We start from the raw sequence: 57671 nt of genomic DNA on the forward strand, positions 1-57671 counted from the left end.
TGATCTGACTGCTGCAACTGTACATACAATCGTATCCCCTGATACATCACTGGCAATAGATTCTGCTCCGGCATTCTGTGGTGTAGAACGACTTGCTCATATAAGGAAGAAAACGATCCAAGCTTCATCTCCGTTTGCTGTACATCATATGTCTGCTCCTGCACGGTATGGAAGTAAACCGTACCTGTAAACTGCTGCTGTTCCAAATACGCCAGCATCGTCAGCAGATTGAGCTGACAAAACATATCATCCCCAAACCAAAGCACGATACATTTGTAATCATGCAGATGTTCAAATAAAGGCTGTAGCGGATGGATTACAATCTGCTCATAGTCCGGTAAGCTACTGCCGTGTCCTGCTGCTCTGATCGCTTGAAAGCTTGGGCTGAAAATAGGCTGTGTCGCCTCATGCACACACATTGCTTCATTAAAAGGTACATACTGGCTGTCGCCCATCCACTGGTTAGATTGAAACTCCTGATACATCATCTGACCGTTGAGCACGTTCAAAATGTCCTGCTCATATAACTGCTCCACTGTATGTTGCAGGTGAAGAATATCTGCTGTTTTGACCTCGTACATGGATATCGCTCCTTTGCTTGCATCGGGTGAAGATAGATTGCGTTTGGCGTATTGTTGTAAGGGCTGTGGCTGATTGCGGAATGCAGCGGGTGTGATGCCGAATATATCTTTGAATGCTCTGGAAAAGGCTTCCTGCGAGGAGTAGCCGTACTGCACAGCAATGTCGAGAATGCGGTCATCCGTCTCTGCCAATCGGGATGCTGCTAGAAAGGTACGGCGCAACAAAATGTATTTTTTGATGCTAATCCCCGTATGATGACGGAATAGAAATGAGCAATAGAAAGGAGAATAGCCGACTTGTTTGCCTAGCTCTGGCAGAGAAAATTCATGCTGCTGTGCAATCATTTGCTCGATGCTGTCGATCATCTGCTGGACGGGATGATGGGTTAAGTACGATTCATTCATGTGCTGCTCCTTTCTGCTGTTGTGATAAGGTTAGTATAGACGAGAGTGTACGGTTGGAGTTTGATAATCGTTGTGGTGATTATGCCTATGTGTAACCTATGTATCCATCATCCAATGTACATATCTACATATCCTTTCTCCTTCTCTTCCCGATTGTAACCGGCTTGCTCTGGTTAAAATGAACATAGAGAATATTCATCCTATCAGCACAACGATTCAACTTCACAGCAGCAAACAACCCAATTGATCTACTCATGGAGAGGAGTAACATACAATGTATAGCGTGATTCTGGTTCGGCACGGAGAGAGTGAGTACAATCAGAAAAATCTATTTACCGGATGGACGGATGTGTCGCTAACGGAGCGTGGCATTCATGAAGCGCGGGAAGCCGGGCGGTTGATTCGGGAAGCAGGATACGGGTTTGATATGGCATTTTCCTCGGTATTGAAGCGTTCGATTGAGACGATGCACTTCATTTTGGAGGAACTAGATTTGCTCTGGATTCCAGAGGAAAAGTCATGGAAGCTTAACGAGCGGCACTATGGCGCATTGCAAGGACTGAGCAAATCTGATACCGCGCAAACATATGGAGAAGATCAATTGAAGCTATGGCGACGAAGCTTGACGGTTCGCCCACCGATGCTCAAGCCGGATGATAAGCGCAGCCCGCGCACGGAGGAACGGTATCGCAACATCGATCCGCATGATTTGCCGCTAGGCGAAAGTTTGCAGGATACGGTCAGACGGGTAGAAGACTTCTGGCATCAACGCATTGTCCCACTCATTCGTGAAAAGGAACGCGTTCTGATCTCCGCTCACGGCAATACGCTCCGTGCGCTGATTAAATACATGGAGGATATGGACGAGCAATCGCTCACTGAGCTGAACATCCCAACGGGGATTCCGCTGGTATACGAGCTGGACGAGCAGATCAATCCGATTCGCCGCTTTTATCTCGGTGAGCAGGAGCATATTGACCGCAAATCTGCCGAGGTGGAGAATGAGCATAACGTGACGGAATAAGTGCTAGCTATAGAGAAGCCCAGTCTGTATGACGGGGGTTTCTAGTGTTCGCGAATGTTGTAGCGTGTAGAGATGAATATAGAATGTATAGCGCTGGGCTTCTTTGGAACGTTGCAGACAGTGGAGTATAATAAACGGTATATGATGAACTCGCCTATTGTACAGGTTATGTCATCGTATACCGTTTTTATTTAATACGTTCGTACACTCTATGTACAAATGGTCGGCTTTCGCTTGATCTGCCATTCCACTATTTTCATCATATATCTACAACGTATCGTCCTTTGATGACGGAAAAGAAGATTCATCGCAATACATAGTCTTTGGATCATTGTCCTTCATTCCTCTTATTTTCCATACAAATGAGAAAGGAGTTTTATTCATGAGTCAGAACATACGCGATCTATTGGAAGATTATCAGACCGAGCCTGTCATTATATCGGAACTTGTCTACCCTGCTCCACCGCAGCCCGAAGCGTCACAAATGCATCGATTGCTAGTGTTGGCAGGTGATAATTTGTTGGAATTGATGGAGGAGATTGTCGACGAACACGAATCACTGTCTCATTATGTGCAGCAATCGGCTGAACAAGCAGCCTCTCTATCGCTGGCAGACGGGCTGCGGCGATCACTGGCATGGCTGTTTGAATACAATGAATTGCCTGCCTCTTTTCAGCCGCTAGAAAAGTTGTCGGCAGCACAATTATATGAAGCGTATCGGCAATTGCAACAATCCGAGCAACCGCTGCCCATGCTGGACGAGACGATAACAGAAACGACGCAAATGCTGCCTGTACCGGATGCAGATTGGGCGGAATCGCGACAGGAGAATGGTGCGTTCTGGCTGACTTTGCCGGTTGAACGTGAATATGAAGCACCACTGATGATCCCGATGGGCGGGTATAATGAATGTCCGCTACCAACTTGTCAGGCGGCGATTTTCCGGGTATGGCAGGAGCAGTACGGCGCCATTCCCATCGCCGTCAATGAAAGCACATGGGTGTTGGAAGTACAGCATCTTCCGCTTACGGATGCAGATGCCTTAGAACTGGCACGTGAACATGTACTATTTTGCCCGTATGTATTGGAGAGCTTTGAAACCATCGGCGAATATGCTGGTTATCTGAAGCATCATACGATCTGGTATTTCTGGTGGGATTGATCTTTGGGTGACGAGACTGGACTACATGTGAATATGGCAATATTGCTATTCGTACCGATCCACACTCAATCTAGAATGACCGGATGCCAATACTCCTTCATGTACTTCTCATGTGTAGAACTGTGCCAGCCCTGTGCAATTTGGGGTACAATAAGTAGTGACGAATCCATCATTTGCGATATAGATGGACGGTTATGTGGTGCAGATGATCTTGATACCCAATCAGGTCATCACATATGTATTTTGTTCACGCACCTTAGCTGTAAGATCATGATCCAATATCCGCAATTTGCATAATTGCGATTTGAACAATGTTAATTTCATCTATCCAAGGAGGGATATATTTCATGAAAATTGTATCGATAGAACCAACACCGAGTCCGAATACGATGATGCTGCGAATAGACGAGCAGCTGCCGCATGGTGTACGCAAGACGTATACGGTGGACAATGAACGCTCCGCCCCATCTTTTATCCGCGAGATGCTGCATATTCAAGGGGTAAAAAGTGTATTCCACACCGCTGACTTTGTCGCGCTGGATCGTCGTGCAAATGCAGATTGGTCGGCGATTTTGAATGAAGTGCAAGAGAAGCTAGGTCAGGATGGTATTGAGAACAAGCTCGAAGTACCGGAGGATCTGTCCGGTGAGCATTTTGGAGAAGCGAATGTGTTTGTACAGTTTTTCCGTGGGATTCCGATGCAGATCCGGGTCAAAGCAGGTACGAAGGAAGAACGGATTTCGCTTGCCGACCGATTCGTGCAGGCAGTCACGGAAGTTGCCAGTGCTACGCTGATCAAGGAGCGTAAGCTGACCGATTATGGCGTGCGTTATGGCGAATTGCCGGATATTGCACGCGAGGTGGAGCAGGAGCTGGAAGCAGCGTTTCCACAGGAGCGTTTGCGTAAAATTATTGATCAGGCGATCTCTCACGGTGCCAGTGCCGAAGAGTTTGTCGAGCAGCGACGCGGGTTGTCGGCTGACGAGATTGCTACGGCGATGGACAGTGACGACTGGCGTGTGCGTTATGCCGCCTTTGACGTGCTAGAACCAGATGAGAACAGCTTGCCGCTGATCGAGAAGGCGCTGGGCGATGAGAAAATGCAGCTGCGTCGCCTTGCCGTCGTGTATCTGGGCGATCTGAAAACACCAGCCGCGATGGAGCTGTTGTACCGCGCATTGGAAGACAAATCCGCTGCTGTTCGTCGCACCGCCGGTGATACGCTCTCCGATATTGGTGACGATGCGGCAACACCTGCGATGCTGAAAACGTTACAGGACAGCAGTAAGCTCGTCCGCTGGCGTGCCGCACGCTTCCTGTACGAGGTCGGTACCGAGGAAGCACGCGATGCACTGGAAGTCGCTGTAGACGATCCTGAATTTGAAGTGAGTTTACAGGCAAAAATGGCGCTGGAGCGCATCGAGTCTGGCGAAGAAGCCGCCGGTACCATCTGGCAGCAAATGGCGAAAAGTCGTCAGCAAAACAGCTCCATGTAATACACGCAGCGTTATCCTTCTGCTGCTCGGTTACGGCTTCACAGAAAAGTCATTGCCAAATACACGCCGAAAAGCTATACTGTAACACATCCGTGTCAGCTACTTGCCAGCATGCAATAGCGAACATGAATGCTATGCTTTACCTAATTAAATAATATGCCTCATCAGCAGAACCGATGAGGTAGAGGTCGCAGCATGAATCAGTACACCCGAACGAGGCGCAGGAGTCGCCGTTGAATCCGGGTGAAAAGGTCCTGCTGCCGAAGTGCCGAATTCCACTCTAGAATTCGACGCTGGGGCTGTCTCCGAAAGGAACAGAACTGTCACAATGGAAAAAACCTAGCCTTTCATTGTGTTGAGCTATCTTAAAGGGAAAGTATGGTGCGGAGTCTATCTGTATATAGATCGCAGCTCGCCTGCGGTCTATTTTTATTGCTTTCTTTCCCTGGATATTGATGAAGGAGTGTATCCAAGCAACATGAGTTCACCTGCAACAAAACCAACCCCTACTACACTGAAAGCCGGTCTGCGTGCCAGACATATGACGATGATCGCCCTCGGCGGCTCGATTGGAACTGGATTGTTCCTTGCGAGCGGCGGCGCGGTTGCCGGAGCTGGACCAGGCGGCGCATTGCTCGCCTATCTGTGCGTCGGCATTATGGTGTATTTTCTAATGACCAGTCTAGGCGAAATGGCAACATATATGCCGGACTCGGGTTCATTTAATACGTATGCAGCACGGTTCGTTGATCCAGCATTTGGCTTTGCCATGGGCTGGAACTTCTGGTACAACTGGGCGGTCACTATCGCTGCGGAATTGTCGGCGGCGACGATTATTATCAAATACTGGTTCCCAGAAAGCTCATCGTTTGTATGGAGTCTACTGTTCCTCGCGCTGATCTTCCTGCTGAATGTATTATCTGTCAAAGGTTACGGAGAAGCTGAATACTGGTTCGCTATGATCAAGATTGCGGTCGTAATCGTGTTCCTGATCGTCGGCGTGCTGATGATCTTTGGCATTATGGGCGGCGAAGCGGTCGGCTTCCGCAACTTTACGATTGGCGATGCTCCATTCCACGGCGGGTTGCTTGCCTTTATCGGTGTGTTCATGGCAGCAGGCTTCTCGTTCCAAGGCACCGAGCTGATCGGTGTGGCTGCGGGTGAAAGTGAGAATCCACGTCAGCATGTGCCACGCGCAATTCGTCAGGTGTTCTGGCGTATTCTGATTTTCTACATTTTGGCGATTCTGGTGATTGGTCTGATTATTCCGTATACCACACCATCGCTGCTCGGTAGTGATCTGACCGATATTAGCGTCAGTCCGTTTACGCTGATTTTTGAAAAGGCAGGTTTGGCGTTCGCGGCTGCGGTCATGAATGCAGTCATTCTGTCGTCCGTACTCTCCGCTGGTAACTCCGGCATGTACGCGTCCACTCGCGTGCTGTTCGCATTAGCACGCGAAGGCAAAGCGCCCAAAATGTTCGCTCGCCTCAACTCACGCGGTATTCCGCAAAATGCGTTGATCGTTACGGCTGCCTTCGGGATGCTCGCCTTCTTCGCTTCGCTGTTCGGCGACGGGATCGTGTACAACTGGCTGCTGAATGCGTCGGGAATGTGTGGATTTATTACGTGGCTAGGTATCGCAATTAGTCATTATCGGTTCCGCCGCGCCTTTGTCGCACAGGGACGCGATCTGAATGAATTGCCGTTCCGTGCTAGATGGTTTCCGTTCGGTCCTTTGTTTGCCTTTGTTCTGTGTGCTGTCGTGATTGTTGGTCAGAGTCTGTCGTACTTCTCTGCGGATGGCATTGACTGGCAGTCGATCTTTGCCACGTATATTAGCGTACCGCTATTCCTTCTATTGTGGCTGGGCTATAAATGGATCAAACGTACGCGCGTGATTCCATTGGAGCAATGTGATCTGGATACCGGCGCACGTCAGGATGTGTAATACCAACGTCTACTCTAACACCAGAAGCAGTCTGTGAGTCTGTGAGTCTGTGAGTCTGTGAGTCTGTGAGTCTGTGAGTCTGTGAGTCTGTGAGTCTGTGAGTCTGGTAAAGTGTATGTAGAACGTGCAATTATAGCAAAAAACCTTTCTGTTCTGGCGTGCAATCGGTGATATCCGACTGCTGCCCCTACAGAAAGGTTTTTTTATTTCGATTCATTCTATATGATCTGCACAAGTATGACTGATTCCTGATTCGTAATTCCCGATTACCTCATACCACTACTTCTCCAAATGCGCAGCAAGCACCTGCTGCACCGATGTCCATTCGAGATCTGGGTAACGATCGTTATCCAGTCGCTCCAATTTACCCAAACCGCTAAACATGCCGTCAAAATACTGCATCCCCTGCCACGCTGGATAGAGTTCATTTGGCTGCGGAGCCACGCGGCGCATGATGGCAATCAATCGGCGCAAAGACTTCAGGCTGCCGCCGCGCAGCAAACGGTGGCGTTTCCCCGTCAACTGCTCCATCACCGAAGCCAGCTGACGCGCATTCACCTGATCCCCCGCGATGTGCAGAAAGCGCGGTGCCTGTTCATCTAGCGCAGCACGCGCCGTAAACGCAGCTATATCATCCATTGTCGTAAAATCCATGGGCTGATCTGCATCCTGCCAGTACAGCACTCGGTGAATAGGGAATAGAACCAATGGCGCAGTCCCTGTCAGAATATCGGCAAATACCCCATTCAAGATCGATGTTGCCTGAATCGGCGCTGCATCCAGCCGTTGCATAAACTGCCGACGCAAATCTAGATTGCGATTAGAGCCATCTGGCAAATACCGATAATCCATCGAATAGTCGGATGGGATAAAACGCGGTACGCCCGCCTTTACTGCCGCATCCAGTAATCGACTCTGCGTTTCCACCACATCGGTATACAGACCGCTCAGTGCCGAGACCACACTATCCGCTCCCTGACACGCCGCAATCAGATCATGATGCTGATAATAATCAACAGCAATGATGTCCACGCCTAACTGATGTAGCTTTTTCAATTTGTCGGCAGTCGTACTGTGACGTACAAGTGCCTTCACACGAACATTCGGCTGCTTAACCAGTTCTCTTGCAATGCGTCCACCCAGATCGCCGGTAGCTCCAGCAAGGACAATAATCGATTGAGAAGAAATACAGATCGCCTCCTTTTCCTCTATCATACTATCAACCGACGAAGCGCCTGTTTAAGCAGCGATTCGATAGATAGCGTAAAAATAGAAAAACCGGCTCTCCTTCTGCTGGATAGGAGAACCGGTTTATTATGTTACATCATAATGCTAAACAAGAAGATCATCGTGCATCGTCAATACGTTGGCCATCCACTTGAATCCCAATTGAGATCGCTAATTAATAGCTTCGGATTCCCGTTATCGTTAGCATCATACGAGTGCCTTGCGATAATGTTTGTGCCATAGATGTCCTGACCGCCCGGACCTTTCCAGCGATCATTGCCTGCATCGAGGATCGTACCACCGTTGTTCAGCAGGCTGACTCCGTTTTTGTCCACATACGGACCAGTGATGCTAGTGGAACGACCGTAAATGATTTTGTAGGTACTGTTCACACCTTTGCAGCAGTTATCAATCGAAGCAAACAGATAGTAATAGCCGTTGCGATACGTAATGGATGGAGCTTCAATCGCGCCACCATTGGTTGTACGAGTCGCGATGGACGTTAAACTGCCTGTCGGTTTCATCGTGTTTTTGTCCAGCTTGGTCAGCTTCAGACCGCTCCAGAATGAACCAAATGCAAGCCACGGATCGCCATTAGCATCAATCACCAGCTCAGGGTCAATCGCGTTATAGTTTTGCGTACCATTGGTTGTCAGTACGACGCCTTCGTCTTTCCAGCTGCCAGCGCCTACACTGCTTGCAGAGGCAAGACCAATGGCAGAGATATTTTTACCAAAGGTAGAAATGGAGTAGTACAACCATGTTTTGCCGTTATACTGCTTCACATCCGGTGCCCATACATCCATTGGAGTCTGATTCGGCACATACGTTTTCCACCATGATGGTGCAGTCAGAAAAATTTGTGGCACACGGTAAAAGTTAGTGCCGTTATCCGACTTGAGCACTTGAATACCTTGCCCTGTCGAAAAGGCATACCAGCTATTTCCCTCTTTAATAATGGAAGGATCATGCACGCCCACATCTCCGCTCAATGCCCAATGTGCAGCATATGTACGGCTATCCCCAAACGTAGTCAGAATTAGCGATACAATCACTAGTAAGGTCACGACTTTGCTTTTTATATGCAATGTTAACCCATCCTCTCTATGCATTTTAACCTGTACATTCAGCAATCGGAATGGCGATCTCGCGTCCGTCTCAGGTCTATCTTAATTATAAAAACGCTTTCATCAGAGGGAAATATAATATTCCTGCATCCTCCTTTCTTTATATCCAGACTCATATCCACTTGATTTTATAGTAAACATAAATATTAACTATTTTCTATTTTTATTAATTTGTAAAGGTTATCATTGATGTTTGTATGAGAAAAGCGAGGGAATTGAATTTCCATATTGTTATCCATTTTTTTGCTCATATAACAATATGGAAGTAATAGAAGCGAGAAATATTCCGTAGCTATCGATAGGAAAGTAGTTATGGGATGATGGTTCTGGCATCTATAGCCTTTCCGTAGCTGGTCTAGCGCCTAACTCTTACTCATCTGCTCTTACCAACGAATGATTACGTGATACTAGCGGAGAAATGCACATATAAAAATCGGTCATCTCCTGTACAGGACAGGAGATGACCGATCATTTTACATATACTATTGGAGTACAAATTGTCAGTTACGCTATACCGCTTATTGCCAGTTCAGTGTAACTTTCAGATCGCTGGTGTTGCTGCCCGATTGCACGGTATACGAAATGGAGCGAATACCGATGGAGGACAACGTACGCAGGTCACTTTTTAGACTAGTCAGGTTGCCGCTGTAGCGGAATACAAGTGAGTTTTTACCGCTGGATTGAGCGGCTTGTACTTGCGCCTTCAGTGCAGTCGATGTACTGATTGCGCCATTGCTTGCGCTGGTACTTGTCTGTGTATTGCTGCTTGGTGTAGAAGACAAACTTACATAATCCAAGGCACGTTGCAGCTGTTGGTAGACGCTCGTTTTGTCACCGCCAGCTGCAATCAGCTTGCTCAGTGTGCTCTGGTACGTGGTGCTAGCAGCCGGATATGTTTTGGTCCAGTTATGATCCTTTTTCATCTGGCTATCTGTCAGCAGGTAGTAGCTGGTTTGTACATAGTTGCCTTGATCGGGAACGGGATCATCCCATGTGGTGTCGAGGTGATACCATGTACCATCCAGATTAACCAGATTCCAAGCATGCAGCTCGCCGCCTGCGGTTCCTTCTACGATCAGATTCTGAATGCCTGCTTCCTTGAGCAGCTCATACGTGAGCAGTGCATAGCCCTGACAGACGGCAGTTCCGTCATGCAGCGCTTCATAGGCGGTATAGCGAGTATACGTACCATCATACTTCACATTACGCACAACCCAATCATGAATGGCTTTGACCTTTTCATGATCGTTCATGCCGGATGTGATAATGCTAGACAGAATTTGTTTGACCTGACTTTGTACGTAGGCGGTTTGTGCTGCGGTTTCGCGGTAGTTCATCTGCACGGTAACTTTGGCAGCCGAAGCACTTTGGCGCCAATTCAGACCGTAGCTATCGAGCACATAATGTGTGTAAGGGTCTTTTTCCAATGCTTGTTCAAATGCGTCCTGTAGCATTGCTTTTAGACCGGTGGTGCTTCCTTTATATGAAATGGTCGTCTGCGCATCGCGATTCATCAGTGCTTGATACAGCTGATCGGCGACATCGCTTTGACTGGTTGCTGTAATCTGTGTAGTGGCTGCATAGGCAGCTTGGTGAGGAGCGACGAGCGGTAGACCGGCAAATAATAGCGTTCCGGCCAAAAGGGTCTTAGCCCAGAGGTGACTTGATCTTTTCATGCAGACGTATCCGCCCTTCCCAAAATAAATTCACTTTAGTCCATTATATCGGCAAAAGACCCGATAGGGATAATAGATAGACGGCGGAATGGAGCCATTTATTTATCTTCTCTACAGATAAACGCAGCAAGGATTGCATAGTTGCGCAAACGACATTGTTTTTTTACAAAAAAACGCTGGCCTAACGCATGGTTATGCTCATTTGAACATATAACCTACAGAACGCCTGTAGGGATACGATTGTGGGCATAGGTGCTTGCTGTTTGGCTTATTGTATTATAGCACCGTAGCTGATAGGGATATAGTTTGCCGTTGATATGAGCACATTTGCTATGGATACGAGTACATTTTGTATAGATGCGAGTATACGAATGAACATGTAGATGACGGGTATTGATTAGGTTAGGTGAACGAGAATAGAGCAAAAAGCCCCTTTCTTAGTTGAAAAGAGGCTCTGCTCACTATAGGTTCCTTATCCGCGAAATGCCGCTAGCTTGCTGCTCAAGCCTGCGGTCTGTGTATATACTTCCTGATATATCTGGAACAGCTCATCATACCGCGCCGCCCGCTCCTGATCCGGTGTATAGGAGCGCGATGTACGTAGGAATGCGGATGCACATTGCTCCAGCGACTCAAACCAGCCGCTGCCGTATGCCGCCAGCATCGCTGCGCCCATCGCTGGTCCTTGTTCATTTTCCAGACGAATCACTTCGGCATTGAAAATATCCGCCTGCATTTGCAGCCATGTCTCGTTCTTCGCGCCGCCACCGATGGAGATGACCTCGGTAATGCTTTTCCCCGATTCCCGTAAAATATCAATCGATTCGCGCAGAGAGAAGGTAATGCCTTCCAGCACAGCACGCGCAAAGTGAGGCAGCTTGTGCGCGGCGTCGATCCCGATAAAGCTACCGCGAATATCCGCATCTGGATGTGGGGTACGCTCCCCAACAATATAAGGCGTGAACAACAGTCCCGCTGCTCCCGGCGCAATCTGATCCACTCCATCCAGCAGCGCTTCAAATGAACGACCCTCGCCAAATGTACTGCGGAACCATTCCAGACTATAGCCCGCCGCCAGCGTCACGCCCATAATGTAAAAGGCGTCCTTTTCGCTATGATTGAAAAAGTGTACTTTGCCTTCAAAATCGAGATTGCGGCGTTCTTCGTACGACAGCACCACACCAGACGTACCGATGCTGCACATCGTCTGCCCCTCGCTCAGAATACCAGCCCCGATTGCACCACAGGCATTATCTGCGCCGCCCGCATACACACGCGTTTGCGCACTTAGCCCCGTCTCATCTGCCACTTCCGCCAGCAATGCACCCGTATCGTCAAACGACTCGACTAACCTTGGGAAAAAGGACTCCGGTAACCCGAACACTTCTGCGATGCGTGGACTCCATGTTTTGCCCGCTACATCCAGCAGTAGCGTGCCTGCCGCATCTGAATAATCCATCGCCAGATCGCCCGTTAGCCGATAACGCACATAATCCTTCGGCAGCAGGAACAGCGCCGCCTTGCTCCAATGCTCCGGTTCATGCTCCTGCACCCACAATATTTTCGGCAGGGTGAAGCCTTCCAGTGCACGGTTTCGCGCGATATGAAGCAGATCGTCGCCCAACTCCTGCTCAATGCGCCGACATTGCGCAGTTGTGCGCGTATCGTTCCACAGAATCGCCGGACGCACGACCTGATGCTGATCATCCAGTAGAACCAAGCCGTGCATTTGCCCGGAAAAACTCAAGCCCTCAATCTCATGTGCGGGTACAGCCGATACTTCCAACAGCTTACGCAGCGATACGATCGTCTTTTCTACCCAGTCTTCCGGGTTCTGCTCACTATAGCCCGGCTTGGGCTGAGATAGCGGATATGCCTCTGACGCTTCAAATGCCACCTGTCCCTGACGATTCACCAGTACCGTTTTGACAGCACTCGTACCAAGATCGACTCCAATTACATAACTCATCTCATGGACCTCCTTCATCTATTGGCATTGCTACGATGATTGGTATGACTGCAATGATTAGCATGAATACGATGTAGATCATCGCCGTTCTAACCAAAATGCTCCCTTCTTCCCTGACGGGAATACAAGGGAGCATCGGTACATGAAGGAATGGGGATAACAAATCGGAATAGGCAGATGCCAGAACTTTATATGGTATGGTGTGTGAGGCAAAGGTAGATTTCTCCACATAAAGACCTGTATTTATGATCAACCTGTTTCCAATTCCTCCATTTTCATTATAAATATAGAAGGCGTTGTAAACACATGCGTGTTGTGATGGAATGCTGGAACTTATTCTGTTACCAGATACTGGTTCAGCGTTGCTTTCAGCAATTCCTCGCGTCCCGATTCGTTGGCACGCGGATTCTCGTTATTTAGTGCGTATTCAGCCAGCGAAGACAGAGTAGCTTTGCCGCCAACCACGTCAGCGCCAATGCCCTCACGGAAGCTGCTGTAGCGTTTGTCGATAAAGTCTTCGAATACGCGATCTTCCAGCAGACGAGCCGCTGTCGTCAATCCTTTGGCAAACGTATCCATACCAACGATGTGTGCGATGACCAGATCGTCTGCATGGAATGATGGACGGCGTACTTTGGCGTCAAAGTTAATACCGCCGCGACCAAGACCACCGTTTTGCAGCACTTCGTACATTGTTGTGGTTGCCGCATACAGGTCAACCGGGAATTCGTCTGTATCCCAACCGATCAGCAGATCGCCTTGGTTCGCATCCAGCGAGCCGAGCATATCGTTCGTACGAGCAACACGCAGCTCATGCTGGAACGTGTGACCAGCAAGGGTCGCATGGTTCGCTTCCAGATTTAATTTGAAATGATCCTTCAAATCATACTTTTGCAGGAAGGCAATTGCGGTTGCCGCGTCGAAATCGTACTGATGCTTGGTTGGCTCTTTTGGTTTTGGCTCGATCAGGAATTGAGCGTCAAAGCCGATTTCCTTCGCATAATCGACTGCCAGATGGAACATGCGCGCCATATTGTCCTGCTCGAGAGCGTAATCGGTATTCAGCAGCGTTTCGTAACCTTCACGACCGCCCCAGAATACGTAGTTTTCTGCGCCGAGACGCTTGCCGACTTCCAGACCTTTTTTGATCTGAGCCGCTGCATGCGCGTATACATCAGCGTTGCAGGTAGAAGCAGCACCGTGCATAAAGCGCGGATTGCTAAACATGTTAGCAGTATTCCAGAGCAGCTTTTTGCCAGTTTGCTTCATTTGTTGCTCGATCAGCTCGACAATGGTATCGATATTGTTATAAAATTCGCGGAGGCTGTCGCCTTCGGGAGCAATGTCTACATCATGGAAACAGAAGTATGGAATATTGAGCTTGTCCATCAGCTCGAACAGCGCCTCAACGCGTGCTTTTGCCAGATCCATACCAGTCAGATGACCCCATGGACGGGAAGCGGTTTCTACACCGAACGGATCGGCGCCACCAGCAACCAGAGTGTGCCAGTATGCCATACCGAAGCGCAGATGCTCTTCCATCGTCTTGCCGGCGACAACTTGGGTCGGATTGTAAAATTTGAACGCATACGGATTTTTGGATTGGACACCTTCATATTGCACTTTCTCAATGTCTGCAAAATAAGCCATTACATAAATCCTCCTCACGATTCGTCTGATTCATAACCGGATGGCAATGCCTGCGTCCGGATCGCCCATATCTTGCGCCAGCCGACGGCTGTTCCGCCAGATATTTCTTGTAAGAAATCGTTTACATCGCTATCCTAACATATATACATCACTTTGTCTATTCGATAAACAAAGTATTCGAACTACCATTTGGAGAGGAGAAATAGTATGAAAATCACCGGAGATCAGGCGCTGGTTAAAAAAATAAATAAATCCCTTGTCCTCGAAAATATTCGTCGTTACGCCCCCCTGTCGCGCACTCGTGTATCGCAGCTGACCGGGCTGAACAAAGCGACTGTCTCCAATCTTGTGCAGGAATTGATCGATGATCGGCTTGTGCTAGAATCTGGCGAAGGTCAATCCAGTGGCGGTCGTAAGCCGCTCATGCTGGAATTCAATAGCGGTGCTGGTTATGCCGCAGGCGTAGAACTGAGTGTCAACGAATTGACGATTGTGCTGACTAATCTGGAAGGCATCATTATTACCCGCCAGACAGAGCCTTTGCCGGATCATCGGTTGGAAACGACGCTATCGCTGATGCAGCGCATGATGGCGCATCTACTCGCTGAGGTTCCTCCATCCGTGCATGGCTTGATCGGCATGGGGGTCGGTGTACCGGGCATGGTCGATGAACTGGGCAATGTATTATTTGCCCCCAATCTAGGCTGGGAAGGTGTGCCGCTACGCGAGGAATTGGAGCAGCTGTTCAGCTTACCCGTTACCATCGATAATGAAGCCAATGCAGGTGCTATTGGCGAGTTGCAGTTTGGCGCTGGTCGTCACGCTCGACATCTCGTGTATGTCAGCGTTGGTATGGGTATCGGCTCCGGCATTATTATCGATGGCGAACCGTACAAAGGTGCGCGCGGATACGCTGGCGAAACCGGGCATATGTCGGTGGAATCGTACGGTCTGCCCTGTTCATGTGGCAGTCGCGGATGCTGGGAATTGTATGCTTCCGAGCTTGCCTATGAACATGCCATGCCCGATCCACAGCCCAATACGAATACTGCCTACTGGGTACAGCAGGCATTGTGGGATGAGCCGGAAGCGATTCGTTTATTCCAACGTATCGGTGAATATCTGGGTATCGGTATTACCAATCTGGTTAACAGCTTTAACCCAGAGCTGGTCATTATCGGCGGTCACATGCGACAAGCAGAACCGTGGATTGCGCCGTATGTAGAAGAGGTCGTCTCGCAGCGCACCTTGCCGTATCATCGTCAAAAGCTAGTCATTCAGTATTCTGAACTAGGTGAGCAATCGACTGTTATCGGAGCGGCGTATTCTGCCATCTCCCAATTTCTTGGTAGAGTACGCGTATCGATCTAATGCTTCTCCCTCAATAAAGAACATACACTGTTGCGCATGACGTTACGGGCTGTTGGTATCTGGTCGTCATGCGTACACGATTGATGTTGCATCCATCCGGTTACATACATATAAGGTGTCAGGGCTATACGTAAAATGGCAGATGCGATTTGGGTATTTACACGCTCGGTGAGAGGCTAGCAAGCACAGAAGCGAATAGTATAAATATATTCTGAATCACACCTACATCTTTCCGTTGTTAGACGCATTATCGCACGCTATATTTTCCATAATCTGATTGTTTTTAATAGGAAAATGTAGTATGCTAACAGCGTCAGGGCTTCATCTAACGGCTCTGTACCCGGTAACATCAAAAATACATTTTAGAGGAGATGGCAACAATGGATAAAATGTGTATGCAAATGATGATGGGTATGTGTATGGAAGACATGATGAGCAAAATGAACAACATGAAAATGATGATGGAAATGTGCAACAAAATGGATATGTCCATGATGAAAGACATGGATATGGACATGAATATGATGATGAGCAAATTGCAAGAGTGCGACGAAATGATGACATCCATGATGTCGATGATGCGTGACATGAAACAAGCCAGCATGTAATTCACATGTCCATGTGAATCCATACTGGCTTATTTGTACGACGGTAGCGCCGTGTCTTGGCGGATCGGCTGCTACTGGGCAACATTTCATAGTTGTACAGCAATAACATACATGAGTAATACAGAAGCCGGGCAATGTCAGTTGTCCGGTTTTTGGCATGTACATATGGATACGCGTAGTATTGGTTCACACGTATATCATGCACATCACGTCGGGTATATGGACAGCCACCTTAGCGGCACGATTCACAATCATGTTTTAGACCAGCAGTTTCTTCCTGAATTTGACGCGATACGGAGATGCGTTGCAGCTTCAGCTCCCACCATTGCTCTAGTAGATGCTGCTTGACGGTATCATCGGTGCTCTCGCGGATGTTGTCATACAGCTCCAACAGCTTGCCATTGATGCGGTCGAACTGTCTCCACAGATGTTCAGTTACCGCCCACTCACGCTGCCATTGCTGAGAATGATTCAGACGTGCCAAGCTGGATAGAATCTCCTGCTGCCACTCCTGATCTCCAATCGCTATTGCATAATTCAGCAGGTCGAGATAGTCATCATTGCGTTCTGTTACGATATTCTGAATAGGATTCACAGTTATACTCACCTTCAATCTCTTTATATACCAAGTATTATACTCGGAATATACAGGTTTTCAATAGATTTGGACCAAAAAGGTACTGAATCCGTTATAGTTTTATTGAATAGCGGGCACCTATATATAGACTATAGCTGGAATAAGGAGCGGTTCAGCTAGCGTAATAAGTGGTGGAATGATAAGATGCAACCGTGCTTATCTCAAATTTGACGTAAAATCGCCTTATTTGGCTGTGAATCTTTTATCGGTTTTCGACTATAATTTCGTTATTGGTAATTGTTGGGCAGTCTTTGTTTTCGTCAGACACGCGATTGTTGAATGAACAAAGTCTGTGTGTTGTCAGAGATAGATAGCAATCGGAATATATAGATGAGGTCGGACGGCGATTGCCGGTATGCGATCCACAGAGATGGATGGAGAACAGCAGGATGATGAACCTACTTGTGAAATGGAGAGAGAGCAACCATGACGTTCTGGGAAAATGCTGATATTTCGCTGCCCTTTTACGTACTGATGTTTGTATTTGCCTTGATTATTGTGCCGTTGTTCAGTCTGGGTGTGTTTAATTTCTCGCAGGCAAAACGCAAAAAAGGAGCTTCGCTGCTGGCAGTAGGATTTGCATTCTTCCTGATCTTTCAAGCGGTGACCAAGCTGTTCTTTTAGCGATTGTAGATGACACGGCAATGGATAGATAGTATATAAGTTGTAACCGATATATTGGTATCTCATAGCAAGCGAACGACTTTTGTTATACTACAGAGGTCGGTCGCTTTTTTTGTCATTCATTTTATAGATTTGCAAAGGAGTATACATATGAACATACAACACTGCTCGTATCCACCCCTGCAACAGAATCCTGGCAAACTACTTGCCATTCGCGAATGGTCGCCATCGTCGGTTGCAACTGAAACCATGGAACCGCAATTGATCGCTCTGAATGAGCAGCAGCAAGTATGGAAGATTGATCTGCTGTCCGGTGCAGTACAAAGGATTGCTCAGCTTGACTTGATGGAATTCCATGCTACACATCCGGTTCAACTGGTGATAAGCCCTTGTGGTCGTTTTGCTGCTGTAAGCAATACGTTGGGACGGCATGCCGTCGTACTTAATCTGGAATCTGGCAATATGGTCATGGAACTCAATCGAGGCGAGTATCATTATGACAAATCTACCTATCCGCTTGCTTTTGTACAACGCGATCAGCAGGTGCTGCTTATTCATGGCAAAGATTGGAATCGGTTGGAGCTGACCTCCTTACTGCCGGATGTCCGTGCGATCAGTGAACGTCCGGTTCCTCAGGTGCATTCGGACTCGTACTCACGAGATGACCATTATCTGGATTATTTTCACGGACAACTGCATGTATCGCCTGATGGCAAGTATGTGGCGGAAACCGGATGGGCTTGGACACCGGTCGGCATTACGGTAGCATGGAGTATGGATGACTGGATGAACAACGTCTGGGAATCCGAGGATGGAGAATCACGGGATCGTATCTGGAGCCCGCTCATCGATTGGGATGTGCCGATGGTATGGCTGGATCACGAACGGCTCGCTATCTGGGGACAAGTGGATGAAGATATGCTAGATGAAGAGGATTGGGATACAGAAGGAACAGCGCCTGCTATACTGATCTACCATGTAAACCAACGCACACGGCAGAAAGTTTTATTGGAGGTGCCTGCTTTTTCAATGGACTCCGGTATAGAGGATGTGTTTATGCATCCACAGGCGCAGCTTGCTGTATCCTCTGCTGGCACATTGTTTGCTTGGGGACAGGGATTGCCTCTGTACAGTTGGAATCTCACAGATTGGCAAGTGGAAATCCATGACTACCCTGCTCTTCCCGATCTGTATCATGTACAAGCCGATTCATTTTTGAAAATAGAGGATGGTAGGATAGAAGCATGGCGTTTCCTATAGAGGAACGGCTCTGCATGTATTATTACCGTCCATCGTTGATCAGTCAATCATGGATCATTTCATCCTCATTCATGATAGATGCTGACGTAGATTGTAGTCTCCGAATATCGCTGATGGGCGGCAGTCCGAACATTCTCGCATATTCCCGATTAAACTGCGAAGGGCTCTCATAACCTACTTGAAATGCCACCTCAGCAGCTTGAATAGAGTCATTCAGCAGCATGTTCCGCGCTTCTTGAAGCCGAATCTGCTTTTGAAATTGTACAGGGCTCATCATCGTGACATCGCGAAAATGACGATACAGCGAAGATGGACTCAGGTTGACCTTGGAAGCCAGCTCATCAATATGCAGGGGCTCGCTATATGTATCGCGGATATGCTGAATAATCTCCGCGATATAAGCAGCTCGACCAGCACCGGGCGCCATCTGTCGTAAGGCATTCCCCTGCTTCCCTCGCAACGCCCGGTATAGAATTTCTCGTGCAATCATAGGGGCAAGGATCGGCAGATCCTCAGGCTTGTCTATCAACTTGAGCAAGCGGACAAACGCATCCACCATATCTGTATCTGCATGACTGACAAACAATCCACGTTCCAACTCTCCCTGCGAAGCAGGTATATGTTCCATATCACGCATCAGCTCTAAAATGTGCTGGGCATCAATCTGCAACCGAACAGCCAGATAAGGCGCATCGGGCGAAGCCTTGATCACCTGACCGGAAATAGGCAGATCAACCGATACGGCGAAGTATTCAGACGGTCCGTAATGATACTGCTCTTCCCCCAGTAAAACTAACTTCTCCCCCTGTGCCACCAGACAGATGGATGGCTCATACACCGTATAAATAGGAGTCTCATCGGTATTGCGGATAAGCGATAAGGCAGGAAAATCCGTCTGATACACACCATCGCTTTTGCAGTATTGGGCAATCAGAGAGCCTAATTCATGTAATGTTGATGAAAGGTACTGCTTAGTATGGGTACTCGTCATTTGTACTTCCTCCTTATCCTTCCTGTTGTTTGTATTATACCCATCCTTTCGTTAAAAATGTCAGAATATATACGGCATTGCGAGGATTAGGCAATGCTATGCTTGTATTGTTCTACCGCTCCCCTTTCCCTCACACGCATACTAAGAATATCCATAGCGAAAGGGGAATATCATGATGAACACAGAAGTAATGAATGGAATTGCAGGCAAAGTGGTCTTGATCACGGGGGCAAGCAGCGGCATTGGCGAAGCAACAGCACGACTGTTGGCGCAGCATCAAGCGATTGTGGTGATGGGGGCTCGGCGCATCGATCGTTTGGAAGCGCTGGTTGCAGAGATTCAGGAAACGGGTGGTACAGCGTACTGTCGCCAGCTCGATGTGACCGATGTGGCGGATATGCAAGAGTTTGTCCAGTATGCACAGAACACATGCGGTCGTGTGGATGTTCTGGTGAACAATGCTGGTGTAATGCCACTATCCAATCTGGCGGAAAACAAAATAGATGAATGGAATCGCATGATCGATGTGAATATACGCGGCGTTTTACATGGCATTGCAGCGGCTCTCCCGATCATGCAGCAGCAACAGAGTGGACAATTCATTAATATTGCCTCAATCGGTGCGTATTCCGTAACACCGACAGCTTCTGTCTACTGTGCGACCAAATACGCCGTGAAAGCCATTTCGGATGGATTGCGCATGGAAACCGAATCGCATATCCGTGTCACCCTTGTGTCACCGGGCGTTACCGAATCCGAGTTGGCAGACAGCATCTCCGATGAACATTCACGAGCATTTATGCGCGAATATCGCCGGATCGCTCTACCTGCTGAAGCCATCGCCGAAGCAATTCTGTATGCCATTAAGCAACCGGCACACGTGGATGTGAGCGAAATGATCGTTCGTCCGATAAAAGAAAGCAGCTGAACAGACAAAGAGCCAGCCTTACAGTTCAACAAAGAATCCACCCCATGATAGGAGTGGATTCTTTGTTTATTGATATATTGTTGTAAAAGATTACATCTATCCTTACAGCATTACTGCCGCATGCTCAGTCGCTTCGATGAATTTCTCAGCATCCATCGCTGCCATACAGCCGCTGCCTGCTGCGGTGATCGCTTGACGATAGCGGGTATCCTGTACGTCACCACACGCGAATACGCCAGGGATGTTCGTTTCGGATGTACCTGCATGAGTAACGATATAGCCGTTCTCGTCGGTAGTGATCTGTCCGCCGAGGAAGCCGGTGTTTGGATGGTGACCAATCGCTACGAATACGCCGTGTGCATCGATGATCTCTTCTTCGCCTGTTTCATTGTTCAGTACTTTCAGACCAGTAACGCCGAGTGGTCCAGCAACAACTTCCAGTGGCGTACGGTTCAGCGCCCACTCGATTTTGTCATTGGCACGGGCGCGATCTTGCATGATTTTGGAAGCGCGCAGTTCTTCACGGCGGTGTACCAGTGTTACTTTGGAAGCGAAACGAGTCAGGAAGCTTGCTTCTTCCAGTGCAGAATCGCCGCCACCGACTACGATGATTTCTTTATTACGGAAGAAGAAACCGTCACAGGTTGCACAAGTACTGACACCGCGACCGATATTGTCTTGCTCATTCGGAATGCCGAGGTATTTGGCAGTTGCACCAGTGGAGATGATGAGCGTCTCAGTGACAATCTCGCCTTTGCCTTCCACTTGCAATTTGAATGGACGCTCGGACATATCCACGTTGTCGACCCAGCCAGTATAGAACTCAGCGCCAAAACGCTCTGCTTGTTTGCGCATATTGTCCATCAGCTCAGGACCCATGATACCGTCAGGGAAGCCGGGGAAATTCTCAACCTCCGTTGTGGTGGTCAATTGACCGCCGGGCTGTGGTCCTTCGATAACAAGTGGGCTCATGTTAGCACGAGCGAGGTAAATAGCGGCAGTCAAACCAGCAGGTCCAGTACCAATGATTACGGATTTGTACATGTTACATTCCTCCATGATGTTGAGTGATAGAATACGTGTGCTTTGTTTGTACGTCTGTAAAATAAAGTCTGTGCAGACCGTCGTCTATTTCATCATACCGACTAGCGAATGGTTCATTGTCAGCAAGCGTTAGAATCATTTCATTTACTTTGTATAAATAATATTAACACAAAACTATTTTGTGTGCAATTAAATATATTTATAAAATAATATTAATTATGCTTGGTAGGTACACGTTAGTCAAATGAAGTTCTAATGAACCCCAGAAGCCGCAACAATTAGAACAACATCACGAACCTTTTCCACGCCAAAAAAGTCTGTATCTCCTCAATGGAAATACAGACTCTTCGTCTCTTATACCTTCTCTAGCTTATATGACAATACCGCTCTTATAGCAGCTTGAAAGCTTGAGCAGGTTATATCTAATTTAACAATTAATCCTTGTACACTCTGCCCCAGCCGTATCCAGCTTCCTCTGATACATCTTCAGGCATTCCCGGCAAAATCAACCCACCATCTACACGCAGATTGATCCCCGTAATATACGATGCGGCATCCGAGGATAGCCATGCTACCGCTTCACCAATATCGCCCGGTGTTCCCATACGCCCGAGTGGGATTTTGTGTCCAAGCGGTTCGGTCAATGCGTCCTGCTCTGGTCGATTGACGGTTGCTCCCGGTGCGACACAGTTGACCCGAATGCCGTGCGGTGCGAGTTCTAACGCCAGCGACGCACAGGAGCGGATCAATGCCGCCTTCATTCCGCCATAGATGCTGTCACCCGGATACGCACGTTCCCCACGTGACGAGGTAATATAGATGATACTACCTGCAATCTGGCGCTCAATCATTGCCTGTGCCGCATAACGTGTTGCCAGAATCGGTGCGCGATAATCCAGATTGATCATCCAATTGATATCGTCTGGCTCTAGCTCCACCAGTGGATTCATCGTACTGCCACCTGAATTGTTTACCAGCAGATCAATCCGGTCGTAATGCTCCACCGCCTCACGGATGGTGCGCTCCACTTCCTCCTGCTCTGCCAGATTGCTCTCAATCATATAGCTGTCCGTCCCATACTGATGTGCTAGCTCCTGCGCCAGTTGTTCTGTTTCCTCTCGCTCCGAATGGCAGGTAAGTACCAGTCGATACCCCTTTTGCGCCAGTACAGAGGCAATGCCGCGTCCAAGCCCGATTCCTGCTCCCGTGACGACTGCTACGGGACGATGCTGCTGAGATCTATTGGTCATATTCAGATGAACCCCTTTCACAACAGATGATGGACATTATTACCCCTGCGTCCGTTGCTTCACCCTACGAAATGAACATCTCTCCACATACAAAGCCCAAATCAAAACAGAGCCACACAAAGAAACAGACACCCCAGATCGAAATCCAATGATGCCTGTTTCTTTGTATTAATGTCTGTTCGTAGATAAAGGCAGCGTTGGCAGCATCCATCATGTGAATCCTTGGCTATTCTGTCCGCCGGATGTGTTAACCGTTCGTATGATGATGCCGACTGAGCTGTTCCTGCCAGATTCGGCGCATATGCAGCGACGCTTGCGGCAGCTGCTCCTTGGTCACACCTTCCAGCGAAATATCGATATGCGGCTTGTACTGCTGCAACAGCTCAAAGAAGTATGGATAATCCAAAATGCCGGTTCCCGCCAGCACTTCTTCTTTTTGCCCATTCGCAGTAAACTGCATATCCTTCGCATGGATCAAAATGATACGCTCCGCCAATCGTTCAAACACCCCACGCAAAAATCCCTGCTGATCATCCACAAATTCCGTTTTCATCATATTGCATGGATCGAACAGCATCCCTACTGTCGGTGAAGGCACTTCGCTGATCAATTGCTCCATCAGCTCGGCGGTATGCAGCGTATGCGTGGCTACTGGCTCAATCGCCAGATGTACGCCCCATTTCTCCGCTTCCTCCGCCAGCTCAGTAACCGTTTCGCGCAGCGTTTGCCAGCCGATCTCCGCATAATTGTCGGGATGAGTCGACTGGTATGTATGAAACGAACCCGTCTCTGTCGCCACCATACTGCATCCAAAATCACGCGCATATCGCAGATGCTCCTTGAATCGGTTAATCTCGCTACGCCGCACATCGCGGTCAGGATGAACCGGATCAATATAACAGCCAAGCACAGCAATACGCACACCTTGACGATCAAATTGCTCCGCCACATAATTGCCCAGCCCCGGGCTTAGCTTGCCATTAGACGTGTCAATATCGGAAATGGCTTTGGCGAGCGCCAGCTGCACACCCTTAAAGCCACCAGCAGCGACACGTACTGCCAGATCGGCAGCCGGCTGCTTACCATAAATATGGGAAAGCACGGATTGTCTCATGTAATGCACCCCGTTTCTCTCAATAAGAATACGTTACTGCATACATGCAGCTTAACGCGCCAACCAGCCGCCATCTACACAAAGCACATGACCGTTCAAGTAATCGGACGCAGATGAGGACAGGAACACAACTGGTCCCTTCATATCTTCTGCTGTTCCCCAGCGAGCTGCTGGAATACGATCCGTAATCGCATCAAAGCGTGCCGGATCAGCAACAATGGGTGCGGTATTATCGGTCAACATATAGCCCGGTGCAATCGCGTTGACCTGAATGCCTTTGGATGCCCATTCGTTGGCAAGCGCCTTGGTAATACCAGCGACTGCGTGCTTGCTGGCAGTGTAGCCCGGCACATTGATACCGCCCTGATATGACAGCATGGAAGCGACGCTGACAATTTTGCCGCTACCGCGTTCAATCATATGACGCCCAACGAGCTGTGACAGATAAAAGACCGTTTCCAGATTGAGATCGATCACATCCGCAAAATCCTTCCACGAATGCTCCGCAGCTGGCGTACGGCGGATAATGCCTGCATTGTTGATCAGAATATCGATGTTTCCTTTAAAATTCAGTGCTTGCCCGACGACATTTTCCAGCTGATCATGCTTGCTCAGATCGGCTTCGATAGAGATCGCATCGCGTCCGAGCGCTTGGATCTTTTCCACTGTATCGTTACTACTGGAATACGATACGCACACCACATCTGCGCCCGCTTCTGCCAGTCCCAGTGCCATCCCCTGTCCCAATCCACCGCTCGACCCTGTGACCAGTGCAACCTTGCCACGCAAATCAAATGAATTCATGTCGATTGCTCCTTCTGTTATCAAATGAAACGCCTTGTACTTGGGCTAACTTTTTGTTACATCAAGTGGTACGCCCGCCTGACGAAACTGCTCTGCCTGCTGATCCGACAATCCACTGTCAGTGATGATCATATCCATCTCCGAGCAAGCAGCAAAGGTCCAGAGCGCGAACTGCCCGAACTTCTGGTGATCCACAACGCCATATACGTGCTGCGCCGCTGCGACCAATGCCTTTTTGAAAGGAACCAGATCGCCAGTATAAATGGACAAGCCAAACTCCGGGTGCAGCGCTGTCGACGAGACAAAGGCTTTGTGAATATTCAGCCCTCGCACATATTCAATCGCCTGACTGCTAATCAGCATATTGCGATTCCGTTCGCCTCCCGGTACGACCAAGCGTACCTGCTCCCGCCGTGCTAACTCACTCAAAATAAACAGATCGTTGGTCACGACCGTCAGCGGAATGGCAGGCAAGCGGCGAGCAATTTCCAGCGTCGTACTGCCGCCATCCAGCGCGATAATATCGTTCGGCTGAATATATGACAACGCCCGCTCGGCAATCTCGCCCTTTTCCGGCATATGCTTGGTGTTGATGCCCTGACCGGACAGAATGCCATACTGGTCATTCTGCGCAAGAACGGCGCCGCCATGCACACGCATGAGCAACCCCATTTCCTCCAGCCGTGCTAGATCCTCACGGATCGTCTTGCCTGTTACGCTCAATGTATCACTCAATTCGCCAACCGTAATTTCCTGATTGGCGATCAATAGTTCCATAATCTTCTCATGCCGCTTGATTGCGCTCATTCCAACCCCCGTCCCTTCCGGCACATGCTTGTATAGATGATTCCTGCGTAGAAGCCCATGCAGATGAGCAAAGATGTAAAGGCACACGTCGTCTGTTATCCAGTTTGTAGTGAACATCAATACTTGTCTGCATTACGCATTCTATATATTGTACCGAAATGGTGTTTTTGGGTTTATTTTAAATCCTGCATGGCAACGGCGTCCATATCATCGAACGTTTGGTTCTCGCCTGCCATTGCCCAGCAGAACGTGTAATTGCTCGTACCGACACCGCTATGGATCGACCAGCTTGGCGAAATGGCAACCTGACCATCGCGCACAACCAGATGCTTCGTTTCCTGCGGCTCGCCCATAAAGTGGAACACGACTGCATCCTGCGGCACATTAAAATACAGATACACTTCCGAACGACGGTTATGTGTATGCGAAGGCATCGTATTCCACATATTGCCCGGCTCTAGTTGCGTAATGCCCATCACCAGCTGACAGCTCTTAATGCCGCCCTCGTGGATGTATTTGTAGATCGTGCGCTCGTTGGATGTTTTGATGTCGCCCAGATGACTTGGCGTTGCATCTTCCCGAGTCGATTTGGTGGTTGGATAGGCTTTGTGTGCGGGCGTGGAAACAAAGTAAAACTTCGCCGTGTCTCCACCGTTACTAGCAAAGCTCACTTCCTTCGTTCCGAGCGATACGTATAGACATTCAAATGCACCCAATTCGTAGGATTCCCCATCGGCAGTAACCGTACCTGTTGCCCCGATATTGATGATGCCGATCTCACGGCGCTCTAGGAAAAAGTCAGTACCAATATCCTTGAGATTCACTTCCAGCTTGATCTCCTTCGACGTGGGAACCGCCGAGCCAACAATATAGCGATCCACATGACTGTAAACGGTTACGAGTTTGTCCGGCTGGAACAGATTCTCAATCAGAAACTCCTCGCGCAAACGGGCAGTGTCAAACGTTTTTACATCATTCGGGTGAGATACATAACGGTTTTCCATGATGATCATCCTTTCGAATAGGTTTATTTAATGTTCATATACGTTTATATTAGTTCAAATCGAACCTAAAAGGAAGGGGGAGATGGAAATAATTTTTCGGTGGATGGGTTGGCATTCACTGCGGGGAGGAATAAGGGGACGTCCTCCGTTCCGTGCTTGCCGCATCCAACGAAATATTATTTACCTCTTGGTGGAGAGTAGAATGGAAAGACGTTTTTTCAGACTGCGACGGTTTTATTGTTTGGATGACGATTTTGCTCATACATGGTGCTCGTACGTATATGGGGCTTAAATTCTTAAAGGGATTTGTCGTTATTAGGTAGATAGTTACTGGTTGTAGAATTACCGCTTTGTTGTGGGTTAATATACCGTTATTACATTTATCATTACTGGTTTTACTTTAGTAAAATGTGCTTCTATCGAACATTGAGATTGACTATCTATCGGAGCAGGGATGATTGTTGGATTGGTTTTGGAAAATGAACGGGTATACGGTCATTTGTTCATATTCTCTACATATTATTGTGATAGGATGATTGTAGACAGGTCTGTGTTGAATGAAGTTTGATCGAAGACATGTTGATATACACTGCTGATTTCGGGGATTTAGGTAGAGGGTATGTTTCTGTTTTCAGCTTAATTACAGATAAGCGATATAAAATAAAGAATAGATATGAAGAATGTAGTTTCTAAGTATCCATTAGTTGCGATGGTTGTAAGACTGCTCTGTTTAAGAAGGCTGAATATGAAGATTTTTTACATGTTACAGTTATAGACTTGTTCGCGATCTTGATTTCGCCTTAAATGTATTTTATATAATGATCAAGAATTGTAAGCATCTTAGATATATATTTTATGTAATGAATTGATGCAAGCATCGCTTAGTGGAGGCAAGGGAATAAGGGAAAAAGACGACCTTGGAGCTACGAGAATCTACATACACTTCCAATTCGTAGATTCTCGTAGCTCCACCGGAGTCTGTTCCCTTATCCCTTGCCGGAACGTTTAATGCCCCAAGCACAAAATTAATCAACTTTCAAATCACCCGACCAAAGGAGAACAACACCATGGTAAGAATTCTAATCGCTGACGACGATGCGTCCATTCTGGAATTGATTCATATGTACCTCACCCGCGAAGGCTATAACGTGCACCGGGCTCGCGATGGGCAGGAAGCGTTTGATATGTTAAGCGATGGTAAATGGGATCTCATCATCCTCGATGTCATGATGCCGCATATGGACGGCTGGCAGCTGTGTATGGATATTCGTCGCTATTATGGCGATGTGCCGATTCTGCTCGTGACCGCCAAAGGTGAAGCCGAGGACAAGATCAAGGGCTTCCGACTCGGCACCGACGATTATTTGGCGAAGCCGTTTGTACCAGAGGAGCTGGTAATGCGGGTCAAGGCATTACTGCGTCGATACCGTATTTTCGCTGGAGAATCGCTCACGATTGGCAATGTACGCTTGGATGCGGCGACCAAGGAAGCCGAAGTGGAAGGTTCCTTGCAGCCATTGCCTGCGAAGGAATTTGAACTTATTTATACACTCGCTGGATTCCCCGGTCAGATCTTCACACGCGACCAGCTGATTGAGAAGATCTGGGGACATGATTATGACGGCGATGAGCGTACGGTGGATGTGCATATCAAGCGTCTGCGCGACCGCTTTTCCGAGCAAAATGGGTTTACCATTCAGACGATCCGCGGCATCGGCTACCGGATTGAGGTGAAAGCGGATTGAAAAATATATACAGCCAGCTGGTGATTACATTTATTCTCGTCATCGTTGCCAGCTTTGTCATTACGATTTTGATGTCGGATTGGGTGATTCAACGACAACAATCCAGATATATACAAGACGGTATTCTAAGTAATGCGGAAGCGGTCGCGGCGATGCAGGCAGAGATTCCTGAAAAGTTGATGCAGAAATATCTGGATAGTCAGGCAGGGCAAACGCAGATTATGGTGATCAGCGAGGATGGCAAGACCTATCGATCCAACGGTAACGGTCCGGGCGGTCCTCTCGGTCTGGCACCTCCTCCCAACCCGTTCGGTTCCGATTCGTCCACGAATACAAATAGCTCTTCGACGACAAACGACGATTCCAATGAATCATCGTCCACCTCGTCTAAGGATTCAGATTCTAGCACCTCTGATACCAATAGCAATAGCGATACAACGAGCGATCCCGAGTCATCGTCAACCGGAAATGAAGACTCCTCTACAACTGCTCCCACTATGAACAATCATACGAGCGCTCCTAGTACTCCACCGCCACCACCCGGCTCCATCGAAGGCAAGGGACCTCCACCGCCCGATCTGGAGCAGGCTTGGACGATTCCAGATGATGTGAAGCAATTGGTACTGAATGGTGGCATCTATCATCCAGAGAACAAAGAGATGCAGAGTGGTTCCGGCATTCCGGGCTTAAACTTTCATTTTGGATTTGGCAATCAAGACCCAGAGCCGCGTTATGTAGGTGTACCTTTTGAACGTGACGGTGTGCACTATGCCCTGTTCATTCGTCCGAATCAATTCAGCAATCAGTTGAACAAATGGATGGTTCTTGCCTTGTCGGTCATGCTGACAACAGGTGTACTGCTGTTCCTGTTCGCTGCTCGTCTGATCGCACGACCGATTGCGAAGCTATCCGAAGCGACACGCCAAGTAGCGAAGGGCGATTACAACGTCCGCGTGAATCTGAAGCGTAAGGATGAGATTGGCGAGCTGGGCAATAATTTCAACCAGATGACGAGCCAATTATCCAAAATCGAAGCGATGCGGCAGGAGTTCGTCTCCAACGTATCTCACGAAATTCAAACGCCACTCACTTCGATTCGCGGCTTTGCGGTCGCGCTCAAGGATACAGCAAGCAGCGAGCAGATGAAGCATTTGAAGATTATCGAGCAGGAAAGCGAACGATTATCCAAGCTCAGCAGCAATCTGCTCAAGCTTGCTTCCCTCGATGTGGTGAAGCTCAATCTGTCGAACTTCCGGCTGGATGAGCAGGTGCGTATGGCGGTCGTCTCCTGTGTACCGATGTGGACGGCGAAGAATATTGAAGTATCCGCCGATCTGGATAAAATCGTATTCCACGGCGATGAGGATCTACTCAGTCAGGTATGGATCAATCTACTATCGAACGCGATCAAGTTCACTCCCGAAAAAGGCAATATTTATATTACGCTTACGGAGGATGAGCATTGGATCAAAACGAGTGTGCAGGATACCGGCTGCGGTATTGATGACGAGCATGTGAAGCATATTTTTGAACGATTTTACAAAGCAGATACATCCCGCAATTCAGCGGTGAGCGGCAACGGACTGGGATTATCCATTGTGCAAAAAATTCTGATGCTGCATGGTGGTCGAATCGAGGCTATCAGCACAGTAGGCGAAGGAACTACCATGACCGTCTATCTGCCACGTCCGATTGTGATAGAAGAACCGGACAAACATCGTCCAACCGAATAAAGGTTTAGTTTCTATCGTCTACACAATATACTGGCTTTTTCGTTCATTATGCGGATGTATAGGAGTGTATGTATATTATTTTCAGGTTATAAACATGCAGATTTCATATGTAACTTATGTGTTATGATTTGTTGTTTATTTTTCTTATACCTGCTGTAATAAAAGGTGAGAGAACCCTTGCATGATGGGGTTTCTCGCCTTTTTTATGTATATTTAAAACAATATTCAGCCTTATTTAAGGTAGCGTTCATTTCCTGTTCATATTGCATTGTTATATTTTCTACATCAAGAACATATGACGAATGCTCCTCATCATCGTGAACGGAGCTGTACTCGATATTCATGTATGAGGAGGCAACAATATGAAAGGTTCATTTTTTCGAAGGATCGACCCGGTTCTTGCCATTCTGGCTCTGGTCGCTGCGGGATTATCGCTGTACAATATCAGCCAATCGGGTGATTTGAATACCTACTACGCAGCAGCCGTAACCAGCATGATGCAAAGCTGGCATAACTTCTTCTTTAACTCGTATGATCCGGGCGGATTCATTACCATCGACAAACCGCCTGTCGCCTTCTGGCTACAAACAATCAGCGCCAAAATCTTTGGCATTCATAGCTGGAGCTTGGCGTTACCGTCCGCCCTTGGACTGGCTGGCTCGGTCATTCTGCTATATCTGATTGTTAAGCCGCATTTCGGTTTGGCAACTGCCCGCATTGCAGCATTGATTCTGGCACTGACACCGATTGCAGTAGCGGTAAGCCGGACGAACAATGCGGATAGCACACTGGTCTTCTTCCTGATGCTGGCAGCCTACGTACTGCAACGCAGCGTCAAAACTGGCAAGCTGCTGACGCTATGTATCGCTTTTGCACTCGTTGGTGTCGGTTTCAATACGAAAATGCTTCAAGCCTTTATGGTGCTGCCAGCATTTTACCTATTCTACTGGCTCGCTCGTAAAGGACAATGGAAGCAAAAGATCATGCACCTACTGGTCTCCGGTGTCGTACTCGCCGCCGTGTCCCTCTCTTGGGCAACCATCGTCGATCTGACCCCTACTAGTCAACGTCCCTATGTGGGCAGCAGTGGCACCAGCAACTCGGTACTAGAATTGGCGCTTGGTTACAACGGAATCAGCCGTCTAACTGGTGATTCCGGCGGTAGTGGTGGAAGTGGCGGAGGAGGACAACCTCCAAGCATGAACAATCAAAATGCCGCGTCTACAACGAGCAGTACACAGACTACAGCAACCGCCGCAAATGCTTCAGCGGATCAAGCTTCGACTACTGCCACTATCACGTCCACAGCGAGCACGACGGCAGCCATAACGAGCAGCTCGGATACGACATCTGACAAGTCCAGCACTGTATCCACCGCGTCGTCTACAACGACAGCAGATAACAGCGCAATCCAGACAAATGGATTCCCTTCCGGCGGTATGGGTTCTGGCGGTCCCGGCGGATCGGGTGGAGGTATGAGTGGTGGCGGAGGCGGTGGCAGCAATGACGCTGGTGATGCTGGTCTATTCCGATTGTTGGATGACAGCAATGCTGGTCAGATTGCTTGGTTCCTGCCAGCGGCACTGCTAAGCGCCCTGATGCTCTGGCTACAGCGCAGAGAACAACGCAACATCGTCTTGTTCTGGTTTGCATGGCTACTGCCGATGATCGTATTCTTCAGCATCGCTGGTCATATTCACCGTTACTATTTTGTGATGATGGCTCCTGCCATTGCCGCTCTGACGGGTGCAGGTATCGTTCAGCTCTGGAAAGCAGGAAGACGCTGGTGGACAATCGCCTTTATGGCAGTGGCACTTGGAACAGGCAGCTATATCATCTGGGGACAAGGCATGACCACGCTCGCTATCGCGGCACTTGCCCTTGGTATCATTTCTCTGATCCTGCTGCTGTTAAAACGCGATGCGTGGAAACGTGGCGCTCTGGCACTGACGCTGGTGACATTACTGGCAGCGCCCGCTTACTGGTCACTCACTCCGGCACTGTATGGCGGCAACTCGGTTCAGCCGTATGCCGGACCAGAGCTTGCCGATTCACGTAGCAGCAACAATAACAGCTCTGATGTAGATGCTGATCTGATCGCTTATCTAGAAGCCAATCAAGGAGATGCCAAGTATCTCGTCGCGACAACGGCATCTCAGACCGCAACACCGATTATTTTGCAAACGAGTGACGCAGTCATCGCATGGGGCGGCTTCAAAGGCTCTGACAGCGCATTGACGGTGGACCAATTGGAACAACTCGTAAGCAGTGGACAACTCCGGTACGTACTGCTTGGTGGCGGTATGGGCAGCGGCAGCTCCGAGCTGACGCAATGGGTGCAGGAACATGGAACCGAAATTTCAGAATCGGAATGGAAATCCGATTCCACCGCATCTGCCACAACCACTTCCACAAGCACCGATCCATCGGCAAGTACGACCGTTACCAATACAACTAGTGATACGAACGCTCCAACGATTACACAAGCAAGCAGCAGCAACGACTTTGGTCGCGGTTCAGCTGGCGGTTCAAACCGCAGCGGCGGTCCCGGCGGCTCGCAAATGACGCTGTATCAACTGACGGCGGAATGAAGATTCCGCAACCTTTTCCCTCAAGCTCTTGAACATCCAAAGGAGGACTACCGATGAAATATTCCATTATCGTTCCGGTCTACAATGAAGAAGAAGTTGTACTGGAGTGCTACCGCCGTCTAACGGAAGTGATGCAGCAAACCGGAGAAACGTATGAACTGATTTTTGTAAATGACGGCAGCCGTGACCAAACGGCTGCGATGGTCACCCAATTGTGCAATACCGACTCTTCAGTCAAAATGATCGACTTTTCCCGTAACTTCGGTCACCAGATTGCGATTACCGCTGGTATGGACAGTGCATCTGGTGAAGCGATTGTCGTGATCGACGCCGACTTGCAGGACCCGCCAGAATTGATTTTGCAAATGATTGAGAAATGGAAAGAAGGCTATGACGTTGTCTATGCCACCCGCGCTGAGCGCAAGGGCGAAACAGGCTTCAAAAAATGGTCTGCTGCTCTCTTCTATCGCACCTTGAACAAGCTGAGCGACATCGACATTCCACTCGATACAGGCGACTTCCGCCTGATTGACCGCAAAGTATGCGAAGCGATGAAGAGTCTGAAAGAAAGCAACCGCTTCGTACGCGGGCTAGTGAGCTGGGTCGGTTTTCGCCAAACGTCCATCGCTTATGTGCGCGAAGAACGCTTTGCCGGTGAAACCAAGTATCCACTCAAAAAGATGCTGCGTTTTGCATCCGATGCTCTGATCGCGTTCTCGCTCAAACCACTGCGTCTCGCTAGTGTGCTCGGTAGCTTCGTTTCCCTGTTCAGCTTTATTTTCCTGCTGTTCGTGGTCGGTCAGAAGCTGATGAACTTCTCGACTACACCGGGCTGGGCATCCATCATTGCCTGCATTCTGTTCCTCAACGGTATCATGCTTGTCATCCTCGGCGTGCTGGGCGAATACGTCGGTCGAATCTACGACGAGGTAAAAGGTCGTCCACTATATCTCGTACAGGAAAAACGCAACTTTGTGCAACAGCAACAACAACCGCTGCATGATCAGCACATCGTAACCGACCAACGTCAAATGAACCAAGAGCAGCGCTATGTTGGTTTCTAAGCTATTTTCCAATCAGGCGGTACGCTTTGCCGCTGTGGGTGTGTCCAATACCGTCATCGACTTTGTCGTATTCATGCTGCTGCAAAACCTTACTGGTGTTGCAGCAGCTCAAATTCTCGGCTATAGCGCCGGAACCGCCAATAGCTACTACTGGAATCGCAAATGGACCTTTGCCCGTGAAAAAGGCTGGGACGTGGGGGAACTGATCCGTTTTCTCGTCGTCAATATCTGTGTTGCGTTGATCACCAGTATCGCCATTAGCCTCGTCCCTTCGACCATTCCAGTCTGGATTGCTAAGATTGCCGTTACTATTCTTGGTCTGGGCATCAACTTCGGCTTCAGCAAGCTGTGGGTATTCCGCGGATAACATATTGGTTGGATAACGAACAGACTGTTTTGTCTCTAGGATTCCAAACTCTATCCGTTATCATCCCATGACAATCCATAGGTTAGAACATCCATATATTCCTGTGTTCTATTGCCAATACGCAAGGTTTCTTTTCCATTCTTCGCTAAGAAAATAATATCGCTCGCTCTATGTATCCATAGATATTCCGATTCCATGTATACCTAAATTACTTTACTACCATGTAAGCTACTACCATCCAAGGAGGCATTCCTATGAAAGTACGCAAAGCGATTATTCCGGCAGCTGGTCTTGGCACCCGTTTGCTGCCAGCCACCAAAGCCCAACCTAAGGAAATGCTTCCGATTGTCGACAAACCGGCAATTCAATACATTATCGAAGAAGCGGTCGCAAGCGGGATTGAGTCGATTCTGATCGTTACCGGTCGTGGCAAGCGTTCGATCGAAGACCATTTTGACCATTCCGTCGAACTGGAACTTGAACTCGCTACCAAAAACAAAACGGCTCTGTTGGAGCAGGTTAACTATATTTCTGAGATGGCAGACATTCACTATATTCGTCAGAAAAAGCCACTTGGTCTGGGTCACGCCATTCTGTGTGCCAAACAATTCGTCGGCAATGAGCCATTTGCCGTTCTGCTCGGCGATGATCTGATCGTCAACGAAGAACCCGGTCTGAAGCAGCTGATTAACCAGACGGTCTATCCGTCTACCGCTATCGTCGGCGTACAGCATGTGCCTTACGAGGAAACGAATAAATATGGGATCGTTGCTCCTTCTGCCATGCCTAATACACCACATTCCATTATCCCATTAAGCGGTATCGTGGAAAAACCGGATGTAGCAGATGCCCCTTCCGATTTAGCAGTTATCGGACGTTATGTATTGCCACCGGAAATCTTTGATATTCTCGAAGACACGCCACCGGGCAAAGGCGGCGAAATCCAATTGACCGATGCCATCTCTCGTCTGCCGCATCTGGCTGCACTGGAAATTCAGGGCAACCGTTACGACATCGGCGATCCGCTCGGCTATGTAAAATCGACCATTGAATTCGCACTGAACCGCCCCGAACTGCGCGGTGAGATTCAAAAGTATTTGGAAGAACTGTACAATCGCTCGCACGCTTCGGTACAATAACGTCTGATAGGGCGTAGGCAAGGATAAAGTAACCACTTACGATGAGATTGAAATAACACTCTACAGCAAGGATGCAATAGCGACCTAAAGTGAGATTGGAATAACCCTCTGCATTAAGGATGGAAAACGATCAGCTGTGAAGTTAGAATAACAACCTACTGTAGATTGGAATAATAAAAGCCTGCACGATACAATGTGCAGGCTTTTTTGCTGTTCCCATTCGTAGTAACATCCTATTCCTGTAGATTCCTTGCGCTATCTCACCGCCTCTTCCATTTCCCACTACATATTTCTTGTGAACCACCTAGCTTATCATGAACCATGTATCTTGCTGGGAACTGTCTAGCTCATTCTGAACCGCGTCTCTCTATGAATTTACCTAGCTCATTCTGAACCATATAATCCCCCTGTGAATTTGCCTAGCTCATTATCCACTCGTCTACTCGCTATCATCACAATTCACTCCATCAGACCCTCTTATAATCACACCATTCAATGCCTTGATTCCACCGATAATATCCTCATGCTCCAGATGACCATAGCCGATCAACAACGTATCATTATCGTCATGCTCACTCTGTTCCGTGGAATACTCAGAAGCCAGTGTCAAGCGTATCCCTGCTTCGCCACATCGCTTGAGAAAAGCAGTATCCAGCTTCAAACCTGGCAGTTGAATCGCTGTATGCAGACCCGAAGCATCCCCCCATACGATGACTTTATGGGAAATATATTGGTCGATAGCCTTCAGTAGTGTATTTCGTTTCTCACGATAAATGCGTCGCATACGTTGAATATGCCGATCCAATTTTCGTTGCTGTATAAAATGGCTGAGTGCCACCTGCTCCATGATCGGATTTTGAACATCCAAGTACTGTCGATTCTCCTGCCATGCGGTATGCAATGATCGCGGCAAGATGGCAAATCCGATACGTAGTGCTGGAAACATTGTCTTACTAAATGTACCGACATAGATCACTCTTGTGTGGTCCATGCTATGTAGCGGGCTAATCGGAGAGCCAGTATAGCGAAATTCACTATCATAATCATCTTCGATGATATAAAATTGCTGGTTGCGTGCCATTCGGATGAATTCGGCGCGGCGCGCAGCAGGCAATATGACTCCCAGTGGAAATTGATGCGATGGGGTTATATAGACTGCGGATACGGTATGACCGGACAGAATGGCACCATTCGCCCCTTGTTCATCGACAGGCATCCAAACGAGCGGAATGCGATTATTTTCAACAATCTGTCGAATCGCCGGATGAGAAGGGCTTTCTAGAGCAAAGGCTTTATTTTCCTGCTTCAATATATGCACAAGCAAATGCAACGCTTGCGTCGCTCCAGAGGTGATGAAAATATCAGCAGGGTCTACCTCCATCCCGCGGCTCCGCAGCAGCCAATCGGCAATTTGCTCGCATAATGGCTCATACCCTTTGCCATTACCATAGCTCAACAGCTCTGGCAATACATCAAGGGACGCCTGCTGAAGACACTGCCGCCAGCTATACCATGGAAAAGCAGCCAAATCGGGTTGCCCGGTCTTGAAGTCCCACCGAATAGGAATTGGCTCGGTTACAGTCTGCTTCGTAGGCTGTTGATCTGGCTGTTGATCTAGTTGCTGTTCCAGCTTTAGCCCCGAAGCTACACGCGTAGCTTTCCCCTGCTGTCTCATGATAAAGCCTTCAATGTCCAGCATATCGTATGCTTCGCAAACGGTATTACGCGCGACTCCCAGCTCGCGTGCTAATGCACGCGTTGAAGGCAAAGCCTCGCCCTCCAACATATTGCCCCGTAGAATCGCTTGCCGAAAGGACAGGAATATCTGTCGCGCAAGAGTTATGTTACTTTGATGCTTGAGCTGAATCCCCCACATCCGCAATCCCCCTTTCCAACTGGTCCAGTCCAAATGATACCATACTGGCTCTTATCCTCGTCCAGTTCCCTTTTTATAATGTGATCTATATCCATCCTACGATGAGGACAAAGGGGGCTTACCATGCAGCAATTCAAAGGAAAACTTTATTTATTACTGGCGTTCACCCTCGCGGGTACATCTGTTGTGGCAAGCTCCATACTATCCGAGCGTTTGCCTTTGTTCACCATTACAGCGGTAGGGCTAGGCATTCTGCTGCTCTGTATGGCTCCCTTTTATGGCAGAGCAACGATACAGACAATTCGGCATCTTCGTAGGCAAGACTGGATGATGCTGATCCTACAAGCATGGTTTGGCATGCTTGTATTCCGCATTTGTTTGCTGCTTGGGGTTAGCCGTACAAGCACTCTGGAAGCCGGAATATTAAGCGGTACTACACCCATGATAACGGCTGTACTGGCTTTTTTCCTGTTAAAAGAAAGGTTGAGCATCAAGAACGCCTTGGGCATCGGATGTACGGTGGTGGGAATTATGCTATTACAGAACACAGGCAACACTACCTTTATGCCATCTATGCAGCATATTTGGGGCAATCTGTTTATTATTGGTGCAGCTGCAAGTGAGTCATTATTTAATATTATTTCCCGTAAACAGCGCGCTGCCGATTCACGTTCTACTGCTCTCAATATTCATCCGATGGTTCAGGTTTATATCGTGTCTGCTATCGCCTTGGGCTTCTGTCTGATCCCATTTCTGCTAGAGCAGCCCGAGCCTGTTCCAATGCTCCTGCTTATTCACTGGCATGAATGGATCGGATTGATCTGGTATGGATTGATTATCACAGGGCTTGCGTTTTTCTTTTTCTATAAAGGTGTCGCTCACTGTAGTGCTTACACAACCGCTGCTTTTTCCGGTATGATGCCGCTCACTTCGATATTGTTATCGTTGCTGATCCTGAAGGAGCAGGCTAACTATATTCAGGGTGTGGGAGGGCTTCTGATTATCATTAGTATTGTTTTGATTGCCGAAGATAAGCGAAAAGCAGATATATCTCCAGTCTCAGAAAGAAAATCAATTTCAAAGACTTCCTGATTAATGGAGCAAACGAGTATCGCCAGCTAGTTACTTTGCTGTGATAACTCTGGATCGCCTACTATATCTTGTCTAAGGTAAAGCCGCTCATTATTTCCCGGGTAACTTTCTCGCTTGCTTTCCCCCTAATCACTCAAACAGCGAATAGAATCTACCAACAAAAAAAGCTCCCCCGATTGCTCGGGAGAGCTTTTGTACAGATATGCAATCTGTAGGTATACCGATAAAACTTAGTAGCCTACGCCATTGTACGTCATGATCCAAACCGAACCGGATACGACAACAAGAACGATAGCCAGACCGAAGATCAAAGCCATCACGTTCCAACGTGGTTGGTTGCCCTGACGTTCACGCACGTGCATGAAGAAGAACAACTGAACAACGAACTGCAGAACAGCGGTGATCATGATCACCAGTACTGTAGGGAAACGATCCAGCATATGATTGAGGACGACGACCAGTGGAATAATTGTCAGAATAATCGACAGGATAAAACCGATGATGTAAGACTTCAACGAACCGTGAGCATGTGCTTCATCATGTCCGTGTGTATGGTTGGAATGATCCGCCATGTTACATCACCCCCATCAGATAAACGACCGACAACAGGAAAATCCAGACGGCGTCCAAAAAGTGCCAGTACAAGCTGAGTACGTTGACTTTACCGCGTGTTACATCGGTAATGCCTTTGCGACCCAACTGAATCATGATCAGCAACATCCAGCCCAGACCCATCGATACGTGAAGTCCGTGCGTGCCGACCAGTGTAAAGAACGAAGTAGCGAATGCGCTGGTACCGTAGTTAAAGCCTTCGTGTACCATTTTGATGAACTCGTCAACTTCAAGGAAGATAAACGCTGCACCCAGTACCCAAGTTACTGCCAGCCATGCAATCAGTTGCTTTACTTTACCTTGGTTCATTGCCAGTACAGCAAGACCACTTGTAAAGCTGGATGTCAGGAGGATAAAGGTTTCAGCAATAACGCCCGGCATTTCGAAAATCTCGGACGCGGTAGGTCCGCCAGCTGTATTGTGGTGCAATACCACATACGTAGCAAACAGCGTACCGAACAAAACAACGTCCGTGATCAGGAAGATCCAGAAGCCAAGCAGTTTTAGTTCTTGCGGATCGTGATGTCCATGGTCATGACCGTGATCATGACCGTGCGTTGCGGCTTGTGCCATTAAAGTGTCCCCCTTAATGAAGCCTCAGTTTTTTCTACTTCTTCTGCTGGAATGTAGAAGCCCTCATCATCATTCATGGAACGCGCAGCCAGACAAGCCAACACGCCCGCAAGACCGATTACGGCCATCCATACCCAGTGGAATGTAAAACCGAAACCTGCGATAAAGAAGAACGTAGAAAAGATAATCGGGATACCCGAATTACTAGGCATATGAATTGGTTCGTATTTTGGCTTCGCATCCTTCGCAGGAAGCTTACCAGCAGCACGACGCTGCTTCTCGATCCACAATGGATCTCTGCTGTCCACTACCGGAGTAATGGCAAAGTTGTATTCCGGAGCTGGGGAAGGAATGGTCCATTCCAGTGTGTGTGCATCCCACATGTCGCCAGTTGTATCTCTTTCGCGGTGTACAAAACTATAAGCGATCTGTACAGCCTGCAGAATGAAGGCAATACCCATCAGGTACGCACCAACCGTCGAAACAACGTTCAGTGGGCCCCAGCCAGTATCCCAGTCAAATGTACTTACACGACGGGTCATACCCATCAGACCGAGCAGGTATTGTGGCATGAAACATACGTAGAAACCGATGTTCCAGAACCAGAATGACCATCTGCCCAGCGTTTCGTTCAGCTTGAAGCCGAACATTTTTGGCCACCAGTAGTACATGCCGGCAAAGTAACCGAACACGACCCCACCGATCAGAACTTGGTGGAAGTGGGCAATCAGGAAGTAACTGTTGTGATACTGGAAGTCAGCAGGTGCTACGGAAAGCAGTACCCCTGTCATACCGCCGACGATAAATGCCGGGATAAACGCAACCGTCCACAGCATCGGTAGATCGAAGCGGATACGTCCACGGTACATCGTGAACAACCAGTTGAATATTTTAACCCCTGTCGGGATTGCGATCAGCATCGTAGACAATGCGAAGAAGGCGTTGACGTCTGCACCGGAACCCATCGTGAAGAAGTGATGCGCCCAAGTAAAGAACGATACGAACGCGATGATCATCATCGCAAAGACCATTGACGTATAACCGAACAGCTTTTTGCGTGAGAACACGCTGACGACTTCGGAGAAGATACCGAACGCCGGCAAGATAACGATATATACCTCAGGGTGACCCCACATCCATATCAAGTTGATATACATCATCGGGTTACCCCCACCGTCAAGGGTGAAGAAGTGTCCGCCCCCAAATCGGTCGAGGAACAGCAGTGCCAGAGTTACAGTCAGAATCGGGAATGCGAAGATAATGATAACGCAAGTTGCGAATACCGACCAAGTGAACATAGGCATTTTCATCATCGTCATGCCTGGTGCGCGCATTTTGATGATAGTAACCAAGAAGTTGATACCTGTTGCTAGGGAACCAATACCAGAGATCTGGATACCCCAGATGTAGAAGTTCTGACCCGGACCCGGGTTAAACTGTATTTCCGATAGTGGCGGATAACTGAGCCAACCTGCATCCGGCGAACCGCCGATAACGAAGGAAAGGTTGAACAGCATTGCGCCCAGGAAGAACAGCCAGAAGCTCAGGGAGTTCAAATAAGGGAACGCTACGTCGCGCGCACCGATTTGTAGCGGTACAACGACGTTAAACAAACCGAACATAAATGGCATCGCCATAAACAAGATCATAACTACGCCGTGCGTGGTGAAGACTTGGTTATAGTGCTCGGGATGCAAAAATTCAAAGTTCGGAATCGCCAACTGGGTACGCATCATCAGGGCATCAACGCCGCCGCGGAACATCATGATGATGGCAGCCAGAATGTACATGATACCGATCTTCTTATGGTCAACCGTAGTCAACCAGTTACGCCAGAGCCATTTCCACTTTTTGAAATAGGTCAATCCAGCAACGATGGCAATCGATACCAATCCAATGGATACGTCTGCACCGTAGATCAACGGGTCACCGGTGACGAAAAACTCGGATGCAAACTGTTTAATATTTTCGAGCATCGTGGAGCTCCTTTCACTGTCTTTATCTATACCGTGTCAGGCAGACACGGCATAATGTAGCATTGTATCAATGCCAAAACATCACTAAATCGACAGCGGATTACTTGGAATCCGTACCCAATCCATCATGTTCTTGATTAGATTGACTGTCTGTACCCATATCGCTTTGACCTTCTTTGCTCTCGCCTTCGCCGGTTTGAGTTTGAGGAGTCGTATGGGATGCACGATTGGTATCCGCTATGCCGCCTGGCAGGTATTTGCCCACCAATTGTTGGAACAAATTGTCCGGGAATGCCGAGAAGTATTGCTTATCGGACGTACCTGGAGTGGACAACGATTGGTACGTATCCATCGTCATTGGCTGGGATTCGGTTTTCACCTTGTTTACCCATGCCTGATAGTCAGCATCGCTTACTGCATTGACGTCAAATCTCATGTCGCCAAAGTGCTCGCCGCTGAAGTTCGCACCGGAACCGAAGTATGTTCCTGTATGATCTGCCTGCAAGTACAGGGTCATAGCCATACCGGACATTGTATAAATCTGACCACCCAGCTGCGGAATCCAGAAGGAGTTCATCGGAGCATCGGAAGTCAATTCAAAACGGATTGGCGTATCCTCAGGAATGGTCAGTGTGTTCACAGACGCGATTCCTTCGTCAGGATAGAAGAACGCCCATTTCCAGTCCATCGATACAGCTTGGATGGTTACGGGTTGCTTTTGTGACTGAATAGCCACGGAAGGTTCGAGCGCGTACGTATAACGTACAGTCACGATACCAATAATGGCGATTACGACAATCGGAATGCCCCACCAAATGGATTCGAGCAATGTGCTGTGGCTGAAATCCGGATCGTATTTCGCCTTTCTGCCCGGCTTGTCACGATATCTCCATACAATGATAAAGGTCAGTATGGTAGTTGGTACGATGACAATCGCGGTCAGAATCGTAGAAATGATAATGATATCCCGTTGTCCTTCTGCAATAGGGCCTTTCGGGTTGAGAACAGCATAGTTACTGGAGCCAGTAGCTAACGCCCACACCGTCAGGGCCAGCGACAGAACAGTTACAACCAGAAGAACCCATAACATAAGGCGCGAACCTGGTTTTTTGTTCATCTTGATCCCCTTTCTCACTTAACGCTCATGACGTTCATAATATTGAAACCACACATTCCTATGGTAACACTAAGTGTGCTTTTTGCGTATCCATAGAAGGTGTAAATTTCAGTTTTTTTTGGCTTGTTAACAAATCTGTCAATTTATTCGTAGCCAAAAGTGAATGATTTCACATTATTTAAAGATTAACATATTTTTACTTCAACAAAAAGCCCCTTTAAGAATAAATCTTAAAAGGGCCGTATTCATGTTGTTAATTGCATATCAAATGTCCGTTAACAACGAACAATGATTACTCGTCCTTGATGCCATCTTTGCCCTCATCGCTGCGGGCTTGCATCGATCCAAGCCATTTACCAATCGAATAAATGAACGCAAAAGCAGCCAGACAGCCGACCCCGATCATCAATCCCAGATTGTTATCGTTAAACGGCTGCAGATTGAACACAATTAGCAGGATACCGGCAGCACAGGCAATCCATGCCACGATGCTGAGCATACGGCTTAATCCATAGGTATTCTGCGCTGATGTTCTGCCGCGGGGACCTTTTGAGTTAGTAGCCATGGAATCCACTCCCTTTCTTCGTAGTCATATTGCTAGTATGTGTACCGGTGATCACTTGCATGCCTTCAATACTGGATCGCATCGGTATGCTATACTGCCTATTACCACAAAATAGGGTCTTTGATTCGCTCGTCCCATTTATATTTTGGAAATGGCGTCAATCAGCGCGTTTCCATCCAATTGTTGCGTACGACATTCTGGTACCAATAGTAGCTTTCTTTTGGCGTACGTACCTGCGTACGGAAATCGACGTGAATCAACCCGAAGCGCATCCGATACCCCTCTGCCCATTCAAAGTTATCCATCAGCGACCATGCCATATAGCCCTTGAGGTGAATGCCATCGTTGATCACTCGATGTACTTGAGCGATATGCTGCTGAAGATAATAGACACGGATAATATCATTGATTTTGCCATTGACTGGACATTCGTTCACACAGGCACCATTCTCGGTAATGTATATATCGTTGTTGCCGTATTTTTGTAAATAATGAATCACATCGTACAGACCGGTAGCGTCGATAGGCCAGCCGATATCTGTTTTGAACAGTCCCATATCGACCGGCTCACTTTGCAAATATCCGGCAGCCGGATTGTAGCGATTTACGGTTGGATGATAGTAATTGATGCCGAGCAGATCAATTGGCTGGGCGATAATCTCTAGATCGCCATCCTGTATAGGAGGTGTGGCGCCTGCTTGCTGGAACCATTCGTATAGCGATGATGGATATTGCCCTTTATAGATCGGGTCTAGGAACCAATCGGCGTACACTTCAATATTGCGATTGCAGGCGGCACGATCTTCTGGTCGTTTGCTATATGGAACTGCCCACGCCACATTCGGCGCAATCCCGATCTGACCTTCCAGCTTCATCTCGCGGAATAACTTGACTGTCAATCCGTGAGCGACCAGTACATGGTGTCCTACGTTGAGTGCGACCTGCAAATCCTGTTTGCCCGGCGCATGCTTGCCTTCCAAATTGGATAGAAATGCGATACACCACGGCTCGTTGAAGGTCAGCCAAAATTTGATTTTGCCAGAAAACTCGCGGAAGATGATTTCGGCGTATTTGACAAATGCATCAATCGTACGCCGATTCTCCCAGCCGCCCACATCCTGTAGCGCCTGCGGTAGATCCCAATGATACAGCGTGCAAAATGGTTCGATGCCAGCTTCCAGCAATGCGTCTACAAACTTGTGATAAAATTCAATGCCTTCGCGGTTCACCTCTCCATCGCCATCTGGTAAAATACGCGGCCATGCCACGGAGAAACGATAGGTGTCGATACCGAGTTCTTTCATTAAAGCAATATCTTCCTCATACCGATGGTAGCTGTCACAAGCGATATTGCCGTTATGCCCGTCATACACCTTGCCCGGTGTATGTGCAAAGGTATCCCAGATGGACAACCCACGTCCGCCCTCCTGATACGCGCCTTCAATTTGATACGATGCAGTCGCTGTCCCCCAGCGGAAGTCCTCTGGAAATTGGAAAATAGTCATAATCATACTCCTCCTCAAGTTCATGCTTCACAAAAGTATACGCTTACATATTAATATAAAGAATCAACTGGAAACAGGCTGTAACTTATGTTTCTATGTGTGTAAATTTAGGGGATTTCCCCTCTCTATACATCACACTCATATAAATGTAAAACAGCTGCACAGCCAGTATCTGTACAGCTGTCTTGGTTCTGTTTATCCTCTCTATTCCTTTTATCTTCTTTATTCCCTTTAGTGTCTATCTATCAGTTGAGGTCAATTGGTAGCGTTGACCAGCGACTAACGTACATTGAAGCAAATGACCATATTCATCCTCTATGGATTGTGCTGCTGGGATAGAGGTTTCTACAGGTGTAATGTTGTTGCCATCATTATGAAGTGGCTGAATATGCAGTGCCTGCTCAGAACGGATGCGACATATGCCGTTATGATCGGCTAATATCTCCGCTTGCTGCAATACTCCATCCTTCCACTGTATATCCACCGTATACCCACCGCGTGCTCGCAGCCCAGTCACCCTGCCATGTTGCCAATGGGATGGCAAGGCAGGCAGTAGATGAATACCATCCAGATGACTTTGTAGCAGCATCTCCGCTATACCTGCCGTCCCACCAAAGTTACCATCAATCTGAAACGGCGGATGTGCATCAAACAGATTCGGATACGTAGAGCGCGCCAGCAGTGTATGCACAAAGTGGTGTGCCTGCTCTCCATCCAGCAATCGTGCATACAAATTGATCAACCATGCGCAGCTCCATCCGGTATGACCACCACCATGCGCTAGCCGTCTCTCTAGCGATACACTTGCCGCTTGTACCAGCTCTGGTCGTTCATGGCGATTGATTTCATTCCCCGGATATAATCCGTACAGATGCGATACATGTCGATGCCCCGGCTCATGCTCTTCATAATCGTCATACCATTCACGCAGCTGCCCATACCGTCCGATTTGAAAAGGATATAGTCTGTCGATGGACACACGCAAACGCTCAACAAACGACGACTCGGTTGCTGGCTGATCCAACAATTCTGCTGCTTGTATACAATGCTGGAACAATTCGCGGATGAGCGTCATGTCCATCGTGGATGCAGCCGATACACTGCATGGTGTGCCGCTATCCGTTAGGAATTTATTTTCTGGCGAAGTGGACGGTGCGGTGACCAGATAGCCCTGTGGGTCTTCGATCAGCCAGTCCAATGCAAATTGCGCCGCTTCCTTCATAATCGGGTAGGCTGTCTGGCGTACATAATCTAGATCCTGCGTATACCGATAATGCTCCCACAGATGCGCGCACAACCAGATGCCGCCCATCGGCCAGAATGCCCAGCTGGCATCGCCGCCCGTCGGAATCGCCTGCCGCCACAGATCAGTATTATGATGCGTGACCCAGCCGCCAGCTCCATAATGAATCGCTGCCGCCTGTTGCCCGCTGTGACGGAGCTGCTCAATCATCGTTAGCAGCGGTTCATGACATTCACTCAGATTGCACAGCTCCGCAGGCCAATAATTCATCTGGGTATTAATATTGGTCGTATAATCGCTGTACCACGGCGGCTGTACATGTGGATTCCAGATGCCTTGCAAATTGGCAGGCTGACTGCCCGGACGTGAGCTAGCGATCAGCAGATACCGTCCATAATGGAAATAAAGAGCTTCCAATCCATGATCCTGCCCATACTGCTTGTATCGCTCCAATCGCAGATCGGTTGGCACATGTGCCACCTGCGTTTCCTTTTCATGCGATGTATTTACCAGCTCTAGCTGTACTCGTTCCATTAAATGGGCGTAATCCTCGCTATGCTCTCTGACGATCGTATCCCAGCCCAGTGCTGCCGCGCTGTCCAGCTGTTGACGACATTCCTCAACCAAGGAACGTCCAGCACTGCCCGGTTGACGATCATAGCCATCATAATTGGTAGCCGCCGCTAGCAAAATCACAACTTGAGTCGCACCATCCACCTGAATCTGTTCACCATGTGCCTGTATCGTGCCGCTATCGCTCCACACTTGCAACACGGTATGAAAATGAATTCCCTGCTCCTCTGCATCATCCCAGCGATACGGCTGCTCTTTTTCCCCATACCATGAAGCTTCTGGGTAGACGTAGCCTTGCATATGCAGCTGATCACCAGAAGCGGTCATTCGATGCGGCTGTACACTGTTCAGGCTGATCTGCGCAGACAACGGCTGATTCACCGTACTACGTAGACGATATGCAAGCACCTGATGCGGATAGCTAATCAATACTTCACACTCTAGCGACTGTTCCCCCTGCTGCCAAGACGTACGCGCCACTGCCTGTCGTAGATCCAGCTCACGACGATAATGCCGAATCTCGGTATCTCCTGCTGGTGCAGCATACTGTACAACCAGATCGCCTAGCGGCTGATATGCCTGTACATCCTGACCAAGCATCTGCGTATTGACTACTTCCTGAGCTTCATCCAGTTGTCCGGCAAAGATCAGCTTACGCGCCTGTTCTAGCTGTTCCAAACTGGACAGATTGGCACGTTCACGTGGAGTTCCCGTCCAGAGTGTATCTTCATTCAACTGTACGACGTCTCTCACGGCATCGCCAAATACCATACCACCTATGCGCCCGTTGCCGAGCGGCAAGGCTTCTTCCCATACCTGTGCAGGCTGGGCATACCATAGCTTATGTAAACTCTTGGTGGAAAGTGACGGTTGCTGTGTCATCAAAGTTCCTCCTTTATATTCATTGGCATATGATCACTTAGGAAAACTGCCAGACAGTCAGATAAAAAAAGAGACTCGTTTCACCGAGCCTCTCCTGTTGTATGGTTGCTGTATGTGGTCGCTGTTTTTACTTGGCAGCTACCGGTTTGCTCCACAGCTCTACCGTATCCTTGATCATTTGCGAATACGTTTGTTCCATTTTCTTCATATCATCGGTATTCAATTCGCTGATCATCTGATCATAAATGCTGTCGAATTGATCTGGTTTTGCCAAAATCGCTTCTGGGATGCGCTTGCGCACAATATCCTGCGACTTCTGGTAAGCGACAGTGTAGTTCGGGTCATCCGGTGCAGGCAGGTTATACGCTGCTCCCCATTGTTTGACTGGGAATTCGTCTTTTTGCGGGAACAGGTCTTTCCATGTCGTTGCACCGTACGCTTTCAGTGCATCCTTCTCCGGTTGTGTGTATCCGGCAACAATTTGCTCTGGGAAGTTGGTCGTGTAGTAGTTGCCAGTAGCATCCTTCACGCCATCGCCATAGCGAACGGAGAAGTTATACATGCCAATACCAGATTCCTTGGTGAAATTGGTATTGTCGTTAACTTTGCGTTCCTGTACGTCTTGTGGGATCACGCGTTTGCCATCTTTCATTTCGTATTGCTTGCCTTCGATTCCCCAGTTGTTCAGCACCTGTGCCTCATCCGATGCCATCCAGTCGAGGAATTTGATCATACGAATCGGGTCTTTGGCAGATGTAGTGATCCCGATACCATAACCGACTGGTGCGCCTACATCTTGGAACGAATGATCTTTGGTTTTGTCATCCATCTGTATCGGATAATGACCGTAAGTGCGCTCCGCCATGCCGGATGTTTTCAGCGAGTTCTCAGCTTGCTGATAATCCCACTCCTGATCAATCAGACCGAGCACGCGACCGCTTGCCACTTTGGACAGATACTGGTCACTCTTCTGGGTAAAGGACTCTGGGTCCAGCAGACCTTCATTGTACATATGATTCAGCCAGCGGAAGTATTCTTTTTCCTCTGGACGTTTGTAGTGCAATTGCGCTTCGTACGTTTCTGGATTGATGTAAAATTCACCATCATCCGGTGCGCCCGTCGCGTTGAACGCTGGATTGGTGACGGTAATCATGATTTTCCAGTCATCGGCATTCAGCGACAATGGAATGGTAGGCTGTCCATTGATCGTCGGATGCTTTTCTTTGTACTCCTTGAGCACATTTTCAAAGTCCTTCACTGTTTGGATCTTCGGATAGCCGAGTTCCTTCATGACCGCATTTTGTAATTCAAATCCACCACCTGCGTCAAAGGACGTCTGTCCAACACCAGCATTGGTCGGAATAATATAGATGGATGGATCTTCTTTACTGTATTGCAAACGGGACAGATCGTCGCCGTATACCTTTTTGATGTTAGGACCGTATTTGTCGATCAAATCGGTCAAATCGATCAGCGCCCCAGCTTCCACCAGCTTCGTAACGGAGCCTTTCGGGAAGATCATATCTGGATACTCGCCGGATGCAGTCATCAGCGCGATCTTCTGCGTACCGCCGCCACTGACATCGTATTCGGCATTGATTGTTACATTGGTTGCTTTGGTGATCGCCTGTCCAACATCATCTTTCATGCCGTTCCAGGTTGCATTGGGATCGGAGCCGAAGAATGAGAATGTAATCGGTGTGGATGTATCGGATGTTTCGGTTTTCGTCGGATCGGAGCTGCCTCCGCATGCGGTTACGGTTGCCAGCGACAGAACAGCCAGCGGGATCAGTGCACGTTTTAAGAATTTTGCAGACATTGTAAAAAGTCCTCCTTCATAGTAAAAGCCATTCTTGTTGTCAAACGCTACCGTACATCCTCCTCTCCTCTTCATCATACAATAACAGCGCATGGAAAAAGGGACTCTAGCAACAGAGTCCCCATTTGTATTTCCATACAGAAACCGGGCATTCGGAGCACAACTGCACTCCTTGCTGCTGCTTACTTGGCGGCTACAGGTTTATTCCACAGCTCGACCGTATCTTTGATCATTTGCGAGTAGGTTTGTTCCATTTTCTTCATATCGTCTGTATTCAGCTGTGCAATCATCTGATCATACAGGGTATCGAATTGATCCGGCTTGGCAAGAATCGCTTCGGGAATACTTTTACGTACGATATCCTGCGATTTTTGGTATGTCACCGTGTAGTTTGCATCATCCGGTGACGGCAAGTTGTACGCTGCGCCCCATGCTTTGACTGGGAAATCCTCTTTTGGCGGGAACAGATCTTTCCATGTCGTTGCGCCATATGCTTTCAGCGTATCTTTCTCTGGCTGAGTGTAGCTGGCAAGAATCTGTTCTGGGAAGTTGGTGGTGTAGTAGTTGCCAGTAGAATCCTTCACGCCATCGCCGTAACGGACGGAGAAGTTATACATGCCAATACCGGATTCTTTGGTGAAATTAGTGTTATCGTTTGTTTTGCGCTCTTGTACGTCAGCAGGGATAACACGTTTGCCATCTTTCATTTCGTATTGCTTGCCTTCAATGCCCCAATTGTTCAACACCTGTGCTTCGTCGGATGCCATCCAGTCGAGGAATTTGATAATACGGATCGGGTCTTTGGCAGATGTGGTGATCCCCATGCCGTAACCAACTGGTGCGCCAATATCTTGGAAGGAGCGATCTTTGGTCGACTCATCCAGTTGTACCGGATAATGACCGTAGGTGCGCTCTGCCATTTTGGACGATTTCAGTGAGTTCTCTGCTTGTTGGTAATCCCAGTCTTGGTCAATCAGACCAAGCACGCGACCACTGGCGATTTTGGACAGATATTGGTCACTCTTTTGGGTAAAGGCTTCTGGGTCTAACAGACCTTCGTTATACATATGGTTCAGCCAGCGGAAGTATTCTTTTTCCTCTGGACGTTTGTAGTGCAATTGAGCTTCGTACGTTTCTGGGTTGATATAGAATTCGCCATCATCCGGTGCGCCAGTAGCTAGGAACGCCGGGTTGGTCACGGTGATCATGATTTTCCAATCATCTGCATTCAGGGACAATGGGATGGTTGGCTGACCGTTGATCGTCGGGTGTTTTTCCTTGTATTCTTTGAGGACATTTTCAAAATCCTTGACCGTTTTGATCTTTGGATAGCCTAGCTCTTTCATGACGGCATGCTGTACTTCAAAACCGCCGCCTGCATCAAAGGAAGTTTGACCGACACCAGCATTGGTCGGAATCACATAGATGGACGGATCGTCTTTACTGTACTGCAAACGAGACAGATCGTCGCCGTATACCTTTTTGATATTCGGACCGTATTTGTCAATCAGATCGGTCAGATCGATCAGCGCGCCAGCTTCTACCAGCTTGGTGATTGAGCCTTTCGGGAAAATCAAATCTGGGTATTCGCCTGATGCGGTCATCAATGCAATCTTCTGCGTACCGCCACCGCTCACATCATACTCGGCATTGATCGTGACATTCGTTGCCTTTGTGATCGCCTGACCGACATCATCCTTCATATTGTTCCAAGTTGGACTTGCATCCGAACCAAAGAAGGAAATGGTGATTGGTGTCGATGGATCTGACGTTTCCGACTCGGATGGATCGGTACTGCCGCCACAGGCGGTTACGGTTGCCAGCGAGAGTACCGCCAGCGGAATCATGACGCGTTTCAACAATTTGCCAGCCATGAAAAAGCCCCCTTTTGAATGGTCATCCTCTGTATGCTAAGACGGCATTGCCGTCACGTAGCCTTTGTGAAAATAACACCTACACAATTCGGAAACAGCATTTCCCTGAGACCCTTTGCGGATTACCATTCATCGTATAATGTTTCCGCTTACATTTAAGGGGAAATGGATAGCCGGCACAAGGACCGGCTGAAGCGATGCGGCAGAAACCTTTTGAACCTGATTGCAGAAGCGTTGTCTGTCTTTGTCATGCAGAGCAGCAGCTAGAGCGATGACTATGTATGCCTAGCCCAGTGGGCAAAGGCATTATGCCTTCACCGCACCCAATGTCATACCGCTGACAAAGTACTTTTGCAGGAACGGATACACGATCAGAATCGGCACCGTAACGACGATGGTAATCGCCATCCGAATCGATTCTGGCGAGATGCTCGCCATCTGCTTCGCCATATCGTTCGCATTGACAGCACCGCTTTGCTGGGTACTTTGCTGCAATACTTTCATCAGCTCGTACTGTAGCGTCGTCCATTCTGGCGAACTGGCATTGTACAGATACGTATCAAACCAAGAGTTCCATTGCCCTACGGCGAGGAACAGAGCAATCGTTGCCAGTACTGGCTTACACAGCGGCAGGATGACTTTCAAATAGATCGTAAAATCATTCGCTCCATCCAGCTTCGCCGATTCTTGCAGCGCATATGGCAATCCATCGATAAAGGAGCGGATAATGAACACGTTGAATGCGCTAACCACGCCGGGCAGTACATACACCCAGAATGTGCCGATCAGATGCAAATCGCGCATCAGCAGGAAGGTAGGCACCAGACCTGCGGTTACATACATCGTCAACGCCAGAAAGGTCGAAATGAATTTGCGTGCCTGAAAATCAATCCGACTGAGCGTAAATGCCAGCATCGACGCGCTGATCAGACCGAGAATCGTACCAACTATTGTCCGAAGAATCGAAATCTGCGCCCCTTGCAGCAGACCTTGATACTGGAAGATGACTGAATAATTTTCAAATGTGAACGCGCGCGGGATAATATGGATACCGCCCCTTACCGTATCTGACGATTCGTTAAGTGAGATCGCCAGTACATTTAGAAACGGATACAGCGTTACAATCAGTACAAGCGACATCAGAATGGTATTGCACACATCAAAGATTTTGTCGCCTCGAGTGGCGTTAAATGCCTTGTTGGTCGCCATTGCCCTTCTCCCCTTTCAAGCTTATATCCTGCGTCGCAGCAGGCGGAACGCTATCGTTACCGCCCATGCTGCGTTACTGTACCTAAGAGATTACATAATACTTTCTTTGGTTGTTTTCTTGAAAATACCGTTCGCTGTAAACAACAGCGCAATACTGATTACGGAGTTGAAGATACTGATTGCTGTACCATAGGAATAGCGGTTCATTTCAAGCCCGTATTTCAATGCGTAAAGGTCCAAGACCTGTGAATAGTCGGTCACAAGGTTATTGCCGAGCAAGAACTGCTTTTCAAAGCCGATGCTGACCAGATGACCGATCGACATGATCAGTAGGACGATAATCGTGGTCCGCATCCCCGGCAGCGTAATATGCCACATTTGGCGGAAGCGGTTGGCGCCGTCGACCCTTGATGCTTCATATTGCTCCTGATCAATCCCGGTAATGGCAGCCAGATAAATGATCGTATTCCAGCCCATTTCTTTCCACACATCGGAAGCGGTTACAATTCCCCAGAACCATTGCCCTTGTGCCATGAATTGAATCGGCTGGTCAATAATATGGAGTGAGACGAGCAGTTCATTAATGATACCGCCGTCGGTGGAGAGTGACTTGGTGACAATCCCGGCTACAACGACCCAGGATACAAAGTGAGGCAGGTACGATACCGTCTGCACCGTACGCTTGAAGATCATGCCGCGTACTTCATTAAGCAAAATGGCGAACACGACTGGGAAAATAAAACCGAAGATCAGACCAAGGAAGCTCATCGCCAGTGTATTGCGCAGTGCCAGGTAAAATTGCTGATCCTGAAACAATGCAATAAACTGATCCAGCCCGACCCAGCGCTGTTCAAAGAATGAGCGTGCCGGACGATATTCCTGAAATGCCATCAGCCAGCCCCAAAGCGGAACGTAACTGAAAATGAATGCCCAGATCACAAAAGGGATCGACATCAGATACAGATAACGTTGCTGCTTAAATATCTTCCAGAAGCTGCCGGTTTTGCCTGTGCTGATGCTGGAAGCCTTGTCCCGTTTGCGGGAAGATGCCTGTTTGGTTGTTGAATCCATCATTCCATCCACCTTCCTATAATCGGCTTCATCGCGGGGATGATGCCTTGCTGTGCTGCAACCGTATCGTGGTGAGTACATATTGAATTATAAAAGAAAGCGCTTTCTATTTATACCTGACAAATTGGATGTAAAATCATATAAAAATTAGACATCGGCTCCATTTCCTGTCATAACACTAAAAATAAAGGATATAGCCTGATCCATTTCTCCGAGTAGTCTAACCATACTGAGATCGATATAAAAAATCCTGCTCGCCGAATGGGGAACAGGATTTCATCCTTATCTATGCTTCAATCCAATTGTCGATCCAGCTGCTCCCGATACGCAGATGGCGAGATGCCCGTGTACTTTTTGAATTTGCTATGAAAATAGTCTACATTCGCATATCCAACCTGTGCCGCGACCTTGTGCACCTTCATTCCCTGTGCCAGCAATTCCTTGGCACGATCCAGCCGCACCTGATCGAGAAAGTGATTGAATGAATCGCCCGTGTATGTTTTGAACATTTTGCCTAAATATGCGCTATTGTAATTGAATACCTCTGCCAGCAGCTCCAGCTTCAGATTGTCGCTGTAATGACGACGGATAAAGTCGGTCATCTGCTTCATTACTGATTCATGACTGCCGCCGTCAATCGATTGCAGCAGGCAATCCAGCCGTTCGCTGATCAGCTCCACTACACCTGCCGCCGTGGCAGCGGAATACAGCTCTGGAATCAACGCTAGACATTGCTGCACTGCTGGACCTGAGCCAGACACACTCCCCGGTAAGCGACTGAGCGCCAGCGATAATACATGCGAGCATAGACTTTTCGTTTCGCGCTCTGGCATGGTTGCGCGGTGACACGTATCTAGCAGCTCCTGCAAGACCCGTTGTGCCGCCGCCAGACTGCGAATATCGACCGCATAATACAGCCGATCTGCCCATTCTGCTGCCTGTGGAGCCGGAGCCGCTGTCTGTGCTTTGGTGTTGCCGTCCGTTCCTTCATAAGCGCCATGTACAGTTCCTTGCCCTGCCAGCGCTACCCCGGAAGCATCAAACCAAAAGCGTCCTTCTAGCAGCTGCTGCGCCTGCTCATAGCTGTCATGAATCAGCTCCGCTTCCTCTTCCATATCCCCAGCGGCAATATACCATTGCTCTCGACCACCGTCTTCATCCAGCAACCGCTGTCTCAAATCAGCCAGTGCCTGCTGATCATACTGCCTGCCGGTCAATATGCCGATCCACGGCCCCGCCGCAAATACAATATGCTGTTCTTCCCCTTGCCACCAGCTACGCAGCCGCTGCAACGGACGATGGATGCCTTCTGCCTGTTCTCCCGTTCCCGCATGCCATTCCAGCAAAATAATCTGATACCTTCCCCAGTCCAATCGCAGCTCCTGCAGCGCCCGTTCCTGCTCTCTACCGGATGTACTAAGCAGCATCTGCTCCACAAGCTCATATGCCGGTACCTGATGCGGCTGTACAGCATTGCCGCGCTGCTCCTGCTCTAGCGTGCGATAGACACGGCGCAGCTCCTGCTCCATCTCTTCCTCATCCACTGGCTTCAATAGATAGCCATCCACTCCATAACCAAGTGCTCGGCGCGCATACTCAAAATCGGCATGACCACTCAAAATCAGCACATGCGCCTGATTATGCTCCTGACGTAGCTGCTGAATCACTTCCAGCCCGCTCATGCCCGGCATACGGATATCCATAATCATCAGATCGGGCTGAATGCGTTCAAACTTTTGCAGCGCTTCGCGCCCATTTGCCGCCGCATCCACCACCTCAAAACCCATGCGGTCCCAGTCAATAATCGTTTTCAATCCTTCCCGAATCGCCGGTTCATCGTCGACAATCATCACTTTAAACATGATCTGTGGTCCCTCCCCTATTCGGATTCCGTGACATCCGACGCTGGTATTTTAAAAGAAATCTGTGTACCGGCATGCGGTGTGCTGGAGATATGCAGCCCATATGCCTCGCCGTACGACAAGGTAAGCCGCTGATGCACATTTTTCAAGCCAATACGGTCGCCTTCATTATCCGTGCGCAGCGACTGACGCACCTGCTTCAAGCGCTCAGCACTCATGCCGGAGCCATTATCGATCACATCAATCAGTACATCGTGTTCGATTTGCAGCGTACGAATAATGATCAAGCCGCCACTTTCCCGACTCTCCATACCGTGGATGATGGCATTCTCCACCAGCGGCTGAATGATCAGCGGTGGAATCGACGTATCCCCTGTTTGTGGATCAAGCAGCAGTTCATAGCTCAGTCGATCACCAAAGCGGAATTTCTGAATTTCCAGATACGAGCGTACCAGTTCCATCTCACCGTGGATTGTCGTATGCTTGCTGCCGATCTCCAGATTGTTACGGATCAGCTTGCCAAGCAGACGCACAATATACGCGATCTCCTTTTCGCCATTCACATGCGCCTTCATGCGGATGGATTCCAGCGCATTGAATAGGAAGTGCGGATTCATCTGACTTGCTAGCATTTTAAAATTAATATCCCGCTGGCTAATCTCCAGCTTCGTATTCCGCTCATTCGTCTCGTACACCTGATCCATCAGCTGCCGAATATTCAGCACCATATCATTGAATTTGCGTGATAGCTGCCCAATCTCATCCATACCGGTAATATTGGAGGATACTTTCAGATCCCCCGTACCGACGCGGTTAATCTGGCGACTCAGCCCAGACAAGCGGCGCGTAATCAGCAACGAGATCAGTTGCAAAAACAGCAGACCGATCAGCAGAATTGCCACCAGCACACCCGTACCAATCAGAATGATCATATTCGAGTCGCGCACAATGCTGTTATTGGAAAAGACCGATACGATCTTCAGCCCATTCATACTGCTGTCTGGAATCAGTTCATCCACCACAATATTAGACAGCTGTCCATTCACCTCACGCTCGTAAATGCCTCGACTCGCCAGATCGATATCAATATCAATGCCCGGATCATCCAGCCGCTTACCAATCAGCTCGGTATTTTTGGCAGAAACGATATTGCCGCGATCATCCAAAATCATCGTTTCAAACGGCTCGGCGCTGATCAGTGAATTCAGATACGACTGGCTCAACTCAATCACCAGCACACCGCTAGTCGTATAATCAGTAAAATTAATTTTGCGTACGAGACTGAGCACCCGTGGTGTATTGATCTGATCATCCTTGCGATAAAACCAATTGATCTTGCGGCTGTTGATCGCCGCCTGATACCAATCGCTATTGCGCGTATCCGAATTGACACGCATAAATTCCAGATTGTCCTGTAGCGTATCATTGGTCGCATAAAAGCGAATCGCCGACACCTCCGAATACAATCGTTGATACTCGTCAAATTCCTGATAATTCCGGTACGCCTCCACCAGATCGTATACTCGGTCATACCGCGTATTGACCACCTGACTAAGACGACTATCAAACAACAGCTCATTCGAGATATTGATCGGTACCCGCAACATCGTCGTTAGCTGATTTTTGATACGCTCCACATTGGTCGTCGTTTGCTCGATAGCATTATTGAGCGCATCCTGACGCATATAATTTACGACAACGCCGCCGATCACCAGCACCGGCAACATCACGACAAAAATATACGCGATAATCAGCTTGTTTTTGATTTTGATATCGTTAATACGATGGATCAGCATACGCCACATCGTTGTACCTGCTTTCCCTATCTTTTGACAGCCATTCCGCATCACTACAACTCGAAAAGTTACAGCTGCAAGTTTCTTGATGGTGGTAACGGTATCCCCACAAAATATGAAACGCTTACAAAAGTCATTCTGGAAATATACTGTATCATAACATATTCCCAAATAAAAAGACTGTCCATAAAAGACAGTCTTTGGTATGATGTGTAAATTTTAAAAAAGTATTAAATTTATACGATTAAATGTTTATAAATTATTCACAAGTTACCGATATACTACATTAGACTTAGAGCGGCTTAATAAATTCGGTCTCTGGCAGGGTAAACGGGTCCTGCCTATTAATGTGATCATAGAACATAACTCCATTTAAATGATCATATTCGTGCTGGAATACGATTGCGGAGAAGCCCTTCAGCTTCAGCTTGAACGACTGCCCCTCCGGCGTAAATGCCTGCACGGTCACTTTCTCATAACGCGGTACATATCCGTCCACTGGACGATCTACAGACAGACAGCCTTCCCCATGCTCAAGATAGGTCATTGCCGCAGAGTGACTGACGATTTTGGGATTGCAAAATACATATTCAAGCTGACGATCCTGATCATCGGTAAAATAGACTACAAACACGCGTGCGTCCCAGCCAATCTGATTGGCAGACAAACCGATGCCC

General features: G+C 48.3%; 45 protein-coding genes and 1 riboswitch (2 of these 46 cut by a window edge). Of the genes, 16 read left to right on the top strand and 29 right to left on the bottom strand.

Translation table 11 applies throughout. The features are described from left to right. Positions 1 to 986, bottom strand: partial view of a helix-turn-helix transcriptional regulator gene (locus ABXR35_RS21830; RefSeq protein ID WP_367064179.1) — the 5' portion only. The gene continues 145 nt to the left of window position 1, outside the view; 986 of the gene's 1131 nt are visible here — the first part of the coding sequence; the start codon lies at positions 984 to 986; its stop codon lies off the left edge, out of view. A gap of 274 nt (positions 987 to 1260) precedes the next feature. Here ABXR35_RS21830 and gpmA point away from each other — a divergent pair, with 274 nt between their 5' ends. From gpmA to ABXR35_RS21850, 4 genes are all read left to right on the top strand, one after another. Further along, positions 1261 to 2010, top strand: a complete 750-nt coding sequence (gene gpmA / locus ABXR35_RS21835; protein ID WP_367064180.1) for a 2,3-diphosphoglycerate-dependent phosphoglycerate mutase — start codon at positions 1261 to 1263, stop codon at positions 2008 to 2010. Positions 2011 to 2392: 382 nt separating this feature from the next. Beyond that, positions 2393 to 3172: a DUF4253 domain-containing protein gene (locus ABXR35_RS21840; RefSeq protein WP_367064181.1), complete on the top strand. Its 780-nt coding sequence runs from the start codon at positions 2393 to 2395 to the stop codon at positions 3170 to 3172. Positions 3173 to 3519: 347 nt separating this feature from the next. Next, on the top strand, positions 3520 to 4668 hold the full coding sequence (locus ABXR35_RS21845) for a virulence factor (protein ID WP_367064183.1): 1149 nt from the start codon (positions 3520 to 3522) through the stop codon (positions 4666 to 4668). Between the two features lie 174 nt (positions 4669 to 4842). Next, positions 4843 to 5039, top strand: a riboswitch (Lysine riboswitch). A gap of 107 nt (positions 5040 to 5146) precedes the next feature. Continuing rightward, positions 5147 to 6619, top strand: a complete 1473-nt coding sequence (locus ABXR35_RS21850; RefSeq protein WP_367064184.1) for an amino acid permease — start codon at positions 5147 to 5149, stop codon at positions 6617 to 6619. A gap of 279 nt (positions 6620 to 6898) precedes the next feature. Here ABXR35_RS21850 and ABXR35_RS21855 read toward each other — a convergent pair whose 3' ends face one another. The 5 genes from ABXR35_RS21855 to xylA form a co-directional block, all read right to left on the bottom strand. Next, a complete protein-coding gene (locus ABXR35_RS21855) occupies positions 6899 to 7834 on the bottom strand; it encodes an aromatic alcohol reductase (RefSeq protein ID WP_367064185.1) in 936 nt (311 codons plus the stop codon). Positions 7835 to 7977: 143 nt separating this feature from the next. After that, on the bottom strand, positions 7978 to 8913 hold the full coding sequence (gene abnA, locus ABXR35_RS21860) for an arabinan endo-1,5-alpha-L-arabinosidase AbnA (protein ID WP_436669403.1): 936 nt from the start codon (positions 8911 to 8913) through the stop codon (positions 7978 to 7980). A 578-nt stretch (positions 8914 to 9491) separates the two neighbouring features. Next, positions 9492 to 10649: a transglutaminase domain-containing protein gene (locus tag ABXR35_RS21865; protein WP_367064186.1), complete on the bottom strand. Its 1158-nt coding sequence runs from the start codon at positions 10647 to 10649 to the stop codon at positions 9492 to 9494. A 472-nt stretch (positions 10650 to 11121) separates the two neighbouring features. Further along, positions 11122 to 12618 (bottom strand): xylulokinase, encoded by a 1497-nt coding sequence (gene xylB / locus ABXR35_RS21870; protein ID WP_367064187.1) that lies wholly within the window; start codon positions 12616 to 12618, stop codon positions 11122 to 11124. A 333-nt stretch (positions 12619 to 12951) separates the two neighbouring features. Next, entirely contained in the window at positions 12952 to 14268 is a 1317-nt protein-coding gene (gene xylA, locus ABXR35_RS21875; RefSeq protein ID WP_367064188.1) for a xylose isomerase, read from the bottom strand. Positions 14269 to 14475: 207 nt separating this feature from the next. Here xylA and ABXR35_RS21880 point away from each other — a divergent pair, with 207 nt between their 5' ends. After that, a complete protein-coding gene (locus ABXR35_RS21880; protein WP_367064189.1) occupies positions 14476 to 15639 on the top strand; it encodes an ROK family protein in 1164 nt (387 codons plus the stop codon). A 380-nt stretch (positions 15640 to 16019) separates the two neighbouring features. Further along, positions 16020 to 16247: a hypothetical protein gene (locus ABXR35_RS21885; protein WP_367064190.1), complete on the top strand. Its 228-nt coding sequence runs from the start codon at positions 16020 to 16022 to the stop codon at positions 16245 to 16247. 232 nt (positions 16248 to 16479) lie between these two features. On the opposite strand, the gene ABXR35_RS21890 is transcribed toward ABXR35_RS21885, so the two are convergent. Beyond that, positions 16480 to 16842 (bottom strand): hypothetical protein, encoded by a 363-nt coding sequence (locus ABXR35_RS21890; RefSeq protein WP_367064191.1) that lies wholly within the window; start codon positions 16840 to 16842, stop codon positions 16480 to 16482. Between the two features lie 468 nt (positions 16843 to 17310). On the opposite strand from ABXR35_RS21890, the gene ABXR35_RS21895 reads away from it, so the two are divergent. Further along, entirely contained in the window at positions 17311 to 17508 is a 198-nt protein-coding gene (locus tag ABXR35_RS21895) for a hypothetical protein (protein WP_367064192.1), read from the top strand. A gap of 150 nt (positions 17509 to 17658) precedes the next feature. Further along, a complete protein-coding gene (locus tag ABXR35_RS21900) occupies positions 17659 to 18768 on the top strand; it encodes a YncE family protein (protein WP_367064193.1) in 1110 nt (369 codons plus the stop codon). Between the two features lie 43 nt (positions 18769 to 18811). Here ABXR35_RS21900 and ABXR35_RS21905 read toward each other — a convergent pair whose 3' ends face one another. Next, positions 18812 to 19759 (bottom strand): AraC family transcriptional regulator, encoded by a 948-nt coding sequence (locus ABXR35_RS21905; protein ID WP_367064194.1) that lies wholly within the window; start codon positions 19757 to 19759, stop codon positions 18812 to 18814. Positions 19760 to 19949: 190 nt separating this feature from the next. On the opposite strand from ABXR35_RS21905, the gene ABXR35_RS21910 reads away from it, so the two are divergent. Then, entirely contained in the window at positions 19950 to 20687 is a 738-nt protein-coding gene (locus ABXR35_RS21910; protein WP_367064279.1) for an SDR family oxidoreductase, read from the top strand. A gap of 102 nt (positions 20688 to 20789) precedes the next feature. On the opposite strand, the gene trxB is transcribed toward ABXR35_RS21910, so the two are convergent. From trxB to kduI, 6 genes are all read right to left on the bottom strand, one after another. Next, on the bottom strand, positions 20790 to 21731 hold the full coding sequence (gene trxB, locus ABXR35_RS21915; RefSeq protein ID WP_367064195.1) for a thioredoxin-disulfide reductase: 942 nt from the start codon (positions 21729 to 21731) through the stop codon (positions 20790 to 20792). A 434-nt stretch (positions 21732 to 22165) separates the two neighbouring features. Next, positions 22166 to 22981, bottom strand: coding sequence for an SDR family NAD(P)-dependent oxidoreductase (locus ABXR35_RS21920; RefSeq protein ID WP_367064196.1), 816 nt, complete (start codon positions 22979 to 22981; stop codon positions 22166 to 22168). A gap of 247 nt (positions 22982 to 23228) precedes the next feature. Then, positions 23229 to 24095, bottom strand: a complete 867-nt coding sequence (locus ABXR35_RS21925; RefSeq protein WP_367064197.1) for a sugar phosphate isomerase/epimerase family protein — start codon at positions 24093 to 24095, stop codon at positions 23229 to 23231. A gap of 51 nt (positions 24096 to 24146) precedes the next feature. Further along, a complete protein-coding gene (kduD, locus tag ABXR35_RS21930; protein ID WP_367064198.1) occupies positions 24147 to 24899 on the bottom strand; it encodes a 2-dehydro-3-deoxy-D-gluconate 5-dehydrogenase KduD in 753 nt (250 codons plus the stop codon). A gap of 45 nt (positions 24900 to 24944) precedes the next feature. Next, complete coding sequence (locus tag ABXR35_RS21935) at positions 24945 to 25706, bottom strand: DeoR/GlpR family DNA-binding transcription regulator (RefSeq protein WP_367064199.1); 762 nt, start codon at positions 25704 to 25706, stop codon at positions 24945 to 24947. Positions 25707 to 25879: 173 nt separating this feature from the next. Continuing rightward, positions 25880 to 26710: a 5-dehydro-4-deoxy-D-glucuronate isomerase gene (gene kduI / locus ABXR35_RS21940; protein ID WP_367064200.1), complete on the bottom strand. Its 831-nt coding sequence runs from the start codon at positions 26708 to 26710 to the stop codon at positions 25880 to 25882. Positions 26711 to 27777: 1067 nt separating this feature from the next. On the opposite strand from kduI, the gene ABXR35_RS21945 reads away from it, so the two are divergent. From ABXR35_RS21945 to galU, 6 genes are all read left to right on the top strand, one after another. Continuing rightward, a complete protein-coding gene (locus tag ABXR35_RS21945) occupies positions 27778 to 28455 on the top strand; it encodes a response regulator transcription factor (RefSeq protein WP_367064201.1) in 678 nt (225 codons plus the stop codon). Next, positions 28452 to 30188 carry a sensor histidine kinase gene (locus tag ABXR35_RS21950; protein ID WP_367064202.1) on the top strand — a complete coding sequence of 579 codons (1737 nt, stop codon included), beginning with the start codon at positions 28452 to 28454 and terminating at the stop codon, positions 30186 to 30188. Before ABXR35_RS21945 ends, ABXR35_RS21950 begins: the two co-directional genes overlap by 4 nt. Positions 30189 to 30550: 362 nt before the next feature. Further along, entirely contained in the window at positions 30551 to 32779 is a 2229-nt protein-coding gene (locus ABXR35_RS21955; protein ID WP_367064203.1) for an ArnT family glycosyltransferase, read from the top strand. 53 nt (positions 32780 to 32832) lie between these two features. Then, positions 32833 to 33843 (top strand): glycosyltransferase family 2 protein, encoded by a 1011-nt coding sequence (locus ABXR35_RS21960; RefSeq protein WP_367064204.1) that lies wholly within the window; start codon positions 32833 to 32835, stop codon positions 33841 to 33843. Next, positions 33830 to 34210: a GtrA family protein gene (locus tag ABXR35_RS21965; RefSeq protein WP_367064205.1), complete on the top strand. Its 381-nt coding sequence runs from the start codon at positions 33830 to 33832 to the stop codon at positions 34208 to 34210. The genes ABXR35_RS21960 and ABXR35_RS21965 overlap by 14 nt, the downstream gene beginning before the upstream one ends. Positions 34211 to 34464: 254 nt before the next feature. After that, positions 34465 to 35349, top strand: coding sequence for a UTP--glucose-1-phosphate uridylyltransferase GalU (galU, locus tag ABXR35_RS21970; protein WP_367064206.1), 885 nt, complete (start codon positions 34465 to 34467; stop codon positions 35347 to 35349). A gap of 439 nt (positions 35350 to 35788) precedes the next feature. Here the strand turns inward: galU and pdxR are convergent, their stop codons facing one another. Beyond that, positions 35789 to 37225: a MocR-like pyridoxine biosynthesis transcription factor PdxR gene (pdxR, locus tag ABXR35_RS21975; protein ID WP_367064207.1), complete on the bottom strand. Its 1437-nt coding sequence runs from the start codon at positions 37223 to 37225 to the stop codon at positions 35789 to 35791. A gap of 123 nt (positions 37226 to 37348) precedes the next feature. Here pdxR and ABXR35_RS21980 point away from each other — a divergent pair, with 123 nt between their 5' ends. Further along, a complete protein-coding gene (locus ABXR35_RS21980; RefSeq protein WP_367064208.1) occupies positions 37349 to 38317 on the top strand; it encodes a DMT family transporter in 969 nt (322 codons plus the stop codon). Positions 38318 to 38547: 230 nt separating this feature from the next. Here the strand turns inward: ABXR35_RS21980 and cyoD are convergent, their stop codons facing one another. The 14 genes from cyoD to def form a co-directional block, all read right to left on the bottom strand. Beyond that, positions 38548 to 38889 (bottom strand): cytochrome o ubiquinol oxidase subunit IV, encoded by a 342-nt coding sequence (cyoD, locus tag ABXR35_RS21985; RefSeq protein ID WP_367064209.1) that lies wholly within the window; start codon positions 38887 to 38889, stop codon positions 38548 to 38550. Between the two features lies 1 nt (position 38890). Next, positions 38891 to 39502 (bottom strand): cytochrome o ubiquinol oxidase subunit III, encoded by a 612-nt coding sequence (cyoC, locus tag ABXR35_RS21990; RefSeq protein WP_367064210.1) that lies wholly within the window; start codon positions 39500 to 39502, stop codon positions 38891 to 38893. Beyond that, on the bottom strand, positions 39502 to 41478 hold the full coding sequence (locus ABXR35_RS21995) for a cbb3-type cytochrome c oxidase subunit I (protein WP_367064211.1): 1977 nt from the start codon (positions 41476 to 41478) through the stop codon (positions 39502 to 39504). The genes cyoC and ABXR35_RS21995 overlap by 1 nt, the downstream gene beginning before the upstream one ends. A 100-nt stretch (positions 41479 to 41578) precedes the next feature. Then, positions 41579 to 42595, bottom strand: coding sequence for a cytochrome aa3 quinol oxidase subunit II (gene qoxA / locus ABXR35_RS22000; RefSeq protein WP_367064212.1), 1017 nt, complete (start codon positions 42593 to 42595; stop codon positions 41579 to 41581). A 292-nt stretch (positions 42596 to 42887) separates the two neighbouring features. Beyond that, entirely contained in the window at positions 42888 to 43160 is a 273-nt protein-coding gene (locus ABXR35_RS22005; protein ID WP_367064213.1) for a hypothetical protein, read from the bottom strand. Positions 43161 to 43321: 161 nt separating this feature from the next. Beyond that, a complete protein-coding gene (locus ABXR35_RS22010; protein WP_367064215.1) occupies positions 43322 to 44665 on the bottom strand; it encodes a GH1 family beta-glucosidase in 1344 nt (447 codons plus the stop codon). Positions 44666 to 44903: 238 nt separating this feature from the next. After that, positions 44904 to 47363, bottom strand: a complete 2460-nt coding sequence (locus ABXR35_RS22015; protein WP_367064216.1) for a glycoside hydrolase family 95 protein — start codon at positions 47361 to 47363, stop codon at positions 44904 to 44906. 127 nt (positions 47364 to 47490) lie between these two features. Beyond that, positions 47491 to 49182, bottom strand: coding sequence for an ABC transporter substrate-binding protein (locus ABXR35_RS22020; protein WP_367064218.1), 1692 nt, complete (start codon positions 49180 to 49182; stop codon positions 47491 to 47493). Between the two features lie 182 nt (positions 49183 to 49364). Continuing rightward, on the bottom strand, positions 49365 to 51056 hold the full coding sequence (locus tag ABXR35_RS22025; protein ID WP_367064219.1) for an ABC transporter substrate-binding protein: 1692 nt from the start codon (positions 51054 to 51056) through the stop codon (positions 49365 to 49367). A gap of 306 nt (positions 51057 to 51362) precedes the next feature. Beyond that, on the bottom strand, positions 51363 to 52265 hold the full coding sequence (locus ABXR35_RS22030) for a carbohydrate ABC transporter permease (protein WP_367064220.1): 903 nt from the start codon (positions 52263 to 52265) through the stop codon (positions 51363 to 51365). Between the two features lie 90 nt (positions 52266 to 52355). Continuing rightward, positions 52356 to 53336, bottom strand: a complete 981-nt coding sequence (locus ABXR35_RS22035) for an ABC transporter permease (protein ID WP_367064280.1) — start codon at positions 53334 to 53336, stop codon at positions 52356 to 52358. A 293-nt stretch (positions 53337 to 53629) separates the two neighbouring features. Next, positions 53630 to 55198 (bottom strand): response regulator, encoded by a 1569-nt coding sequence (locus ABXR35_RS22040; RefSeq protein WP_367064221.1) that lies wholly within the window; start codon positions 55196 to 55198, stop codon positions 53630 to 53632. 17 nt (positions 55199 to 55215) lie between these two features. Continuing rightward, a complete protein-coding gene (locus tag ABXR35_RS22045; protein WP_367064222.1) occupies positions 55216 to 57003 on the bottom strand; it encodes a cache domain-containing sensor histidine kinase in 1788 nt (595 codons plus the stop codon). Between the two features lie 283 nt (positions 57004 to 57286). After that, positions 57287 to 57671: the 3' portion of a peptide deformylase gene (gene def, locus ABXR35_RS22050; RefSeq protein ID WP_367064224.1), read on the bottom strand. 191 nt of this gene lie beyond the right edge of the window; only the last 385 of its 576 coding nucleotides appear in the window; its start codon lies off the right edge, out of view — the gene reads right to left on this strand; its stop codon occupies positions 57287 to 57289.

Source organism: Paenibacillus sp. JQZ6Y-1, from assembly GCF_040719145.1.
Classification (GTDB): domain Bacteria; phylum Bacillota; class Bacilli; order Paenibacillales; family Paenibacillaceae; genus Saccharibacillus; species Saccharibacillus kandeliae.

What these genes read in the sequence shown, in the direction of transcription:
- ABXR35_RS21910 (WP_367064279.1), top strand. Translation starts at nt 19,950, where the DNA reads ATGAATGGAATTGCAGGCAAAGTGGTCTTGATCACGGGGGCAAGCAGC.
- trxB (WP_367064195.1), bottom strand. Translation starts at nt 21,731, where the DNA reads ATGTACAAATCCGTAATCATTGGTACTGGACCTGCTGGTTTGACTGCC.
- xylB (WP_367064187.1), bottom strand. Translation starts at nt 12,618, where the DNA reads ATGAGTTATGTAATTGGAGTCGATCTTGGTACGAGTGCTGTCAAAACG.
- qoxA (WP_367064212.1), bottom strand. Translation starts at nt 42,595, where the DNA reads ATGAACAAAAAACCAGGTTCGCGCCTTATGTTATGGGTTCTTCTGGTT.
- ABXR35_RS21885 (WP_367064190.1), top strand. Translation starts at nt 16,020, where the DNA reads ATGGATAAAATGTGTATGCAAATGATGATGGGTATGTGTATGGAAGAC.
- ABXR35_RS22020 (WP_367064218.1), bottom strand. Translation starts at nt 49,182, where the DNA reads ATGTCTGCAAAATTCTTAAAACGTGCACTGATCCCGCTGGCTGTTCTG.
- cyoD (WP_367064209.1), bottom strand. Translation starts at nt 38,889, where the DNA reads ATGGCGGATCATTCCAACCATACACACGGACATGATGAAGCACATGCT.
- ABXR35_RS22025 (WP_367064219.1), bottom strand. Translation starts at nt 51,056, where the DNA reads ATGGCTGGCAAATTGTTGAAACGCGTCATGATTCCGCTGGCGGTACTC.
- ABXR35_RS21965 (WP_367064205.1), top strand. Translation starts at nt 33,830, where the DNA reads ATGTTGGTTTCTAAGCTATTTTCCAATCAGGCGGTACGCTTTGCCGCT.
- xylA (WP_367064188.1), bottom strand. Translation starts at nt 14,268, where the DNA reads ATGGCTTATTTTGCAGACATTGAGAAAGTGCAATATGAAGGTGTCCAA.
- ABXR35_RS21980 (WP_367064208.1), top strand. Translation starts at nt 37,349, where the DNA reads ATGCAGCAATTCAAAGGAAAACTTTATTTATTACTGGCGTTCACCCTC.
- ABXR35_RS21905 (WP_367064194.1), bottom strand. Translation starts at nt 19,759, where the DNA reads ATGACGAGTACCCATACTAAGCAGTACCTTTCATCAACATTACATGAA.
- gpmA (WP_367064180.1), top strand. Translation starts at nt 1,261, where the DNA reads ATGTATAGCGTGATTCTGGTTCGGCACGGAGAGAGTGAGTACAATCAG.
- pdxR (WP_367064207.1), bottom strand. Translation starts at nt 37,225, where the DNA reads ATGTGGGGGATTCAGCTCAAGCATCAAAGTAACATAACTCTTGCGCGA.
- ABXR35_RS22035 (WP_367064280.1), bottom strand. Translation starts at nt 53,336, where the DNA reads ATGGATTCAACAACCAAACAGGCATCTTCCCGCAAACGGGACAAGGCT.
- ABXR35_RS22040 (WP_367064221.1), bottom strand. Translation starts at nt 55,198, where the DNA reads ATGTTTAAAGTGATGATTGTCGACGATGAACCGGCGATTCGGGAAGGA.
- ABXR35_RS22010 (WP_367064215.1), bottom strand. Translation starts at nt 44,665, where the DNA reads ATGACTATTTTCCAATTTCCAGAGGACTTCCGCTGGGGGACAGCGACT.
- ABXR35_RS21865 (WP_367064186.1), bottom strand. Translation starts at nt 10,649, where the DNA reads ATGAAAAGATCAAGTCACCTCTGGGCTAAGACCCTTTTGGCCGGAACG.
- ABXR35_RS21935 (WP_367064199.1), bottom strand. Translation starts at nt 25,706, where the DNA reads ATGAGCGCAATCAAGCGGCATGAGAAGATTATGGAACTATTGATCGCC.
- ABXR35_RS21920 (WP_367064196.1), bottom strand. Translation starts at nt 22,981, where the DNA reads ATGACCAATAGATCTCAGCAGCATCGTCCCGTAGCAGTCGTCACGGGA.
- ABXR35_RS22030 (WP_367064220.1), bottom strand. Translation starts at nt 52,265, where the DNA reads ATGGCGACCAACAAGGCATTTAACGCCACTCGAGGCGACAAAATCTTT.
- ABXR35_RS22015 (WP_367064216.1), bottom strand. Translation starts at nt 47,363, where the DNA reads ATGACACAGCAACCGTCACTTTCCACCAAGAGTTTACATAAGCTATGG.
- cyoC (WP_367064210.1), bottom strand. Translation starts at nt 39,502, where the DNA reads ATGGCACAAGCCGCAACGCACGGTCATGATCACGGTCATGACCATGGA.
- ABXR35_RS21955 (WP_367064203.1), top strand. Translation starts at nt 30,551, where the DNA reads ATGAAAGGTTCATTTTTTCGAAGGATCGACCCGGTTCTTGCCATTCTG.
- ABXR35_RS21840 (WP_367064181.1), top strand. Translation starts at nt 2,393, where the DNA reads ATGAGTCAGAACATACGCGATCTATTGGAAGATTATCAGACCGAGCCT.
- kduI (WP_367064200.1), bottom strand. Translation starts at nt 26,710, where the DNA reads ATGGAAAACCGTTATGTATCTCACCCGAATGATGTAAAAACGTTTGAC.
- ABXR35_RS21995 (WP_367064211.1), bottom strand. Translation starts at nt 41,478, where the DNA reads ATGCTCGAAAATATTAAACAGTTTGCATCCGAGTTTTTCGTCACCGGT.
- ABXR35_RS21925 (WP_367064197.1), bottom strand. Translation starts at nt 24,095, where the DNA reads ATGAGACAATCCGTGCTTTCCCATATTTATGGTAAGCAGCCGGCTGCC.
- ABXR35_RS21880 (WP_367064189.1), top strand. Translation starts at nt 14,476, where the DNA reads ATGAAAATCACCGGAGATCAGGCGCTGGTTAAAAAAATAAATAAATCC.
- kduD (WP_367064198.1), bottom strand. Translation starts at nt 24,899, where the DNA reads ATGAATTCATTTGATTTGCGTGGCAAGGTTGCACTGGTCACAGGGTCG.
- ABXR35_RS22005 (WP_367064213.1), bottom strand. Translation starts at nt 43,160, where the DNA reads ATGGCTACTAACTCAAAAGGTCCCCGCGGCAGAACATCAGCGCAGAAT.
- ABXR35_RS21850 (WP_367064184.1), top strand. Translation starts at nt 5,147, where the DNA reads ATGAGTTCACCTGCAACAAAACCAACCCCTACTACACTGAAAGCCGGT.
- ABXR35_RS21855 (WP_367064185.1), bottom strand. Translation starts at nt 7,834, where the DNA reads ATGATAGAGGAAAAGGAGGCGATCTGTATTTCTTCTCAATCGATTATT.
- ABXR35_RS21845 (WP_367064183.1), top strand. Translation starts at nt 3,520, where the DNA reads ATGAAAATTGTATCGATAGAACCAACACCGAGTCCGAATACGATGATG.
- ABXR35_RS22045 (WP_367064222.1), bottom strand. Translation starts at nt 57,003, where the DNA reads ATGTGGCGTATGCTGATCCATCGTATTAACGATATCAAAATCAAAAAC.
- ABXR35_RS21960 (WP_367064204.1), top strand. Translation starts at nt 32,833, where the DNA reads ATGAAATATTCCATTATCGTTCCGGTCTACAATGAAGAAGAAGTTGTA.
- galU (WP_367064206.1), top strand. Translation starts at nt 34,465, where the DNA reads ATGAAAGTACGCAAAGCGATTATTCCGGCAGCTGGTCTTGGCACCCGT.
- ABXR35_RS21900 (WP_367064193.1), top strand. Translation starts at nt 17,659, where the DNA reads ATGAACATACAACACTGCTCGTATCCACCCCTGCAACAGAATCCTGGC.
- ABXR35_RS21945 (WP_367064201.1), top strand. Translation starts at nt 27,778, where the DNA reads ATGGTAAGAATTCTAATCGCTGACGACGATGCGTCCATTCTGGAATTG.
- ABXR35_RS21895 (WP_367064192.1), top strand. Translation starts at nt 17,311, where the DNA reads ATGACGTTCTGGGAAAATGCTGATATTTCGCTGCCCTTTTACGTACTG.